The organism is Leptospira sp. B5-022 (genome assembly GCF_000347035.1).
Lineage (GTDB): Bacteria > Spirochaetota > Leptospiria > Leptospirales > Leptospiraceae > Leptospira_B > Leptospira_B cinconiae.
On the sequence record NZ_ANIJ01000022.1, the window covers coordinates 57,672 to 115,342 of the forward strand.

55 protein-coding genes and 1 pseudogene (2 of these 56 cut by a window edge) are annotated in these 57,671 nt (G+C 43.0%); 40 read left to right on the plus strand and 16 right to left on the minus strand.

All coding sequences use genetic code 11. From position 1 onward, the window contains the following. Nucleotides 1-1,017: the 5' portion of an aspartate-semialdehyde dehydrogenase gene (gene asd, locus LEP1GSC192_RS10590; protein WP_020770022.1), read on the minus strand. 30 nt of this gene lie to the left of the window's left edge; the window shows 1,017 of its 1,047 coding nt (coding positions 1-1,017); it begins with the start codon at nt 1,015-1,017; the stop codon falls past the left edge of the window. Between the two features lie 76 nt (nt 1,018-1,093). Continuing rightward, nucleotides 1,094-2,638, minus strand: coding sequence for a hypothetical protein (locus LEP1GSC192_RS10595; RefSeq protein WP_020769964.1), 1,545 nt, complete (start codon nt 2,636-2,638; stop codon nt 1,094-1,096). A 178-nt stretch (nt 2,639-2,816) separates the two neighbouring features. On the opposite strand from LEP1GSC192_RS10595, the gene LEP1GSC192_RS10600 reads away from it, so the two are divergent. Continuing rightward, nucleotides 2,817-4,214 carry a hypothetical protein gene (locus LEP1GSC192_RS10600; protein ID WP_020770099.1) on the plus strand — a complete coding sequence of 466 codons (1,398 nt, stop codon included), beginning with the start codon at nt 2,817-2,819 and terminating at the stop codon, nt 4,212-4,214. Here the strand turns inward: LEP1GSC192_RS10600 and LEP1GSC192_RS10605 are convergent. From LEP1GSC192_RS10605 to LEP1GSC192_RS10630, 6 genes are all read right to left on the minus strand, one after another. Next, nucleotides 4,199-5,644, minus strand: a complete 1,446-nt coding sequence (locus tag LEP1GSC192_RS10605; RefSeq protein WP_036089770.1) for an MBOAT family protein — start codon at nt 5,642-5,644, stop codon at nt 4,199-4,201. The two genes, LEP1GSC192_RS10600 and LEP1GSC192_RS10605, sit on opposite strands and share 16 nt — an antisense overlap. 100 nt (nt 5,645-5,744) lie before the next feature. Beyond that, nucleotides 5,745-5,960 (minus strand): hypothetical protein, encoded by a 216-nt coding sequence (locus tag LEP1GSC192_RS19505; RefSeq protein ID WP_081603590.1) that lies wholly within the window; start codon nt 5,958-5,960, stop codon nt 5,745-5,747. 796 nt (nt 5,961-6,756) lie between these two features. Then, nucleotides 6,757-7,131 carry a hypothetical protein gene (locus tag LEP1GSC192_RS10615; RefSeq protein WP_036089777.1) on the minus strand — a complete coding sequence of 125 codons (375 nt, stop codon included), beginning with the start codon at nt 7,129-7,131 and terminating at the stop codon, nt 6,757-6,759. Between the two features lie 5 nt (nt 7,132-7,136). After that, entirely contained in the window at nt 7,137-8,114 is a 978-nt protein-coding gene (locus LEP1GSC192_RS10620; RefSeq protein ID WP_232421006.1) for a hypothetical protein, read from the minus strand. Nucleotides 8,115-8,209: 95 nt separating this feature from the next. Next, the gene (locus LEP1GSC192_RS10625; RefSeq protein WP_020770130.1) at nt 8,210-9,244 is read right to left on the minus strand and encodes a hypothetical protein; all 1,035 of its coding nucleotides are present in this window, start codon (nt 9,242-9,244) and stop codon (nt 8,210-8,212) included. A 4-nt stretch (nt 9,245-9,248) separates the two neighbouring features. Beyond that, entirely contained in the window at nt 9,249-10,658 is a 1,410-nt protein-coding gene (locus LEP1GSC192_RS10630) for a helix-turn-helix domain-containing protein (RefSeq protein ID WP_232421007.1), read from the minus strand. A gap of 218 nt (nt 10,659-10,876) precedes the next feature. On the opposite strand from LEP1GSC192_RS10630, the gene LEP1GSC192_RS10635 reads away from it, so the two are divergent. The 5 genes from LEP1GSC192_RS10635 to metF all read left to right on the plus strand — a co-directional run bounded on the left by LEP1GSC192_RS10635 (nt 10,877) and on the right by metF (nt 17,171). Next, nucleotides 10,877-11,629: a ParA family protein gene (locus LEP1GSC192_RS10635; protein ID WP_008589135.1), complete on the plus strand. Its 753-nt coding sequence runs from the start codon at nt 10,877-10,879 to the stop codon at nt 11,627-11,629. Further along, on the plus strand, nt 11,613-12,458 hold the full coding sequence (locus LEP1GSC192_RS10640; protein WP_020770150.1) for a ParB/RepB/Spo0J family partition protein: 846 nt from the start codon (nt 11,613-11,615) through the stop codon (nt 12,456-12,458). Before LEP1GSC192_RS10635 ends, LEP1GSC192_RS10640 begins: the two co-directional genes overlap by 17 nt. Before the next feature lie 387 nt (nt 12,459-12,845). Then, nucleotides 12,846-13,739: a helix-turn-helix domain-containing protein gene (locus LEP1GSC192_RS10650; protein ID WP_020770100.1), complete on the plus strand. Its 894-nt coding sequence runs from the start codon at nt 12,846-12,848 to the stop codon at nt 13,737-13,739. A 21-nt stretch (nt 13,740-13,760) separates the two neighbouring features. Then, nucleotides 13,761-16,268, plus strand: a complete 2,508-nt coding sequence (locus tag LEP1GSC192_RS10655) for a discoidin domain-containing protein (RefSeq protein ID WP_020769918.1) — start codon at nt 13,761-13,763, stop codon at nt 16,266-16,268. A gap of 30 nt (nt 16,269-16,298) precedes the next feature. Then, on the plus strand, nt 16,299-17,171 hold the full coding sequence (gene metF / locus LEP1GSC192_RS10660; RefSeq protein WP_020770091.1) for a methylenetetrahydrofolate reductase [NAD(P)H]: 873 nt from the start codon (nt 16,299-16,301) through the stop codon (nt 17,169-17,171). On the opposite strand, the gene LEP1GSC192_RS10665 is transcribed toward metF, so the two are convergent. Beyond that, nucleotides 17,168-17,995 (minus strand): 1,4-dihydroxy-6-naphthoate synthase, encoded by an 828-nt coding sequence (locus tag LEP1GSC192_RS10665; RefSeq protein ID WP_036089861.1) that lies wholly within the window; start codon nt 17,993-17,995, stop codon nt 17,168-17,170. The genes metF and LEP1GSC192_RS10665 overlap by 4 nt on opposite strands. A 253-nt stretch (nt 17,996-18,248) precedes the next feature. Here LEP1GSC192_RS10665 and LEP1GSC192_RS10670 point away from each other — a divergent pair, with 253 nt between their 5' ends. From LEP1GSC192_RS10670 to hemG, 11 genes are all read left to right on the plus strand, one after another. Continuing rightward, nucleotides 18,249-19,076 carry an HAD-IIB family hydrolase gene (locus LEP1GSC192_RS10670; RefSeq protein WP_198289316.1) on the plus strand — a complete coding sequence of 276 codons (828 nt, stop codon included), beginning with the start codon at nt 18,249-18,251 and terminating at the stop codon, nt 19,074-19,076. Between the two features lie 303 nt (nt 19,077-19,379). Next, complete coding sequence (locus LEP1GSC192_RS10680) at nt 19,380-20,267, plus strand: glutamyl-tRNAGlu reductase (RefSeq protein ID WP_020770027.1); 888 nt, start codon at nt 19,380-19,382, stop codon at nt 20,265-20,267. Further along, entirely contained in the window at nt 20,252-21,814 is a 1,563-nt protein-coding gene (locus tag LEP1GSC192_RS10685) for a hydroxymethylbilane synthase (RefSeq protein WP_020770156.1), read from the plus strand. The genes LEP1GSC192_RS10680 and LEP1GSC192_RS10685 overlap by 16 nt, the downstream gene beginning before the upstream one ends. Beyond that, nucleotides 21,811-22,776 carry a porphobilinogen synthase gene (gene hemB, locus LEP1GSC192_RS10690; protein ID WP_036089784.1) on the plus strand — a complete coding sequence of 322 codons (966 nt, stop codon included), beginning with the start codon at nt 21,811-21,813 and terminating at the stop codon, nt 22,774-22,776. Before LEP1GSC192_RS10685 ends, hemB begins: the two co-directional genes overlap by 4 nt. Next, entirely contained in the window at nt 22,776-24,071 is a 1,296-nt protein-coding gene (locus tag LEP1GSC192_RS10695) for a glutamate-1-semialdehyde 2,1-aminomutase (protein WP_020770112.1), read from the plus strand. The genes hemB and LEP1GSC192_RS10695 overlap by 1 nt, the downstream gene beginning before the upstream one ends. Then, on the plus strand, nt 24,068-24,997 hold the full coding sequence (locus LEP1GSC192_RS10700) for a sensor histidine kinase KdpD (protein ID WP_020770039.1): 930 nt from the start codon (nt 24,068-24,070) through the stop codon (nt 24,995-24,997). Before LEP1GSC192_RS10695 ends, LEP1GSC192_RS10700 begins: the two co-directional genes overlap by 4 nt. Further along, a complete protein-coding gene (locus tag LEP1GSC192_RS10705; protein WP_020770016.1) occupies nt 24,994-25,686 on the plus strand; it encodes a response regulator transcription factor in 693 nt (230 codons plus the stop codon). Before LEP1GSC192_RS10700 ends, LEP1GSC192_RS10705 begins: the two co-directional genes overlap by 4 nt. Continuing rightward, nucleotides 25,679-26,701, plus strand: coding sequence for a uroporphyrinogen decarboxylase family protein (locus LEP1GSC192_RS10710; protein WP_020769992.1), 1,023 nt, complete (start codon nt 25,679-25,681; stop codon nt 26,699-26,701). The genes LEP1GSC192_RS10705 and LEP1GSC192_RS10710 overlap by 8 nt, the downstream gene beginning before the upstream one ends. Further along, entirely contained in the window at nt 26,698-28,047 is a 1,350-nt protein-coding gene (gene hemN / locus LEP1GSC192_RS10715) for an oxygen-independent coproporphyrinogen III oxidase (protein WP_020770162.1), read from the plus strand. Before LEP1GSC192_RS10710 ends, hemN begins: the two co-directional genes overlap by 4 nt. A gap of 126 nt (nt 28,048-28,173) precedes the next feature. Continuing rightward, nucleotides 28,174-29,139, plus strand: a complete 966-nt coding sequence (locus tag LEP1GSC192_RS10720; protein WP_020770093.1) for an LA_0442/LA_0875 N-terminal domain-containing protein — start codon at nt 28,174-28,176, stop codon at nt 29,137-29,139. Between the two features lie 81 nt (nt 29,140-29,220). Further along, nucleotides 29,221-30,525, plus strand: a complete 1,305-nt coding sequence (gene hemG, locus LEP1GSC192_RS10725; RefSeq protein WP_020770037.1) for a protoporphyrinogen oxidase — start codon at nt 29,221-29,223, stop codon at nt 30,523-30,525. A gap of 6 nt (nt 30,526-30,531) precedes the next feature. On the opposite strand, the gene LEP1GSC192_RS10730 is transcribed toward hemG, so the two are convergent. The 5 genes from LEP1GSC192_RS10730 to LEP1GSC192_RS10750 form a co-directional block, all read right to left on the minus strand. Beyond that, nucleotides 30,532-30,948 carry a hypothetical protein gene (locus LEP1GSC192_RS10730; protein ID WP_020769957.1) on the minus strand — a complete coding sequence of 139 codons (417 nt, stop codon included), beginning with the start codon at nt 30,946-30,948 and terminating at the stop codon, nt 30,532-30,534. A 4-nt stretch (nt 30,949-30,952) separates the two neighbouring features. After that, a complete protein-coding gene (locus LEP1GSC192_RS10735; protein WP_020769977.1) occupies nt 30,953-32,185 on the minus strand; it encodes an RNA polymerase sigma factor in 1,233 nt (410 codons plus the stop codon). Between the two features lie 25 nt (nt 32,186-32,210). Further along, complete coding sequence (locus tag LEP1GSC192_RS10740) at nt 32,211-32,567, minus strand: YciI family protein (protein WP_020770157.1); 357 nt, start codon at nt 32,565-32,567, stop codon at nt 32,211-32,213. A 68-nt stretch (nt 32,568-32,635) separates the two neighbouring features. After that, nucleotides 32,636-33,742, minus strand: a complete 1,107-nt coding sequence (hemH, locus tag LEP1GSC192_RS10745; protein WP_020769948.1) for a ferrochelatase — start codon at nt 33,740-33,742, stop codon at nt 32,636-32,638. Next, nucleotides 33,739-34,833: a putative porin gene (locus LEP1GSC192_RS10750; protein ID WP_020770028.1), complete on the minus strand. Its 1,095-nt coding sequence runs from the start codon at nt 34,831-34,833 to the stop codon at nt 33,739-33,741. The genes hemH and LEP1GSC192_RS10750 overlap by 4 nt, the downstream gene beginning before the upstream one ends. A gap of 187 nt (nt 34,834-35,020) precedes the next feature. Here LEP1GSC192_RS10750 and LEP1GSC192_RS10755 point away from each other — a divergent pair, with 187 nt between their 5' ends. From LEP1GSC192_RS10755 to LEP1GSC192_RS10770, 4 genes are all read left to right on the plus strand, one after another. Beyond that, nucleotides 35,021-35,947, plus strand: coding sequence for a ParA family protein (locus LEP1GSC192_RS10755; protein WP_020770072.1), 927 nt, complete (start codon nt 35,021-35,023; stop codon nt 35,945-35,947). Then, complete coding sequence (locus tag LEP1GSC192_RS10760; protein WP_020770026.1) at nt 35,931-36,632, plus strand: ParB/RepB/Spo0J family partition protein; 702 nt, start codon at nt 35,931-35,933, stop codon at nt 36,630-36,632. The genes LEP1GSC192_RS10755 and LEP1GSC192_RS10760 overlap by 17 nt, the downstream gene beginning before the upstream one ends. A gap of 108 nt (nt 36,633-36,740) precedes the next feature. After that, nucleotides 36,741-37,346: an NADPH-dependent FMN reductase gene (locus LEP1GSC192_RS10765; RefSeq protein WP_020769973.1), complete on the plus strand. Its 606-nt coding sequence runs from the start codon at nt 36,741-36,743 to the stop codon at nt 37,344-37,346. A 390-nt stretch (nt 37,347-37,736) separates the two neighbouring features. Then, complete coding sequence (locus tag LEP1GSC192_RS10770) at nt 37,737-38,135, plus strand: cyclic nucleotide-binding domain-containing protein (RefSeq protein WP_036089790.1); 399 nt, start codon at nt 37,737-37,739, stop codon at nt 38,133-38,135. Here the strand turns inward: LEP1GSC192_RS10770 and LEP1GSC192_RS10775 are convergent, their stop codons facing one another. Beyond that, on the minus strand, nt 38,136-39,158 hold the full coding sequence (locus LEP1GSC192_RS10775; RefSeq protein ID WP_020770048.1) for a GGDEF domain-containing protein: 1,023 nt from the start codon (nt 39,156-39,158) through the stop codon (nt 38,136-38,138). A gap of 129 nt (nt 39,159-39,287) precedes the next feature. Between LEP1GSC192_RS10775 and LEP1GSC192_RS10780 the strand changes: the two genes are divergently transcribed. From LEP1GSC192_RS10780 to LEP1GSC192_RS10860, 18 genes and pseudogenes are all read left to right on the plus strand, one after another. Next, nucleotides 39,288-40,052, plus strand: coding sequence for an SDR family NAD(P)-dependent oxidoreductase (locus tag LEP1GSC192_RS10780; protein WP_036089864.1), 765 nt, complete (start codon nt 39,288-39,290; stop codon nt 40,050-40,052). 12 nt (nt 40,053-40,064) lie between these two features. Continuing rightward, nucleotides 40,065-40,580, plus strand: a complete 516-nt coding sequence (locus tag LEP1GSC192_RS10785) for a low molecular weight protein-tyrosine-phosphatase (RefSeq protein ID WP_020770123.1) — start codon at nt 40,065-40,067, stop codon at nt 40,578-40,580. Beyond that, the gene (locus LEP1GSC192_RS10790; RefSeq protein ID WP_020769952.1) at nt 40,573-41,859 is read left to right on the plus strand and encodes an NAD(P)/FAD-dependent oxidoreductase; all 1,287 of its coding nucleotides are present in this window, start codon (nt 40,573-40,575) and stop codon (nt 41,857-41,859) included. Before LEP1GSC192_RS10785 ends, LEP1GSC192_RS10790 begins: the two co-directional genes overlap by 8 nt. Nucleotides 41,860-41,909: 50 nt before the next feature. Beyond that, on the plus strand, nt 41,910-42,722 hold the full coding sequence (locus LEP1GSC192_RS10795; protein WP_020769976.1) for an SDR family oxidoreductase: 813 nt from the start codon (nt 41,910-41,912) through the stop codon (nt 42,720-42,722). Between the two features lie 15 nt (nt 42,723-42,737). Continuing rightward, nucleotides 42,738-43,157 carry an SRPBCC domain-containing protein gene (locus LEP1GSC192_RS10800; protein WP_020770105.1) on the plus strand — a complete coding sequence of 140 codons (420 nt, stop codon included), beginning with the start codon at nt 42,738-42,740 and terminating at the stop codon, nt 43,155-43,157. A 155-nt stretch (nt 43,158-43,312) separates the two neighbouring features. Continuing rightward, a complete protein-coding gene (locus tag LEP1GSC192_RS10805) occupies nt 43,313-43,678 on the plus strand; it encodes a hypothetical protein (protein WP_020770129.1) in 366 nt (121 codons plus the stop codon). Between the two features lie 44 nt (nt 43,679-43,722). After that, nucleotides 43,723-44,811, plus strand: coding sequence for a DUF1574 domain-containing protein (locus tag LEP1GSC192_RS10810; protein WP_020769923.1), 1,089 nt, complete (start codon nt 43,723-43,725; stop codon nt 44,809-44,811). 101 nt (nt 44,812-44,912) lie between these two features. Beyond that, a complete protein-coding gene (locus tag LEP1GSC192_RS10815; protein ID WP_020770010.1) occupies nt 44,913-46,199 on the plus strand; it encodes an LIC20035 family adhesin in 1,287 nt (428 codons plus the stop codon). A 208-nt stretch (nt 46,200-46,407) separates the two neighbouring features. Further along, on the plus strand, nt 46,408-47,022 hold the full coding sequence (locus tag LEP1GSC192_RS10820) for a hypothetical protein (protein ID WP_052005223.1): 615 nt from the start codon (nt 46,408-46,410) through the stop codon (nt 47,020-47,022). An 11-nt stretch (nt 47,023-47,033) separates the two neighbouring features. Then, nucleotides 47,034-48,044 carry a MoxR family ATPase gene (locus LEP1GSC192_RS10825; protein ID WP_020770069.1) on the plus strand — a complete coding sequence of 337 codons (1,011 nt, stop codon included), beginning with the start codon at nt 47,034-47,036 and terminating at the stop codon, nt 48,042-48,044. A gap of 14 nt (nt 48,045-48,058) precedes the next feature. Further along, on the plus strand, nt 48,059-48,883 hold the full coding sequence (locus tag LEP1GSC192_RS10830; protein WP_020770111.1) for a DUF58 domain-containing protein: 825 nt from the start codon (nt 48,059-48,061) through the stop codon (nt 48,881-48,883). Next, nucleotides 48,880-49,782, plus strand: a complete 903-nt coding sequence (locus tag LEP1GSC192_RS10835; RefSeq protein ID WP_020770057.1) for a hypothetical protein — start codon at nt 48,880-48,882, stop codon at nt 49,780-49,782. The genes LEP1GSC192_RS10830 and LEP1GSC192_RS10835 overlap by 4 nt, the downstream gene beginning before the upstream one ends. Further along, on the plus strand, nt 49,779-50,723 hold the full coding sequence (locus LEP1GSC192_RS10840; protein WP_020770109.1) for a VWA domain-containing protein: 945 nt from the start codon (nt 49,779-49,781) through the stop codon (nt 50,721-50,723). Before LEP1GSC192_RS10835 ends, LEP1GSC192_RS10840 begins: the two co-directional genes overlap by 4 nt. Next, a pseudogene (locus tag LEP1GSC192_RS20205) lies at nt 50,720-51,715 on the plus strand (VWA domain-containing protein); the annotation flags it as partial. The gene LEP1GSC192_RS10840 and the pseudogene LEP1GSC192_RS20205, both read left to right, overlap by 4 nt. 15 nt (nt 51,716-51,730) lie before the next feature. Further along, nucleotides 51,731-52,429, plus strand: a complete 699-nt coding sequence (locus tag LEP1GSC192_RS20210; protein ID WP_369750160.1) for a tetratricopeptide repeat protein — start codon at nt 51,731-51,733, stop codon at nt 52,427-52,429. Next, nucleotides 52,426-54,021 carry a BatD family protein gene (locus LEP1GSC192_RS10850; RefSeq protein ID WP_020770011.1) on the plus strand — a complete coding sequence of 532 codons (1,596 nt, stop codon included), beginning with the start codon at nt 52,426-52,428 and terminating at the stop codon, nt 54,019-54,021. Before LEP1GSC192_RS20210 ends, LEP1GSC192_RS10850 begins: the two co-directional genes overlap by 4 nt. Further along, entirely contained in the window at nt 54,018-55,847 is a 1,830-nt protein-coding gene (gene htpG, locus LEP1GSC192_RS10855; protein WP_020770092.1) for a molecular chaperone HtpG, read from the plus strand. The genes LEP1GSC192_RS10850 and htpG overlap by 4 nt, the downstream gene beginning before the upstream one ends. 57 nt (nt 55,848-55,904) lie before the next feature. Next, entirely contained in the window at nt 55,905-56,432 is a 528-nt protein-coding gene (locus tag LEP1GSC192_RS10860) for a hypothetical protein (RefSeq protein WP_020769951.1), read from the plus strand. Here LEP1GSC192_RS10860 and LEP1GSC192_RS10865 read toward each other — a convergent pair. After that, nucleotides 56,413-56,907 (minus strand): hypothetical protein, encoded by a 495-nt coding sequence (locus LEP1GSC192_RS10865; RefSeq protein WP_020769956.1) that lies wholly within the window; start codon nt 56,905-56,907, stop codon nt 56,413-56,415. The two genes, LEP1GSC192_RS10860 and LEP1GSC192_RS10865, sit on opposite strands and share 20 nt — an antisense overlap. Nucleotides 56,908-57,016: 109 nt before the next feature. Here LEP1GSC192_RS10865 and LEP1GSC192_RS10870 point away from each other — a divergent pair, with 109 nt between their 5' ends. Next, on the plus strand, nt 57,017-57,671 hold the 5' portion of the coding sequence (locus LEP1GSC192_RS10870) for a PhoX family phosphatase (protein WP_036089795.1). Its footprint extends 1,016 nt past the window's final position; only the first 655 of its 1,671 coding nucleotides appear in the window; it begins with the start codon at nt 57,017-57,019; its stop codon lies off the right edge, out of view.

Here is a 57,671-nt window from a genome sequence, read left to right on the forward strand (position 1 = left end):
CGCGTTTAAAATCGCGGCACCGGCAGCCCCACGGACCGTATTATGACTTAGGACAACATATTTCCAATCGAAAATCGGATCAGGTCTAAGTCTTCCCACTACGGTAGTCATCCCTCTCCCTGTTTCCAGGTCCAAACGAGGCTGGGGTCTGTCTTCTTCTTGACGATAAAGAATCGGAAAATCCGGAGCGAGAGGCAACTTTAATTCTTGAGGCTCACCCTTAAAAGAAGACCAGGCTTCTAAAATTTCGGACTCTGTCGGCTTCTTCTTGAATTTTACGGAAACACAAACCGTATGCCCGTCAAAAACAGGGACTCGATTGCAATGAGCGGAAATTTTAAAATCCGCGAGTACGATCTTACCACCTTCTGTCTTTCCCAGACATTTCAACGGTTCGATCTCCGCCTTATCTTCTTCTCCACCGATAAAAGGGACTACGTTTCCTAAAATATCCATGGTAGGAACTCCTGGATAACCGGCTCCGGAGATAGCCTGCATGGAGAATAACATAACGGACTCAATACCGAATTTTTCGTAGAGAGGTTTAAGAGAGATGGTGACTCCCATGATCGTACAATTGGAGTTAGTCACGATCTTTCCCGGAGTTTTTTGGCTGGAGAGTACATCCAAATGGTTCGCGTTCACTTCCGCAGAAAGAAGAGGAACGTTTTCGACCATTCTATGATTTTTAGAATTGGAAATAATATGGATACCGGCTTCGGCAAAAGAAGTTTCCACCTCTCCTGCGATAGAAGCGTCCAAACCGGAAAAAGCCAATTTAGCACCTTGGGTAATCTTTGGGTCCGGCAAAGTGATAATTATGTCACGAGCATATTTAGGGATCTCTCCCGAGATCTTCCAACGCTTCTTCATGACTTCCGCATATGTTTTGCCTGCGCTATTCTCGGATGCGCATAGATGGGTTACCTGAAAATAAGGATGGTTTTCCAAAAGTTGGATAAACCTTTGCCCGACGGAGCCGGTGGCTCCCAAAACAGCTACGTTAATTTTGCTCATAGAACTTATTGACCGCTCGCGAACTCAAAGCCCGCTATTATTGTTTTTTTCTATTTTTTTCCGAGACCACGGACTGTCATTCGACAAATTTAGCGATGAGCGCTGCATACTTAGAATTCATCTTTTGAGTTCCGGCATACGTAAGATGATGAAAGTCCCAAAAATCAGTCGAAGGCAGAGTCCGGCTTAGATCCACAAAATTGTCCCCGCCTCCGCTGATTTCTTTCAGATAAGACAAATGCTCTTTATACCATTCCGAATTCCCATACCAGGAAAGGCTTACCGGGTTTTCAGGATTGTTTATTAAGAGAAACGGCAAATCCTTCTCTTTGAAAAAAGAAATGAGCTTCTTCATATAACGAAAATGAAGAATAGGACGGAACTTCTCCTTTGCGATCTTCTTCTTAGAGTCCGCGAGCACCTGAATGTACTGTAATCCCGGTCTTTTTTTTAGGTCTGTCAGAAGACGAAAATAAAAATATTCCTCATATTCCTTATCGGACATCCCTAGAAAGCGTAGGTCTTCCAACCTTTCTTCTCGAACCGGCTTTCTATCCAAAATCGAAAGATCATCTTCTTTCCCGAAAATCTGTTGGAGCCTTATTCCGAGAACATCCCGAGCCCAATCTTTATGCTCCGCTCCCGCAAAATATGGGATCCAAGTATTGGAAAGTTCCGCCCGGATCCAGTTTTCCTTCTCCCCTTGATTCAAAAATCTAGGATCCAGAAGAATTTTTTTCCAACCTGGACTCGTAAACTCCAAGGTTTGTTTTACGGTATGAGAAGAATTTTCCAAGTCCAGGATGAGCTTTCCGTCCTTCAGGACTTCTTCCACTACCTGGATATAAAAACCTTTGCGAGCCATATAAGGTTTCGGCTGGAAAGAAAAAACTTTCCCGGTCCATCCTCGGAACGTCACTTTTTCCGGAATATCCACACCATTGTATTCCCTAAAGCTGGTGTTCCTACCAAAACGATGCTCATAAAGAGAAGAAGAAATTTTCCAATAAATTTCCTTATAACGATACGAACCGAAGAGTGAAGCCGCTAGATATTCCGAACTTTTCTCCAATCCGATCAAATCCCAAAACTCCACGAGCGTTTCCCAAGGAAAAATGATCTTAGATTGAGGAGCATCCCTAAAATCCAAGGCATCCAGAATGAGCTTGGATTCTTCCGCAGTTTCGTTTTTACCGTTCTTCGGATCCAGAACATAGGTCCTATACAATCTCCAATCCACAAAGTTTACCGGATACACCACAAGATCCGGAGACAAACTTAGGAATTGGTTCTTCATCAAGTACACATCCAAAGGGGGCATACCCGCGTAAGATAAAAAGACGACGTCCAAATCTTTTCCGGTGATCTTACGAAGCTCTTTCTCTAGATCCTTGGGATTAATGGAATAACCCGTAACGCTGGAACCTATTACTAATACGCGGAATTTCTGCTTCGAAATCTTTTCGAAAGATTTAAACTCGTGTAAAAAATTATAAAAATAATCCGCGCCCCAAGAAGATTCGTTAGGCAAGAGCCAAAACGTGTATCGAAACAAGAAGAAGTCCAAAAAAAATACGGAGATCGCAACGGAAAATAAGATCGTTAACTTGGAACGGAACACAGCTCCATAAACTGAAAGTAATTACCTGTTTGTCCAGAAATTGTTGCATTTTCTACTTTACCTAGGATGAGGCATTGGCCAGGATTCCCAAGTGGTTTGGCTCTGGATTTCGATAATTATTTTCCTAGTCTCACTTATATTTTCCCTATTTACCGCACCTAAAGAAATTTTCTGGAACATGGAAGCTCTGTATCTTCCTTCCGTTTTAATCGATGTTCTTCGGGACGGAGGCTCCTTAAGGACCTGGTCATTTGCCCCCACACCTTATTTTTTTCCGGACCTACCGATCGTTTTTATATTCGGCTATATAACGGAGAATGTTTTCAGGACCTTAACATTTTACGCGATCTTCCAAACATCTCTACTCGCATATCTATTAGGAAAATTCGTCCGGGCAATGGAGCCGAAAATGCCCAGACCCCAAAGTTATGTATTCAGCTTACTCTCACTTTCTTCCATATTATTGATCGCTGAAAAATTTCCATTATTGTATTTTTTATATTTTCCATCCGTACATATAAGCGCCTTTCTCACAACGCTCTGGATCTGGCCTTATCTAAGAAGAGAGAAGGTTAAGATCCCGAAATATTCCATTTTCCCACTGCTTTCCATACTTACACTTTCGGATAGGATCTTAATCTTAGAATTGTATCTACCGGCGGCACTTTCATGGGCGAGAAGGTACGGTCGTTGGGGAACTTCTTTCCCACTCATCTCCATCCGATTTTTTGCAACCGGGCTCATCGGACTCGGACTTCATTCTCTGATAAAAATATTTTTAGCCATCAACTCACCTAAAAAACTTTCCACACTCGAGTCGATCTCCCACTGGTGGAGTGATTTTTTTGCCTCGATCCTGAGCTTAAAATTATCAGGTGTCTTTCTTTTATTTGCGATCCTGGGCGGGGTCCTATGTTTAAGAAAAGGAAAAGAATCAGGGCATAGTTACGGATTTTTAGGATATTTCCAACTTAGCCTATGCCTTCTGCCCCCCTTACTCGGGCTCTATTCCGGCGAAAATTCGCTTAAATACAGCATCCCGGCAATTGTGATGGTCCCGGTTCTATTTGGGATTTTACCTTCCGTTCAAAACCAAAACTATCTCAGTCATTCTAGAAATTTCGCTTTTTTAGGACTCTTATTCGGCCTCGGGGTATTTGCAATATTTGGAGAAGGAGAAGCACAGTTCAGAGATCCGAGCGAATCTATCCGGCCACCTGAAACAGTCTGCGTAGACGAATGGAAAGAAAAAGATTCATTTGTTTTCGTACTTTCAGAACCGCGCAAAGCGAGGAGGATCCTCGCATATTCCGAAAAAAGGGTCCTTGCTTATCCGATAGATTTCAGCACACTTGAGGGCTCTTACTCGGTCTCCAACAAAGAATGGTTCCTATTCCCGCCGGAAGGACCGATTGCGATATTACCGGATGGCCTAGGAGAATCCAGGATCAAGTCCTTTTACGGAGAACCGACGCGAGTTTTACATTGTGAATCCGGGAGCGGAAAAATATGGGTCTACGAAGATAACGCTAAGATCAGAGATTTTCTACAAAGACCGGTTCAAAAAACAAAGTAAATAAACGGTTGTGACTCGGAAGAGAATACGACCGCAAACAAAAGCCCAACTCCTACCAAGGCTCCGAAAAATAGCGGATGCAAATTTTCGTAAAAGTTACGAAAACTACCGTCTTTCTCGTCTTGATTGCCGATCCAGGTGGCCGCGAAAAATAGAAAAAATGCGATAATTAAAATACGCAAAGAAGAAAGCGACGGATCCGCACCGGTTGAAAACCCGAAAAGTTTTTCGAAAACGATCCCTGTGGTTTTCCAATTCGGAGATCTAAAAAATACCCAACAAAGAACTACACAAAAGATCACAATGATCCTATAGGAAAATCTGCCGAAAATCCCAAGTCCATTCGCAGCGGAAAAAAAATCGGGCCAAAATTTTTTTCCCATTCTTTCCATGGCTAAGAATAAACCGTGAAACCCGCCCCAAACCACAAAATTCCAGCTGGCTCCATGCCAGAGCCCACCCAAAAGCATGGTCAAAAACAAATTCACGTAAGTCCTTAGCTCGGTTTTACGATTTCCCCCCAAAGGAATGTACAAATAATTTCGCAACCAAGAAGAAAGAGAGATATGCCATCTTCTCCAAAAATCGGAAAACCCGGAGGCAAGATAAGGCATCCTAAAATTTTCAGTCAGCCTAAAGCCTAAAAGAAGAGCGCACCCCAAAGCGATATCGGTATATCCGCTAAAATCACAATAAATCTGAAGAGAATAAGCGAAAACTGCTGCCCATGCATAGGCACTCGAAAATTCAGAAGGAGTCCTATAAAAAGAATCCGGTAAGATCGAAAGTTGATCCGCGATCACCACCTTCTTCCATACTCCCATCAACACTAAAACGAAACCTTCTCTCAGCGGGATTTCCTTCCATACTACCCAAGACTTGAGTTGAGGCAAAAAGGTCTTGGCTGGGACAATAGGTCCCGCAACTAACTGGGGAAAGAAGGAGAGAAAGAGTGCGTAATTCCAAAAATTCTTTTCAGGTAAAATTTCCCTTCTAAACACGTCGATCGTGTAACTCAAGGACTGAAACGTGTAAAAAGAGATCCCTACGGGAAGCACAATGCGCCATACAGGAAGACTTAAATTTAGCCCAAATGCCGATAATACGGCATTTCCGGACTCCATAAGGAAAATAAAATATTTAAAAAAAGCTAAAACACCTAGATTCAAAACCAATGAAAAAGTAAGTAAGATCGCCCGCGCTCTACCTTCTTTTTGATCCATTGTTTTTCCGATCCAATAATCCAAGATCGTTGTCCCGAAAAGAAGGAGCCCAAACTTGGGATTCCAAGACATATAGAAAAAATAGCTCCCAGCTACCAAAAAAGACTTCAGGATCCATTCCGGAAGAGCGCTTAGCTTAGGCAAAACCCATCTTAGCCCAAATATAAGCAGAAAGAAAAATAAAAAGAGTGGGGTGGCGAAATTCATTTACCTAATTTTAAGCATTATTTAAGATTTTAGAGGTTTGCTTATTTATAATCTCTTTTACGCCTTTTTTTATTCTCTTTTTTGCTTAATTTTCTGCTTTTTAAATGGTCCACTTGCACCGAACCCCACAATTCGGACAATTTGCAGTGATTTCCGCCTTTACTCGGCGGCCCTTAGGCGTTTCTACCTTTCCAATTGCCACGAATTCGAAGTCTACTCCTTCTGGAACATAGTGACCGCCACCATATTTGGCGGAACCTTCGATTAAATTTGAGCAGGCATGGCATTTTACTCTCAACTTGATTACTTCGGCCATTGGAAGAGGATCTACGAACCTTCTCCTTTCGCAAGAAGAAAGTAATTCTCGAGCCTGTCAAAACCTCATGGGGGTGTAAATCGGATACACATGACTAAATGACATATATATTGGCATTAAAGATGGGCGAGAGATCCCCATGCTGGGCTGTTTTATAGAGACACGAACACGAAACAACGAATGATAAGGATTTTGGATTAGATGCCCAGAAAGGGACAGTTGCCCGAAAGATTCCCGAGTGGCCCCCTTCGAAAGAATCAATGAAATTTCAGTATTTTTCCGAAACACCAAGGCAGCCGCCAGAAGTCTTCTATCAAAAAGCAAAAAGGAGTCATTTCGACTATTCCGTATTGATTCTTTGCCCCACTCTCCGGGCAGAATCGCACCGAATTGAGACAATTAAATGCCAATATTTGGACATCCAAAGATTGAGCCGGATGGCCGAATTGACGCCTTATACTACTGCCAGCCTGAAAGGATCTTTTGGTTTTAATGACGAAATAGAGAGCATTAGCTTGGAGGCCACATACCTTCGAAAGGGAGCCCCTTTTTCTAGAATCCCGCCGAGCGCCCCGGGTACAATGCATCGAGTTGGTCTGGACGATTATCCAATCTTATTGCTTATAATTAGGCACTTGCACAAAAGCCCTAATCCGGGCGCTTGAAGTCGATTTTTCGACGACAAATGACTATTTATGCATATAGTTGCCCATTTATGGGCATTTAATGACAGATTCTGCCCATTTGCAGAAACTGCATTTTGCTCCTGTGCTACACACAGGGAATTTTTTGAAATTTAGGCTCTTTTGCGAGCGGGCGTCTGTTTTTTGGCAGGGGCTGATTTTTTGGGAGCAGTTAACTTCTTCTTGTCCTTTTTTGAATCGATTGCGCTTGCATCGAAGTTCACATCCAATCCCATTTTTTTATTTCGTTTCACCATATATACGAAATGTCTCACATACTGAGCATAAGGCTCAGGTACAGATTTAGGATCGAAGTCTAAAGGATTTTCTAAAAGAGAGCGGACCACGGCCTGATTGAGATCTTCTTTGCTAGTGACCATAAGAGTTTCTAATCTGCGAAGAATTTCGTGATCGTTCACCTCGCTAGTAACTTTCTTCATCGCATTCAAAAGCCTCTGAAAAGAGGTTCGTTTGATCTTCACGGCCATATTTGTTAAGTTAGAATTTCTGGGGTCGGACGACCAGAAGAAAATTTATGTGAGCCTTGTCCGGCCTTAACTGATACTTTTTCGAGTGATGGCTGCAGCTCTTGGTCTGCAACAGGAGTTCCTACTTTATTAACGGATGACTTTCCAGTTGCCACCCGGAGTCCAGAGTCGTCTGGTACAGCCTTCCCTAATTCCGGCTCTTTGCCGAGGTCGACCCAGGAGAAGACCCGGTTTTTGACGAATTTCTCGGGTGCCCAAACCATGCCCCCTATTCTGCCGGATCCTTGCTTCCATCCGGTCCCAAGTGTACTTTCTACGTCTTTGCCTAAATCGTCAGTCCCAGTGGTAGGAACTCCCGACCCTAAAGACAGATTTCTTTGCTTTTCAACGAAGCAGAATGATCCGCGGTGAGAGTCTTTCCCGCTTAGATAAACAGAAATTACATCCGAGCATCCGGATAGGGCTTCCCCATAAGTAACCCCAGCATCGGAAGAGGTCTCATGAGTGCCAGATTTGCCTTTGGGTCCGGAGCCTGGTAGGAACTCCAGTTGGGCCCCCTGCCCGATTTTCAAATTCAGCAATACAGCATTTAGACCAAGTAAACAGTTTTGAGAAAAGACCGAAGACCTTGAAAAAATTTCAGAAGCAGATGTCCGATTCTGGATTCCAAACTTGGAATCAGAACGGTTCCTCTTTTCCACTTTTTGATCTTTGGAAATTTTTGCGACTCTGGTAGGAACAACTTCATCCGCAAGGAGAGAATCCAAATCCGGAAAGTCGGATAATCTTTCTTCTTCCGAATAAGAAATTCCCTCGGCAAGCACTTGAGCCACTTCTTCTTGGTAGATGGATTTTAGTTCTTCCGAAATGGACTCTTCCGCCTCGACAATAATTTGAGAAGAAAGTTCTGAGTCGGAACCCGCTTCCGCAAAGGCAGAGTTAGAGCCCAGAGCCAGGGCGGCAATAAGCAAGAACTGTGCCAAAAAATTATGTCTCATTCGAAAAAACATGACAGTATAGCCCATTTTTAACCATTTTTAAGGGAAATGGAAGCTTTTTTTACCGTTTTTCTAGGAATTTAAGCGGTCTTTCGGAACAGTCTCTTGGCCCGGAGCTTCCATTCCCAAAGTACGATTTCTTGCTCTTTGTTCTCAGCCCGGTCCTGCTCTTTTTCCAAAAGTGCATAAACCATACTCGCGATATCTTTGGAAAAACCCTTTTCTAATTCTGCCTCGAATTCTTTTTCTCTAGTTTCTAAAATTAAGCCGGCGAGTCGAAAACCTTCATCTAAATTTTTTAATTTAGGTGCCCAACCTTTTAGCTCTTCCTTATTATCTTCGTTTCGGATCATCACGTCCAAGAAGGTTCGAATGAATGCAACTTCTTCCGCCTTTAGTGTAAATTCCAAAAGTAATTGTTTTACTTTTTCCAACTCCATTTTACGGAGATGGATCCTGGCCAAGAAAACCGGATTTTTGGAGTGCATGTTCAGGTTTCCTTTCTCCAATAAATCCGTAGCTCGGACCTTGTTGAAATCTACTATGCTGGATTCTTCCCTCAGACTTTTTTCCAGTTCCTCTTTTCCGGGAGATGGCTTCTCTCCCACTGCCCCAATCTTTTGGGCCACCTTTCTTTTGATGATGAGCATGTTCAAGGAAGGAAACCTGATTTTCAGCGCTACCAATTCCTGGCGAGGGAACTCCTCATCCAAAACAAGGTGGTGCATTTCCACACCCTCTTCCCTAGCTTTGAGCAGACTATCCACCCTCTCGTAATGGTAGATGATTACCGGTAAAATATCACATTCACTTCCGCTATTCAGGAAGATAGTTCGGACCTCGTTTCCGGAACTGGAATGTTGGTATGGGATCACAAGCTTTCCCTGCTTTACGTTTACGAAACTTAGTTCCCCTAACCTAAAATGAGAAAGGTCAAAATCCTCCCCTAAAAATACGATCCTCGGCACCGGAACTACGATGGACTGGTTTTTGGCTCCTTTTGGGACCTCAGGGCCCCGGGAGGTAAAAACTACGTACGTCATTTTTCCCAAGCGGACTTTTACTAAAAATCCGGCAGGAGTTTTTCTTTCTTCGTATAAGGAATCTAATTCCAAAATTTTAACCCAAACCCAGGTTTTTTAATTTATATTGCAAAGATCCCCTGGAAATCCCAAGTGCCTTTGCCATTCGTATTTGATTTCCGCCGAATAATTTATCCGCCAAAAGAATTTTTTGGCGTTCCACGGCTTCCACAGCTTTTCGCAAATCCAAGTCCTCCGGATCCGGAAGAGAAATCCCTTTCGAACCTTCTTTTTTCAGATCGGAATTTCGGATCTCTCCCGAGCCGGAATTTAAAACAGCTTCTTCGATCGCATTTCGGAGATCCTCTAAACTTTGACAGGAAACTCCTTCCACTAAAGAAACGATTGCCTCTTCGGAGAGCGCCAAATCAGGGCGACCATGCAGCTCACAGACCTCATGGAAAATTGGACCAACCGCAGCTATTTTATCCGATTTTGCCCAATCTTTCCAAGCGGGCAATTCTAACCTATTTTCGGCCAAAAGAGAACGAAAATATAAAAACTCTTCTATTGATTTTTTGTTTGAGTTTTCTAAAAATATAAGACGGGATTTTCCGGACTTTCTCTGAGAATATTCGAACAGGATTCTTTGCTGGGCCAAAGAATAATTCTCCGAATTTTCTAAAATTAGGGTCCCAGACTCGGCCATTTTTTCCCAATCGATCAGAGCCTTTTCCAACTTCGTTGCTTGTTCCGGGAGGATCGAAACCGTCAAAATTGGCCGACCGGGAAATTCCCTTTTTTGGATCCATTTTGCTAAGGTTTTTTTTCCAGAAGAAGCAGGGCCGGAAATACAGATAGTCCGAGATTCTTTGAATTTTTCGAGTTGGGATCCTTTTCCATTTCCCAATCGGAAAAGTAACTCCCCAAGAGGATCCGGGCCCAGGTCCTCGAAAGTTTTATAAAAAGAAGAAGGTCCGGAGTCTTTTTTTAAGAGTCCAGCCACCTTCTGGCAAAGTAAATGTAAGAGTAAAATTTGTTTTTCTTCTGCTTCGTTTGGAAGTTCCATTAGGAAGAATCCAAACATTCTGCCATTCAGTAAAACCGGGGACAGCAGACAGCCTAGAGAGTCATCCCGGAATAATTCCAATTCTTTCGTTCTAGGCAAAAAGAATGGAGATTTGCTGTCCTCTAAACGGCTGCGGATTTGGGATCCCTTTGTTAGGAAGGGATAGAAAAATCCTTCTTCTCCGTACCCCCAGGAAGCTGCCTCCTCCAAAGAGGAAGGGTCCGATTCTGAGACCAAAGCGACAAGCCCAGCCTTGCCTTCGATTAATCTTAAACATTCCGGAAAGGCAAGTGGTAATAATATCCTAAGTTCTTTAGGATCTGGACTCCCCCAAATAAATTCTTCCGGAGCGGATAGCATAGAAGGGAAAATGTTTAAAATTAAGCATGGTGTCAACCATGTACCTGGACTTTCTTTCGAATGTCGGACGTCCGACATTCGAATCCGATTTTTCTGCATTTTTTTGAAAATTTAAGAATTAGTTTGAATGCTTCTCCCCTTCTTCTTATATGGAAATATAGCGTTGGCTTCGGGCCCGAAGTTGACTTTTTAATTTTTATTTTTGTTTAAATTCCCTCCATATTCTTTCGATTTCCAAAGGAAGAAGTAAAGGACGGGATGTCGGACATCCGACAATTGAGATACAAGGGAACAGAATGATTGTAGTATCCATCGCAAACCAAAAGGGAGGGGAAGGCAAAACCACCACCTCCCTGAATTTAGCCTGGGGTCTCGCCAGAAGAGGTAAAAAAACTCTACTGATCGATATCGACCCTCAGGCAAATTCCACAGGGATTTTCCTGAATCCAGAAGGGTTAGAAAAATCCATGCATAATATTTTTCAATCCAAAGCGAAAATCAGGGAAGTTATGGTTAAGACCGAGGTTGAGAACCTGAACATCGCCCCCTCTCGCCTGACCCTTGCAGAGGCAGAGACAATTGCAGCTATCGTAGACGCGCCTTATATTTTAAGGGATGCTCTTGCGGACCTAGAAAAGGAAATGGATTTTTGTATAATCGATTGCCCGCCTAGCCTTTCGATCTTTACCATAAACGCTCTTGTTGCCTCCAACTATGTAATCATCCCCCTTCAGGCGGAAAAGTTTTCCGTGGATGGGATCTTAGGACTACAACAAACAATTACTAGTATTAAAAAAAGGATCAATCCCAGTTTAGAAATCATGGGAGCATTGGTTACTCAACTCAAGCCCCAGACACTTCTTACCAAAACGATTATACCGGTCCTTACGAAATATTTTAGGATTTTTGACAATAGTATCTCGGACGGGGTGGCAGTGGGAGAATCTCACCTGGCAAGAAAGTCAGTTTACGAATACAATAAGTCTAGCCGCCAAGCCCAGGAATATGAAGGCTTCATTGAGGAATTTTTGAATGAGCTCAAAAAGTAAACGATTAGGCTCCCTCGCAGATGTATTTCAGGCAGAAAAACTGGAAGGTACAATCCGAAAGATCCGACTGGATAAGATTCGTCCTTCGGAAAGCCAGCCTAGACAAGAAAGAAAAAAAGGTGTAGAAGAGCTTGCCCAAAGCTTGGATAAGGATGGACTTCTTCAGCCCATCTTAGTCACCAAAAAAGCAGACGAAGAATATTATACGATCATCGCCGGAGAAAGAAGATTTCACGCTGCTACCCTTCTCAAATGGCAGGAAGTGGAATGTAAAATCTTAGACAAGGATGCAAAGGAAACTTTCCGACTTGCAATCATAGAAAACTTACAGAGAGAAAATTTATCTCCGTATGAAGAGATAGAAGCCATGACTCATCTCAAAAGTTCTTTTTCTTATACCGACCTGGAATTAGGTAATCTGTTTGGAAAAAGTAGAAGTTATATGACTGAACTTTTGGGAATCTCCTCTCTTTCCAAAGAAGACCTAAAAATTTGCCGAGATGCAGGGATAGAGTCGAAAAACCTGTTGGTGCAGGCAGCCTCTGCAGCTAAAAAAGGTACCCTAAAGGATTTTCTCGAAAAATTCAATTCCGGTGAATTAAAAACAGTAAAAGACGCAAAAACTTTTAACAGAGCGGAAGAAGGTGGATTATTTTCCCCAAGCCAAATCAGCGCCAAATCCGGATCCGAAAAATCCGCAGCTTCCCCCTACCCTTATAAAATTATAAAAAAAGGCACAAGTGTAATCATCTCGACAGAGGATGAAACCTTCCTTGCCGAACTTCATAAATTCGTGAAAAAAGAAATTTCCAAAAAATTCGGAAAATAAGATCCGGAACTAAAAGGCAAAATCGAATAACAACTATTGTTAAACGAATTACTAAGGTGCAAACATGTACTTAGTAAAAGATTTTATCGGACTCGGGCTCAAAAATTTGGGAATGAGTTGACGAAGCTGAAAAAAGCCCCAATATGTGACATAATATTCTAAACGGAAATGTAGTACTTTCTCCCGAACCGGAAGAGAGAGGGAAGAAACATTGCCGTCGGTCTGAGATAAAAAAACTCCCCTGGTTTGCCCAGGGGCCGGACCTTCCCGAAGGAATGTTGTTGGATGAGACATAAATAACCTTATGTCGGATAAATGTCAACTACCTTCGGATTTTTTGCTTAAAATTAATTTTTTTGCCTAGTGGGCAAAAAGAGGATCCAAGGTATGGGCGAGCATTTTCCATATATAAAATTCCTCTCGGACATCATAGATTCCGGGGTTTGGGCCACTCTTTCTCCAGCTGCAAAGACCCTATATCTCGTCCTGCTTAAATTTAGTGACCAGACGTTTAAGCCAGTCTGGCCTAGTAACGAAAGCTTGATCCGGCTTACAGGATTAAAGACTAAAAAATCCATCAATGAAGGAAAGAAAGACCTAGTAAGAGCGGGCCTTCTCCAATTTGTCCCTGGGACTGGTCATAAGAACTCTACCTACTATTTTTGCTTCAACTACCCCGGGTCCAAAATTCCACCCCAGGGGGTTATTTTCGGAAACCCCAGAGGTGGATCGGGAGGCTCCCCTGGGGTGTTGGCTGGTAGCCCGGAGGGGGGTGGAGCCGGAAACCCAAACAATATAAATATAACCATCCATAATACCCAAAACCAAAAACCTAGTTTGGAAAAGAAAGAATTAAGTTTGGATTCTTTAAAAGACCGTTACGGAGAAGACATACTCGCCGAAGCAATGGAAATTGCGAAGGCACAAGGACTCGGTGATAATTTACATTATATTCGTGGGATTTGTAAAAATCTCTCCGCGACCAGGCGGCCGAATTTTGAGCACACCTCCCCTATCCAGCCCCAGGACCTGAGACATTCTTCTGGAAAAGAAGCCTCTTGGATGGGGTTCTTAGAATGGTGTAAGGGGAATCTTTCTATAAGCAGTGTGGAAGTATTGGAGAAAGTTCAGGTCGAACCGGATGGCAAAACTCTTTTAGTGAAAGATCCTCTTCCTGATCCACTGAGAATGATCATTACAAAGTACTTCACAGACAAAATCCACCCCTCGATACTGGTTATATTTTCTGCAAAAGCCGAAGAAAACCGGGTACATGTTTAAAAGGACCACGTTAAAGCTCTTATGAATGAAGAATCCATCCGGATCAGCCATCCTCGACAAGTTAAAGTAAACGAAATTAAGACCAAAGGTACGTTCGAATTTAAGGATGGAGGACTTCGTTCTTATTCCGAGTTATTGGACCATTCCGGTGTCGGGGTCTTGACTTTGGTTTTAAATCAAGGCTCTAGTTTTAATCAGATCAAGTTATATCAATCGGAACAATCCGGCGCCTTCTTTCCCGATTCTTTCAAATTCGAAATTTCCTTGGATGGAAAAGTTTGGGAACCGATCCTACAGGAAACAGGTTTCAGGAGATTGAATAAAAAAGTAGGACAATGGAACTTCTCCTTGGTCCGCGCTAACTTTTTAAAATTGGTCAGTAAGGTTTCCGAAAAAGAAGGATCCAAATTTAAAGTTTCTATCGGCACTTTGGAAGTCGGCATTTCAGGGGTCACTAAATTAGAAGTAAGCTCCGAAAAAGACAGGTTTTGGGTAAAAGAAAATCTGATCGATGAAAGACCGGATTACGGCTGGTCTTCTCTTGAATCGAATCAGCCGAAGGAAGAATTTTTCCTGATGGATCTAGGCTCTATCAGTAGAGTGAGCGAGTTGAGAATTCTTTCGCCGAAGGACGGTCATTTACCTTTTCCAGAAACGTTTACCGTATATTATAGCGAAGACGATCTGACCTGGAATCAGCTTTTAGAGGAGAACCAATTCTTGTCCGAGTTGGGAACCTGGTATCAATGGAGATTTTTGCCTACGAATATTCGCTTTTTGAAATTCGTTTCTCGCCCTCGTAAGGTCCAAGGCAAAGAAAAATACTCCACAAGCATCGCAGAGGTGGAATTGTACGCGGCTCCGTACTTGAGCGAGCTGACTCATAAACCTACTGCGGAACCTCTTCCTTATGCTACCGTTTTAAGATCGGGACTTGTGAGGCTTGCAATCGACGGCGAAACTTCCGAAGGTGCCGCAGTTCAGGCAAATGATAGAAGGTTGAGAGACGGTTCTACCGAGTATAAAGGTATTGTGGAGCTTGCTTCCGATGGAGAAGAAAAGGAAGGTGTCGTTGTCCAGGGTAGCGACAGAAGATTAAAACATTCCACTGAGGCTTCTTACGGCCTTGTGAGACTTGCATCCAACGGCGAAAATCGGGCAGATAGGGTCGTGCAAGGAAATGATGATCGTTTAAAACCTTCTACCACTCAAAGTTTTGGTATCGTAGAGCTTGCGGAGAATGGTGAAACGAAAGAAGGTACCGTTGTTCAGGGAAATGACGATCGTCTAAAACATGCGACTGCTCAAAAATTCGGTTTAGTACAATTGGCTTCCCCGGGAGATGCAAGCCCCGGAAAAGTGGTCACTTCGGATGATCCTAGGCTACGCCATGCGACTACGGAAAGTCCCGGTATTTTGAGATTTGCCTCCAATGGAGAAGAGTCTGCGGATGCGGCAGTTCAGGGAAATGATAAGAGATTAAAAATTTCCACTCCTCAGTCTTACGGGATTGTAAAGCTGGCACGTTCCGGAGAAGCGAAAGAAGGTGCGGTCGTCCAAGGTGACGACGAAAGGTTGCGTAACGCTAGTACCGAGTATCCGGGTATCGTAACTGTCGCTCCAAAGGGGAAATCTATCCCTGGGCATGTGGTTTCTTCCGATGATCCTAGATTGTCGGATGCAAGGCAGCCTCTTTCTCATACTCATGATTACGCTCCAAAAGAGCATGATTTCAGCTCTCATACCGGATATCTGAGATTGAAGGGTTCCATAGAGGCTCCTTATGCAAATATCTCCCCTCCTCCTGAAAATGCAGGACTTGCGTATGCAAGAAATGAGAGCGAAAAAGGAGCGGGTATTGTTGGTTCCGGTAGATTTTCCGGGATCTTGGGCTTCGGAGAAAAATTCGGAGTTCGAGGTGATAGCGCTTCCGGAGAAAAAGAATCCGCCGGTATTTTGGGTCTAGCCAAAAGAGGATTCGGTGGATGGTTCCATTCTAGATCAGGTCACGCGGTATATGCGAGCGGGAAAGGGATACCAAGTCTGAACGAAACAGGTTCAGGCAAAGCGATCTTGGCTGAAGGTGATTCCGATTTTATAGGAACTGTATATTTGCAAACGGGAAAAGGTACGGATTGTATCGCTAAATTTTTCCCCGTACAATCTTCCGATGTGATTGCGGAAGGTGATCTTCTTGCTATGGGCGAAGACGGTAAACTCCATAAATCCAGACAGCCGAATGCCACAAATATCGTAGGTGTTGCTGTGAAATCTGCGGCATTGGTCTTGGGGGATAAACCTCAAGCGGAAGGCCAATGGCTTGTTGCGATTGCGGGAGTGGTTCTTGCGAATGTAGAGGCTCAATCTTATCCTGTACAGCCTGGAGATCTATTATGTTCTGGTCTTACCGGAGGCCATGCAGTCCGAGTCGCTCCTGAAAATTTAAAACCCGGGGCGCTTGTCGCAAAATCTCTGGGCTTACAAAGAAACGGCAGAGGCCCTATTCAGGTCCTTCTCTGCTGTAGTTGAAAAATTCCCCATCTGCGGGGAAAGGTTAGAATGAAAAAGATATTAGAAATTTATAAAACGGCAAAAGCGCCGGTGTACTCTTTCGAATTTTTTCCGCCTAAAACTCCGGAAGGAGAAACGAAATTATTCGAAGCGGTAGAAGAATTGTCAAAGGTGGATCCGGGTTATATCACCGTGACCTACGGGGCGGGAGGTTCTACCCGGGATAAGACTATTCGTATCACTTCCGAGTTGGCTAAAAAGTTTTCTCTTCCTGCGGCGGCTCATTTTACTTGTGTTGGCGGCAATAAGGACGAGATCCGGGTGATCTTAAAACAGATCCGAGAGTCCGGGATCGAGAACTTAATGGCTCTCCGAGGAGATCCTCCGAAAGGAGAAGGGACTTTCAAAAAAGTTGAAGGCGGTTTCGGTTATGCAAGCGAGCTCATCTCTTTTATTAAACAAGAAGGTTTCGATTTTTGTATGGGGGCCGCTTGTTATCCGGAAAAACATCCCGAAGCTCCAAGCCTAGAATCCGATGTGGATAACCTAAAACGTAAAGTGGATTCGGGTGCTTCTTATCTGGTCTCTCAATTGTTTTTTAAAAATTCCAATTTTGAATCTTTCTTGGATTTGATCCGAAAAAAAGGCATCAATGTTCCTGTGATCCCTGGGATCATGCCGATCACTTCTTTTGCTCAGATTGAAAGATTTAGGTCGATGGCCGCTTGCGAATTTCCGGAAAAACTAGTTTCCGATCTGGAAGAGGTAAAGGATATACCGGAAGAATTTTATAAAAGAAGTATACAATTCTCCGTAGGTCAATGCCGTGAATTGGTCAAACTGGGAGCTCCTGGAATTCATCTTTACACTCTAAACCAATCTCCTGCGAGTTTGGATATAGTGAGAGAACTGAAAAATTAAAGAAATAGTTCCTTCTCTTTTTCGGGAGGAACTAATCCTGTTTCGAGGGCCTTTTGCTGCAATAAGCGGATCGCCCTTTCTCCTTCGTTTCCTAGGCTTTTAGAAAACTCGTTCACATACAGATCTATATGCGCATCCGCCACTTCTCTCGTTGTGGTTTGGGAATGTTTTAAGATATAATCGTACATACTTTCTCTGTTTTGGTATGCGAGAGACAGACTTTCCTTAATTGCCGAGTCCAGGTCCTGTTTGATCTGGGAAGAAAGGTCTCTGCGGATCGCAATACATCCGAGCGGAATATGGGCTCCGGTTGTGCCTTCCCACCATTCTCCTAAATCTTCTACTTTTTCGAGACCTCTTGCTTGGTAGGTGAATCTTTCTTCGTGAATGACGATCCCGAAATCAGCCTCTCCGTTTTTTACTTTGTCCAAGATCAGATCGTAGCGTGTGGGAACCGGTGTAAAATCCCCTTTTAAATATAGATGTGTAAGTAAATTGGCAGTTGTCCAAAGGCCTGGGACCAAAATTTTTTTTCCGTTGGGAGTTCCTACCGAGGAGCCCGCTTTTTTTACGATGATTGGGCCGCAGTTCCTACCAAGTGCGGATCCGCTATCCAAAAGAGAATATTTGTCCGCTACATGGAATAATGCGGCGAAGGAAATTTTCGTGGCTTGGAATTTTCCTTTGTCCGCGAATTGGTTCAGTTGTTCCACATCGTACAGTTCTTCTTTGATGGAGAATGGCGCCTTGGTCTTTCCGGAAATAAGATGATAGAAGATGAATGTGTCGTTTGGGCAAGGAGAATATGCCAGACTGAGTTCCATTCTTCCAGGGAATCGGTTTTGATTCTCTTGGAAACGAAAAAAGGGGGTGGAAGGAACTCCTGCCCCCGGGTCTGCTGGAAAAGAATTGTAGGTTTCCTTGGACATTATTTCGAATTCTCATTCCGATAAGAGCCCGGACCAAAAGGTCCAGGCTCTTGAGGCCAAAAAGCGGATACTTATCGATAACCTAAGCGTTGGGACGGACTATAAATTCCCAAAATTGGATGGGCATCTACCCTTCCATACGATTGCCATGGATTTGGATGGGACTCTGCTGGATTCTCGGGCCTCCATTTCTAGTTTGAATCATTATGTTTTGCAGTCCGCATTGGATCAAGGGGTTGGGCTGATCATCGCTACTGGCAGAAGGTTTTCTTCTGCTCTTCCCTATGCTCTGGAATTTCGGGGAAATGTAACCGTAGTGGCTAATAATGGGCAAGTGCTCAGAAGTTCACCGACTGGAGAAAGAATTTCGGAAACATATATCTCCAAAGAAGCTGCAACCGCAGTTTTATCCTTGGGAAAGAAGAAAGGCCATTCTCCCCTTCTCCATGTGGACCGCTTCGAGGAAGGGATCGATATCTTGCTCGAGTCTCCGATCACGGACGATAAATATCATCATTATTCAGGCGGAGATATAACGAGGACCAAGGTGGTCGGTGATCTTTTGGAACATTCTTCCGATCGAGCGCTTGTGGTATGTTATCTTTCTTTAATAAAGGAAGAATTGATCGAGTTGGAAAGGGAACTTCTCTCTTTGCCGGAGGCCTCCGAATACAGGACCGTAATCACAAAAATCCCCGGAGTTTCGTATTGTTTGGAAGTTTTGGAGAAGGGAGTCTCTAAATGGACGGCCATCCAGTCATATTTAAATATTTCAGATTTAAACGAGGCGGGAGTGATCTCTTTCGGGGACGAATTGAATGATAAAGAAATGCTTTTTTCTTCCGGATATGGATTTGCGATGAAGAATGCAGTGTCCAGTTTGAAAGAAGGAGCTTCTTATATTACCAAATATTCGAATAATGAAGACGGGATTGCGATGACTCTTTTGGAATTATCCCTGCTTTCGTTTCGATAAGTTTTTTTGATTTTTATCAATCTTCACTTCGCAAGAGGAACAGGCGGCTTCGTAACAACCGAAACTCGTCTCTTTTGTTTGAGTTTTGCTAAATAAATTTTTCATGGAAGAAACAAGCGGAAAGCTCAAATATACGGCAGCAGAGCCCACTACAAGATAAACAATTTTATCTTGGAATCCTATGTCCCAAACCATGAGGTCATTTTGAAATTCGTTCTCAACACTTGCAAGAGGAATATTTTTCGGATCTCTCTGACAGTATTTTGACAAATAAGGCCCTGAATCAGGTATGATCGAAGATAGATGTGGTCCACATTACAGGTTTTTCATTCTGAATCTTCCGACAGGGAATTATTCTCTCTTCCTGAGGCTTTTTCTTGGAAGACTTGTATGCGCACTGTTCTTGTTTCCGATTCCAGGATTCATCCAAATCCGGAAGATCTCCCGGCTCATTGGGAAGTGAAATCCGGTTACGAAGCATACCGACTTCTCCTTGAAATTATCTCCGGCTTAAGATCGAAATTGTTCGGAGAGACGGAAGTCCTTTCCCAGTTCAAACAAAGATTTCAAGAAGTACCCGATCTTGCTTTCGGAGATTATTTGGCAAAACTCAGAGACAATCTGATCGAGGATTGTAGGACTCTTCGCTCCGGTTATTTGCAAAATTTAGGCGAACAATCTTACGGTGGTTTGGCGGATAAATATTTATCCGAGGCTTCCAATCCTCCGAAAGAAATCACACTGTTTGGGACAGGCCAGCTTGCTGAAAAAATCCTACCTTGGCTTTCTCATTCCAATAGAAAGACCAAGATCGTTGGACGTAATCCTAATCGGTTGGAATTTTTATCTTCTGTTTCCGGTTCCACTTCTCATTTAATGGAAGACTGGTCTCCGAATGGAGAAGCTTGGGTGATCGCAGCTCCTATGGATTTTTCCGCTTGGATGGATAAATTGACCCCAGGGACCTTGGTTCTCGATTTCAGAGAAGAACCTTTGGAAGGATCTTGGCCTACAGATATCGTATACATTTCTTTTGCAGATATGCTTTCTTCTTTGAAAGAAACGGAAGAAAGGACTAAAAAAGTGAAGGAAGAATTAAAATCCGTCTTAGACGAGCTTCTGGAAGAAAGAGAACTGGAAGCTCATCAAATTGTATTCGGTTGGGATGACCTACCTTGTCCGACGTTTTAAGAATCGGTTCCCGAAAAAGTTCCCTCGCAAAATTACAGACCTGCCTCGTACATGATCACTTGCGCAAATTGTATCCTGAGTTGGAGCTCCAACTTTTTTTCAAGGAAGCAAGTGGGGACCAAGATCTAAGCACTCCTCTCTGGAAAATGGGAACTAAAGGTGTATTCACCCAAGATTTAACCAAAGAACTCGTCCAAGGAAATGTGGATGTAGTCGTTCATTCCTTTAAAGATCTGGATCTGGAAGGTCACGAAGGCACGGAAATTATAATGGTCCTCCCTCGTGCAGACCAAAGAGATGTTCTGCTTTTTAAAAGATCTTCTTACGCAAATCCTCCGAAAGAAATTAAGATCCATTCTTCTAGTCCCAGGAGAGAATATAATCTTTCCGCGTTTCTTCCGACTGCACTCCCCTCTCGGCTCCAAACTTTGCCGATTAGTTTTCATCCCGTAAGAGGAAATGTCCAAACAAGGATTCGCAAATGGAAAGCGGATCCGGAAGTCTCCGGCCTTGTGGTTGCAAAAGCGGCGCTGGATCGTCTTATTTCCGAAAACTTTTCTTTTTCTTCCACGGAAGAATATTCAGAACTCAGAAAGGAGATCCGATCTTCGATCACAAATGAACTTTTTATGGTTCTGCCTTTATCAAAAAATCCGAATGCACCTGCGCAAGGCGCGCTTGCTGCCGAAATCCGAAAAGGCGACGAAAAGACGAAAAAACTTTTGCTTCCGCTTACTAATCCGAAGGAAGAAGAAGCGGTTTTGGAAGAGAGAAAAATTCTCTCTTATTTCGGCGGAGGTTGTCACCAAAAGATCGGAGTTTCCGTGATTTTGGGCGGACCTTCCGATTTTCTATTTGTTCGAGGTAAAACGGATAACGGCTACGAGCTGGATGCTTTCGATAGATGGAGAGGGGAAGAATTGCCGCTGCCTTCTTCCTTGGATCTTATGTTTCCGAAACCAAGACAGGGTTTTAGAATGAAACGTTCTCCTGTCCAAACCTCCGTTCCGAAAGAAAAGTTTTGGTTTGTTTCTCGTGCGGATTCTTTGCCAAAGGATTGGGAATTGCCAGGGACTGATACGATCTTTATCGTAGCAGGAGCAAAAACCTGGGAGAAATTAGCCTCCCGCGATGTTTGGGTGAACGGCTCCACCGACGGTTTAGGCGAAGAGGATGCAAAAGAGATCGTTAGTTTTTACGAATCCGATCCCGACTTCATCAAACTCACGCATGAGGAAAGCGATATTATAGAAGGTGTCTGGAGAAGATTCGTAACTTATAAAGTGGATTTCGATTCGGAACAGCCTGATCTTTCCGGATATTCCCACTTTTTCTGGATGAGTGCTTCTCAATTCGATCGTGCTTATAAAAAAAATCCGGAAATCGGTTCTCGTATCCATTCTTGCGGGACGGGAGCCACGTATAAATATATTAGAAAAATATTAGGTTCGGATGCGAAAATTTTCGCATTTCCGAACTTTGAATCCTGGGAAAAGGCCTGCAAAGGTGAAGTCCTGGATTTCGGTACAAAAAGAGGTGTTGTATGAGTTCCGAGAGTTTGTTGGGCCTGAGAAGAAATCGCCTCAATGCCCCGCTCAGAAATTTGGTGTCTTCGGAGAGTTTGAATCCTAAAAAACTAGTCCAGCCGATATTCGTGGCGGAAAGTCTGAAATCTCCCGAAAAAATGTCCTCATTACCGGGAGTATTCCGAGATAGCCAAGAATCCATTCTTTTCCAGATCGAATCGGATTTGAAGAATGGTGTGGAACATTTTCTTCTATTCCTGGTTCCCGAGAAAAAGTCGGACGATTCTATTCCTAAATCGTTTTATAAAAATGTAATAGGTAATATTAAGTCCAAATTCCCCGAGGCGTTTCTTTGGGTGGATACTTGTCTTTGTTCTTTGACCACTCACGGTCATTGCGGGCTTTTGGATCCGAAAGGTAGAATAGACAATGTAAGTTCCGTCAATATACTTTCCGAACTTGCGCTTTGTTATGCGGAGTCCGGTGCGGACGGAATTTCTCCTTCCGATATGATGGATGGAAGAATTAGAAGTCACAGAAATATTCTGGACTCCAACGGTTTTCAGCATGTTCCGATCATGAGTTATTCCACAAAATTTAAGAGCCATTTTTACGGTCCGTTTAGAGAAGCAGCAGAGTCGGCTCCCGGTCATGGGGACCGTTCTTCGTATCAGATCGATGTGAGAAACAGAGAAGATTCCATTCTTTCTTCTGTCAGAGATACGGAAGAAGGTGCGGATCTTTTAATGGTTAAGCCGGGCATAACTTCGATCGATCTGATCTTGCCGATCAAAGAACAAACGGGTCTGCCTGTGGGCGCCTACCAAGTGAGCGGTGAATATGCATCGATTGCAATGCTTGCAGAAAATGGATTTTGTAAATTTGAAGATGCACTTAAGGAAACCTGGCAAGTGTTCTCCAGAGCCGGCGCTTCTTATCTGATCACTTACGCAGCAAGAAGAGGAAAGGAGATTTTAGGCTGATGTTTCCAAGTTCTAAGGAACTTTTTGAAAGAGCAAAAAAAGTAGCACCGGGGGGAGTACATTCTCCCGTTAGATCCTTTCGTTCCGTGGGAGGAGATCCCGTATTCTTCCGATCCGGAAAAGGTGCGAAACTTACGGATGTTTCCGGAAAAGAATATATAGATTATTGTTTAAGCTTTGGGCCCTTGATCCTAGGTCATAGAGACGAAGAAGTCCAAAAAATCGTTTCCGAAACCGCAGATCTTGCCTGGAGTTTTGGGGCCGCGGAACCTTATTCGTTAGAACTTGCAGAATGGATCGTTTCCAAGATCCCTTGGGTAGAAAAGATCCGATTTGTGAACAGTGGAACCGAAGCGGTAATGAGCGCATTACGTGTGGCCCGTGCGGCAACCGGTAGGGATAAGATCCTAAAATTTGACGGATGTTATCATGGTCATTTGGATGCATTGCTTGTAAAAGCGGGCTCAGGACTTGCGGGAGAATCTTCTTCCGATAGCGCCGGGATCGGTTCCGAGCTGATCAAAAACACATTGGTTCTTCCTCTAGACGATGAAAAAGCGGTAGAGGAACTTTTTGCAAAAGAAGGCAAAAATATCGCCGCATTAGTGATCGAACCTCTTCCGGCAAATTACGGTTTATTGATACAAAGAAAAGAATTCTTATCGAAGATCGTCGAGATTGCTAGAAAACACGGAAGTCTTGTTCTTTTTGACGAGGTCATCAGCGGTTTTCGTGTGGGCCTAACCGGTATGAGCGGTGAATTGGGGATTGCACCCGATCTTGTGACGTACGGCAAGATCATCGGCGGCGGATTTCCTGTCGGAGCCTATGCTGGAAAAGCCGACTTATTGGATCTGGTCGCTCCTCAGGGCCCTGTTTACCAAGCGGGAACATTGAGCGCTAGTCCTTTCGGGATGAGGGCGGGTCTTGCTACATTACAAAAATGTGAAAAAGAAAATGTGCATGCGGTTTTAGAAAATCGCACCAAGTCTTTTGTTTCCGGGATGGTCTCTATTTTAAGGGAGAGAGATCCGGAGGGAGATTGGGATTCCAGTATACATTCTTCTCTGTTTTGGTTCCATAAAAGGTCCCCTTCCCCGATCCGCACTGTGGATAAAATCCCTGCGGGCCATAAGGAAGGTTTTACAAAAGTTTTCCATGCACTTCTTTCGGAAGGAATTTATCTGGCTCCGTCCGGTTATGAAGTCGGTTTTTTGAGTTATGCTCATTCCGATAAAATACTTTCCGAAACATTGGAGAAAGCGGATTCCGCATTAAAAAAATTGAAAGTATGAAGATCTCAGACTCTAAAAAGATCGTTTTACCGGTTATCTGGGTCTTGACCACGGTTTCACTCGGGGTCTGGTGGCTTTTTTTGGGATTAAGACAAAATAGAATGGCGACCGAACTTGCATCTCGTTTGGGTTCCAAGATCGAAAGCGATTTTTTAGATAAACTCGAAAGACAAAGTTCCATGATCAAAATGGAAGGCACCTTTTTTCTCTTCTTGTTAGTAACCGGCGGTGGAACTTTAATTTGGCTTACCTTCCGAGAAGAAAAAAGAAATAAACTCATTCACGATTTTTTTTCCACTGTTACCCATGAAATGAAAACTCCTTTGGCAAGTCTCAGATTACAAGCGGAGAGTTTATTGGAAGAAGGTGTGGATGCGGGAAAAGACAAACTTCTTCATAGATTATTAAAAGACTCCGATCGGATAGAATCCCAGATGAACAAGGCGCTATATCTGGCGAGCCTCATGAGATCCGAAGGATTATATTTAGAAGAGTTGGACCTCCGACACTGGGAAGAAAGTCTAAGAGAAGAATGGTCCGAGTTGGATATCCAAACGGAATGGAAAGAGACCAAAGTGTTAGCGGATAGAAGGGCCTTAGAAAGTATTTTCAGAAATCTTTTAGAAAACTCTGTCCAACACGGAAGGGCCACAAAAGTAAAAATTCTTTCCGAACCGATTTCCGGAGATAAGATCAAATTCAAATTCGAAGACAACGGAAAAGGTTTCTCCGGTGATTTTAAATTATTAGGAAGATTATTTTTAAGGCATACAAGCACTAGCGGCACCGGTGTAGGATTGTATATCGCCGAAAAGTTGGCTAAAAGAATGGATGGGAGCTTCTCCGTTCGAAATTCCGAGTCGGGAGGATTTTTAGCGGAGTTGGTCCTCCCCTCTTATTCTTCTCAAAGGAGAAGTGGTGCATGAAAGCGAAATTATTATTAGTGGAAGATGACCGCTCTTTAGGTGAAACTTTAAAGGAACGGTTGGAAAAAGAAGGATACGAAATGATATGGACCGTTTCCGCTCAGTCCGCAAAAGTTTTAGCCGCTGAATCCAAACCGGATCTGATACTTCTAGATGTTCGTTTGCCGGACGGAGATGGATTCGAGTTGGCGGAAGAATTAAAATCCAGAAAAGATTGTCCTCCATTTTTGTTTTTAACCGCACATTCGGGTGCGCCGGAACGTTTGAAGGGATTCGAACTTGGTGCCGAAGAATTTATACCCAAACCTTTTCACTTAAAGGAATTGCTGATCAGGGTTAAACACGTATTAGAATCTCATAAACATTCCATAAAACAGGCTAAATATTCTTACGAAGGTTACCTTCTGGATTTTTACGGATATTGTATTCATACACCTTCCAAAGAAGAGATCCATCTTTCCAAAAGAGACTGCGCTCTTTTGAATTTTTTAGTGGAAGAAAGAGGAAGAACGGTCAGCCGAGATGAGATCCTGGACCGCCTTTGGGGAGAGGAAAAATTCCCCACAAATAGAACTATAGATAATTCCATTGTTAGATTACGCCAAGCCTTCGGAGATAGAGGCGAAGATGCGATCCGTTCCGTGAGAGGAGTCGGCTACCAATGGATCGGAGACTTAAAAAATGTCTAATACTAGATTCCAAGCTGCACTTAAGTTAGAGCCTCAGGTGACTCCTCCGATTTGGATGATGCGCCAGGCCGGACGTTATCACTGGCATTACCAAAATTTAAGAAAGAAATATTCTTTCGAAGAGTTATGTAAGGTCCCAGAACTTGCGGCGGAAGTGGCTTTCGGTCCCGTGAATGATTTCGATTTTGATACTGCCATTTTATTCTCCGATATTCTTTTTCCTTTAGAGGCATTCGGAATGGGATTACGTTTCGGGGAAGAAGGCCCTAAGCTAGGTTGGCATCTTTCTACGGTAGAAGATCTGAATCGGTTTTATCCATTGGAACAAGCGGTGGAGTTTATGGGATTCCAGAAGGAGGCGGTGATCCGAACCAGAAAACGGATCCCGAAGGATAAATCCCTGATCGGGTTTATAGGCGGGCCTTGGACTTTGTTTTGTTATGCTACTCAGGGTAAACATGATGGAAATCTAATACTTCCAAAAGTTTCTGCGGAACTGAGGGAGGGTTTTTACGAGAGAATCCTGGCATTATTAAAAGAGAATATAAGGCTTCAATTGGAAGGTGGCGCTGAGATCGTGATGATCTTCGACACAGCAGCGGGGGATGCTTCTCCAGTATTCTTCCAAGAGGCGATTTTGCCAACCATCCAAGTTCTGGTAGAGGCGTTTCCCGGCAAAATCGGTTATTATGCTAAAAATCTGGCACCAGGTTCTTTGCAGTCTCTTAGGGAAGTTTCAGGTCTGACCGGTTTTGGGATGGATCATCGAACCGACATCGTCGGCTTTCTAGGAAACGGATCTCATTTTGTGCAAGGAAACTTCGATCAGGCATTATTATTCATGGAGTCCGGAGAATTTAAGAAATATTTAAATCGTTGGATCAGACCTTTCTTAGAATTGATCCCGGAAAAAAGAGCGGGATGGGTTTGCGGTTTAGGGCATGGAGTCCTGCCAAAAACCCCGGAAGCGAATATTAGAACTTTCGTAAATACCATCCGTGAGGCCTTCGTATGAATTCCAAATCCGATTTGATCCGAAAATACGATGTTCCGGCACCTAGATATACTAGCTACCCCACCGTTCCTTATTGGGAAGATAATCCTACAAGAGAAGAATGGATAGATGCGCTTCGAAGAAGGTTGGTCCCTGACGATTCTGCCGTAGCCTTGTATCTTCATATTCCTTTTTGCGAGACTCTTTGTTCTTTCTGCGGATGTAATACTTCCATTACTAAGAATCACTCTGTCGAAGATCCTTATATAGAAACGGTATTACAGGAATTCCGAAAATACCAGGAGGAGCTTCCCGAACTAACTAAACGGGAATTGAGGGAGTTACATTTAGGCGGAGGCTCCCCTACGTATCTTTCCGAATCCAATTTAGAAAGTTTGTTAAAGCCACTTTTAGATTCTTGGAATGTATCCGATTCTCCCGAATTCTCTTTGGAAGTGGACCCGAGAAGGACCAGGCTTTCCCAGCTGGAAATACTGGCAAAGTACGGATTTAGAAGGATCAGTTTGGGGGTCCAGGATTTCGATCCGGAAGTGCAAAGATTGGTAAATCGGATCCAACCTTTTGAACTGACGGAAACAATCACTCAAGGTGCTCGTACGTTAGGATATCATTCCGTCAATTTCGATCTGATATACGGTCTTCCTAAACAAACGAAAGAAAGTATGAAGGAAACGATCCGAAAAACTTTGGACCTTAGGCCGGATCGTATCGCATTCTACAGTTATGCTCATGTGCCTTGGATCAAAGCGGCGCAAAGATTATTCACGGAAAACGATCTTCCTAAGGGAGAAGAAAAAAGGGAACTGTATGAGATCGGCAGAGAACTTTTTTTAAGCGCCGGATATAAAGAAATCGGAATGGACCATTTCGCTTTAGAGTCGGATTCGCTATACGCAGCTTATCAGAGTGGAAATCTTCATCGAAATTTTATGGGTTATACCACCAAGTCTACCGACTTACTTTTAGGTTTGGGGGTGTCTGCAATTTCGGATAGTTGGGATTGTTTTTATCAGAACGAAAAGATCCTGAAAAAATACCAAAGAAGAATTTCGGAAAACGGACAGGCAATACTCAGGGGACATAAATTAAATTCGGAAGATCTAGTTCATAGAGAACTGATTCTAAAACTTTCCACTCTAGGAAAAGTAGAGGTGCCGGAGCCGATTTTTGAAGAGGTTCGCCTCTATTTGGCCAGTATGGAAGACGATAATTTAATCGAGTGGAAAGGAAAAACCCTTGTTTTAACGGACCTGGGAAAACCTTTCTTAAGGAATGCATGTACCGGCTTGGACATGCGTTTGAGGAGAAAAAGTCCTGAAACCAAGGTATTTTCTCAGTCTATTTGACTCGCTTTCTGAAATATTCGGGTCCAATAGCTGTTTCTTCCTTTAGAAAGGACTCATTTGGAAATTAATTTCTTTTCGTCCAATACTTTGGGGACTTTAGTGGTTTAACACTTTTTCGCTTTTGAAATGTTATCTTTACATTTAAAAAAAATAATCCCGATCTTGTTGATCGTTTTTGCACCTATAGGTATTTTCCCGGTCACCGTACTTTTGAGAGAAGGCGGAAAGGTAAATGGGGAAATCATCACACAAAATCAACATTCGGTCCTTCTTCAAACAGAATCAGGAAAACGTAAAATAGATAAAGACCTGATCCTTAAAATCCTTTTCCAAGAAGTAAACGACGATGAAGAGGAGAAGATCCGTAAAGAGGAAGAGGACAAACTCGCAGCGGAAAAAAAGGAAGAAGAAGACAAAGAAGCCGCTCAAAGAAAATTAGAGGAAGAAAAGCTAAAAGAAGAAGATCTGAAAAAACAAGCCGCAGCGGAAGAAGAAGCACGTCGACAGGAAGAACTTCGAAAGCAAGAGGCAAAACGTCCTCTCAATGCACTCATGAGATCCGCCGTCGTTCCCGGTTGGGGACAATATTATACGGATAGAAAGTTCCAATCGCTCCTCTACCCTACCTTATTCGCAGCCGCAGCCTTCGTAGCTTACGATAAGTTCAGAGTATACAGAACTTCCGTAAAAGAGTATGGCGATCTAGGAAATCCATACACGAAAGAAAGTCTGACACTTGCGGCTCTCGGTCAGGCACAAGCGGCCGCTACCCCTTCTTTATCCCCCATCGATGCATATTTAGCGAATCAATCCAGTCAAGTTCAGTTAAAAAGAGAAGAGGCTGACAAAAATTTCAGAGAGTATCAGGGCGCCTTATACGTGTTAGGTGGAATTTACCTAATTAACCTGATCGATTCTTATGTGTTTGCAAATTCTATCAAATCGGTAGTCCAGTTTTCAGACGGTCAAAGTAAGGGGATGGTAATATCCGCGATACCGGCAGGCGTCGGAGCGGGTAGCGGATTTTCCAGTAACGGGACCTACTCCGGAATGGAAACCAAATATACTATGGGTTACAGATTCGAATTCTGATCTTGATAAAAACTTTTCCTCCTTTTGGAGGAAAATCTAGGATTTTATTGCCAATAGTTTCTATTCCATTACTTTGTATCCGTGGCGAAATGGGTTCCGGATCATATAGTAATCGGCGCTGGCTTTACAGGCCTTCTGCACGCATTCCTTTCCTTAGAGAAAGGTGAGTCCGTATTAGTGCTGGAAAAAAAAGAAAGTGCCGGGGGGTTGATCCGCTCTGTCCGTACGGAATACGGGATCGTAGAAAGGGCAGCCAACGGTATTCTGAATTGTTGGGAGTTGGAAAACCTCTCTTCTCGATTGGGACTGGATATTTTATTCTCCAATCCTGCATCTAAAAAACGTTATATATTCTCGGACGGGAAGATGAAAAGAATGCCTCTTTCCGTTTTCGAAATAATCTCTCTGGCATTTTCCGTTTTGACGGTCCCTTCCCAACCTATCCCGGGAGAATCCATTTACAAATGGGGTAAAAGGGTCCTGGGCGAAAAAACGCTTAGCAAAGTGTTGGAACCTGCGTTAGGCGGAATTTACGCGGGCGATCTGGATGTAATGTCTGCGGAATTTGTGCTTGGAAAATTTCTTCCGGAGCAAGCTCCTCTTTGGAAAAACATTCTACATCTTCGAAATTCTAAAAAAGGAAAGCCGAAACTCCTCCCAGGAAGAAGAGGGACCGTAAGTTTTAGAGGAGGTATCGGGACTTTACTTGGAGCTTTGGAAGCAAGAGTGTCTTCTCAAGGAAAGATCAAATACAATCAGGACATCGCTAGCTTAAAAGAATTGAGAGCGACTTATCCTAAGTCCAAGATCACTATCGCAACGAATCTTGGCACCGCATTGAAACTTTTAAAATCGGAATATAAAGAATTCAAATCCTACCAAGGAATGTTGGATACATTGCCTATCGTAAGCGTGACCCGTTTCGGAAAGGATTCCATCTTAAACGGAAAAAAAGGATTCGGAGTCTTATTTCCGAAAGATCATAAAAGTTTTTCTTCCGAATTGGGGATCAGATGCAGAGGGATCTTATTCAACGATTTTATATTCGCCGGTAGGACTTCCGAAGGGGTCCACTCCGAAACTTTTATCATGGGGGGAGCGGGAGACAGGGAAATTTCCTCCAAAACGGAAGAAGAGATCATCTCCGTAGTGGAAGAGGACCGTAAAAAACTATTTTCCGAAAGCGGAGTTCCTTTGAATCATTATGTGACTGTTTGGAAAGATGCACTTCCTGTATATGGGCCCCAACTTCACGCATTTAATCGGGACCTGGACAGAGTTCTTCCTCCCGAAGTCAGAGTGGAAGGAAATTTTAGGAGCGGGATCGGTCTGAAATCCATTCTGGAACGGGCCTTCTCCCTTTATCATCCTGATCTTTACGCTTGATCCGCCTTAGTGTGCGAATTTATTTATTAGAATTCCTTTAAGCTCTTCTAGATCCTTTTTGATCCAGTCGGAATCCTCTTCGAATTTTTCGGGAGTCATACCTTCCGTTTGGAATAATGTAAAGATCAGCTCACTCCCTTCTCCGTTCTCAATGATCCTTAGAGGATTATAGGAAATATTTTCAGGACTAAAGATCACATAATGATCCAAGATCCCGTAAGGATTTGTATCCGTAAATTTTGCGGTGAGTTGTCCCATGGGGGAATCGATAGACCATTCTCCATTTCCTAATGGGGAAATCGATTTGCATAAGCCGGAGGCCCATTCCGGGAAATATTTAGGTTCGGAGAGATATTCGTAAGCGACCTTTTGGGCGACGGGGATAGTAACGCTAATATGTTTTGTATTCTTTGTCTTGGACATTTGTTTACTTTGAAAGTCGATCGATCTTTTTCTGGATACTACTTTTATCGTGAGATGTTTTTGCAAGCGAAAGCGCTTTACGAAAATTTTCTTCCGACTTGGATCTATCTATATCTAAATACAATTCTCCTAAAAGAGCAAAATAAAAATGATTTTCTATTAGGTTTAATTTTTCTGCTTCGATGATCGCTTCTTCTTTACTATTTGCTTTGGAAAGTGCGTATGTTCTATTTAAAGCGGCAATCGGAGAATATTGTAGCTGAAGTAGGCGATTGTATAATTGTAAAATATTTTCCCATTTTTCTTTGGTATCTTCCTTTTGAGTATGCCAGTACGCAATTCCTGCTTCCAGATGATATTTGGTGAGCAAGGTCCCGCTTGCTGCTTTGTTTAGGAAAATTTCTCCCTTCGCAATTAGATCATAATTCCAAAGGTTTGTGTCCTGGTCTTGGTAAAGGATCTGTTCTCCTTTTTCATCTTGCCTTGCTTCGAATCTGGAAGTGTGAAAACACATCAATGCAAGAAGTGCGTACACTTGGGGTTTGTCTGTGACCGTATTCTCCACTAGCATGCTGCAAAGACGGATCGCTTCTAAACAAAGATCTTTTCGTAACGTTTTGTTTTGGCTGATGGAATGATACCCTTCATTGAATAATAAATAGATCGTAGAAAGTACCGAGCCTAACCTGCCTTCTATCTCGTCCGATTCCGGAAGTTCGATCCGGATCTTTTCTTCTCTTAATTTTTCTTTCGCTCTGAATAGCCTCTTATTGATCGTTTCTTTATTGGTCAAGAATGCATCTGAGATCTCTTCTATCCCGAAACCGCATAAGATCCTAAGAGAAAGTCCAACTTGCGCCTCCGGGGAGATGGAGGGATGGCAGATTGTAAACATCATTCTGAGTTGGCTATCGTATATATTTTCCGGAGAAAGATCTATCTCGGGCTCGAAAGATTCCGATTGTGATTTAGTGAGTTCAGGGAGGATCTTATTTTGAAATACAGAATTTCTTTGCAGATAATTTTTGGCCTTATTTTTTGCCACTGCATATAACCAAGCGGTTGGGTTTTGTGGGTTACCTTTGACCCCCCAGGTCTCGGTTGCGGTTAAGAAGGTCTCGCTTGCTATCTCTTCCGCAATTTCCAATCTTTCGAAACCTATATGTTTGCAAAGAACGGAGACAATTTTAGCATATTCATTCCTGAATAGATGAGGCAATGTCTCCGGGCTTTGCATAAGACTCGTGCGCAATAAGTGACGGTTAACGTGTATTGTCCACACCCACGATCTTTCTTACTTCCACACTATTTCCGGGTCCGTTCAGAATGGGACATGCCTTGGCTATATCCGCCGCCTCTTCGAAATTTTCGGCTTTGATCGTGATAAATCCTGCTATGGATTCTTTTGTTTCGGCGAATGGTCCGTCAGTAATGATCTGTCCGGATTTGATAACTTTTCCTTCCGTGGATAGACCTGTGCCGCCTACGAATTTGTTTTGAGCGGCAATTCCCCCCACCCAGTCCTGGTACATTTTCATATACACTTGCATTTGTTCCGGAGACGGTTGCGCCTCTTTCGTGAGTAGATCCAGCCGCATTAAGATCAGGTATTCGTCCATATTTCTCTCCTATGGAAAGGTGATTTTATTTCTAGATCAATTGAGTTTAGAGAAATTGGACAAGGGATTTAAGAAAAACAATCGCAAACTACTTTTTCCTTCTTAGGATCCCATCCGCCGGAAGCCTTACAAAGGCAACTCAAGTGCCCGACTTTTTGCGCGGAATATTTAGCTTCGAATACGAATTTTGCGAGCGCCTCCAAGAATGCAGGATAAATCCCTGGTGCCGGTATTCTATAATAATCGGAGATCCCATTTTGAAAAGCATGGTCTCGGATCTGGACTCCGATCTCTTCTAATGTTTCCAGATGATCGCTGATAAAACTGATCGGATAGACTGCGATCCTTTTTATTCCTTTTTGTCCTAACTCTTGGATCTTATCCAAGGTGTTAGGAGTGGTCCATTTGCTCGGCCCTACCCTACTCTGGTACGATAAATGAATTTGTCCTTGGTAACCTTTTTCTCTTAAGAGAGAAGTGAGTGCTTGTACATTCTTTTCGATCTCTTTTGTATAAACATCGCCTTTTTTAATTAGACGAAGGGGGATCCCATGCGCGCTAAATACGATATCCAAGTTTTGCCAGTCGGGGATCTGTTCTTGTTTTATATGTAAAAAATCTTTTTCCGGAAGTTTACCTTGGAAAAAATCCAAGATCAAGTCTCTGATGGATTCTAAATATTCTTTTCTGTCGGAGAATGGCCTGACCCAAAGCGGATTGGATGCAGGGCAATATCCTAATTGTTTTTCCAATAGCATAGCTGTGGATAGTACTGTTGATCTGGAAAAATGAGGGTATAAGGGCAGAAGTACCACTCCTTCTTTCGGATCGGTCCATTCGGAAGGGAGTTCTCTGATGTCCGGATACCCGCAGCACATTGCAGTTTTGATTTCCCATTTTTCTCCGGATTCTTCTAAAAGTTTTTTTAAACCTTCCGCTTGTTTTTCCGTTTCGGAAACAAGAGGGGAGCCTCCTCCGAATCCCATAGAAGCGTAAGTCTCTTCTACTTTTTTTGCTCTTTTTTCGGCGATCTTTCCGGCAAGTCTGATCCTGAAAAATTCAGGGAGCGGGAGATCGAATACCAATGGATCTTCGAAAAGATCTTTTAAAAATTTCGGGATTTCTGCAGCATTTCTTGGTCCCCCCAAGTTGATCAGAAGTAGTTTGTTTTTCATAAAAAGTGGCTAACCTGTAATTCGACTGAGAACTGTTTTGTGCTCAGGTAGTTTCTGTATCTTCCCGAATAATTGGACAATATATCGTCTCTACTTAAACCTCCGAAAGTCTGGAAACTTCCTTCTCCATACAATCTGTGTTCCGTTAATTTTATAAAAAATAGCCAAGAAGGCATAATATACCCTGCGCCTAAATGCGTTTCTAGTCCATAGCCTGACGTATCCCCGATGAAGTTTAAATTTCTTTGATAATGATAGTCCCTGAAATGTGAATACCAAACATTTCCGGAAATACTTGCTTCCAACATCCAAGTCCCATCGGAATATCTGTAACCGAATCCGAAAGGAATTTCCCAGGTGGAAATGGAGTAGCTGAGTCCTATTCCGATCGGACCATACGTCACAGGTGAGGTGGCGATCCATTGTATCACGTCGTATAGATAATATTTATAGTACGTATAATACGCCCCGCCTGTGAGATAAAGACCGGAGCCCGGTTTTCTGGGATCGGGGTTTGCGCCGCCGAAATATTTTCTGGCAAGGAAACCGATCCTATCGTCTTTCATTTTTAGTTTTCCTCTTCCGTCCGCAAAGTTTTGCGTCCCTGTGAACGTATACGGAGTATCGTAAAAACTTAGGTTTTGAAAATCGATCTTGTTCCCATTTTCACGACTCACACTTCCCAAAAAGAAATCCTCGTCCTTTCCTTCTCCCGTCCTCTTGTTCTTAAATGTAGTTCTGTATTCTAGATTGATCTCCCATGTCTCCCACCAATGTTTTAAACCTATACCTCCGTATTCGAACTCTCTATTATAGGTGATCCTGGATCCGGCTTTCAGGCCGGAAAGGTTTGGATACTTTGTGCCGGATTCGAAAATATGTTGCCCTCCATTTTCTCCATAGATCCCTGTGATGGAACTTCGGATCATCCATTCGGATAGAATTGCCTGGAATTTCGTTTGAGAAGTCCCCTCTATCGGGATTTTTGTTTCGGATTTTATCTCTTTAGGAGATTCGGGCTCGTCGGCAAATAGCGCCGTCGTGGCAAACAGGCAGAATAATGTGGCTATAATTCGAATTTGAATTTTCATTTCGTCCTAAAACAGGGGTGAAATGATTTCATCCCTAGCGGAATTCCTTTTCCGAGAAGAAACCTTAGCATTCTCCCCTCCCCTATCGTTTCAATTCGGTTTTTTCGCACTTAAACCTATATGAGACATAGGTTTTCTTGACAAATTCGGTCTAGCCCCTGATCTATTAACAGGGTCAAGGTCTGAAGTGAAAGCCAAAGTTTTAAGTGTGGAAGAAGTCCTCTCCGAATACGTTTTAAGTTCGGAAGATGAGTTCCTGGAGAAGGCCGAAAAATGGTCCCTGCCCAAAGACAATAAGGGCAAGTACAAGACTGAGGTTTTGGATAAGTACTTCTCCAAAAAAATAAAACATTCCTACGAATCGGTCATTATTGCGGTCTCTAATCAAAAAGGTGGAGAAGGTAAAACCACGGTTTCTATCTGTCTTGCGGAGGCGTTGGCAAAATCGGGGAAAAAAGTTTTACTCTTGGACTGGGATGCTCAGGCGAATATCACTCAGTTGTACGTGGGCCAAGCGGACAAATCCGTCTTTCATACTCTCGGGTATAAGGGAGAATCCAAAGTAGACGTTTCCGAAATTATCGTAAATCTTGCTCCGGGTTTGGATTTGGTCCCTTCTTCCATTCATTTGGCAAATTTTACTACTCCATACGAGAGAGACGACTTCGACCTTTTGAAAGAAGCTTTGTTGCCGATCCGTTCTTCTTATGAATATATTATAATAGATTGTCCTCCGTCTCTCGGCTTAATCCTGGAGAATGCCTTAATTGCTGCGGACCTTGTTTTGGTCCCGATCCAGACTCGTGCATTTAGTGTGCAGGGCCTAAAAGATCTTCACGGGACGATTGAAAAGATCCGAAAAAAAGCAAATCCTGGTCTTGGACTTTTGGGCGCTGTATTGAATCAGTATGAGGACTCAAGAGCACTTTCGGGGCTAGCGGAAACTGTCCGGAAATACTTTCCGGTATTTGATTCCGTGGTGTATAGAAGGGAGGCAATCCCTCAGTCCCAAGCAAAACGTAAACTTTTATCCGAATATGATCCCAAAGCGATGCAGATGTTTTCCACCTTGGCGGAAGAAGTGATGAGGAGAGCGAATGGCAAAAAGAGCTGATTTTGCGGGGCTGGATTTACTGACAGCTTTTGGTGGGGACGAATCCCTCAAAAAAGAAATACTTCTTTCGGATATAATTACGAACCCGGAACAACCTAGGGTATTCGGTAGAGAGGATGTGGGCGATCTTGTCGAATCGATGAAACGTTTGGGGTTGATAGAGCCGATCGTTGTCCGCAAGTTAGGTAAGAAGTTCCAAATAGTTGCGGGAGAAAGAAGGTTCCAAGCAGCAAAACTAATAGGTTGGAAATCCATTCCGGTTGTAGAGACCGAGGCTTCCGAAGACAGATGTTATGAGATCGCTTTGGCTGAGAATGAAAAGCGTAAAAGTCTGAATCCCTGGGAAGTAGGAAGGGCGATCCAGTTTTTAAGAAAGGAAAGAAAAAAAACCGCGGAAGAAGTGGGCAAAATCCTAGGTTATACGGAAAGATACGTAAAACAATTGAGTTCTATCGCGAGATTGGACCAAAAATCGGTTTCGGAATTGCTTAAAAGTGGAAACGATCTTTCGGTAAAAAATCTGGAAGCACTTCTGAAAAAGAAAGAAGGCCGGGGGGGTGAAACGATTTCACCCCGTAAACCCGGTGAAAGAATCACCTTGGACCTGAAACCTTTGACCGTCAAGAATAGGGAATCTTTCCTAAGAGAACTTTCCAGCCTAAAGAAAAAATACGGATTAAGCTAAGACATTTTTTTTCTCGTTGGAGAAAACGTGAAGGCTCTTGATCTTGTTCTCATACTACCGTTTTGGCGGGTTTTTATATCCGCCTCGGGTTTCTAATAAAGGAATAGAATGAAAATCGGAATCGTCGTTGGCTCCCAGCAAAAAGAATCTCAATCCTCCAAAGTAGGTGAATTTTTAAATTCTAAATTGAAAGAAATGTCCGTGGAAACTTGGACATTAGATCTCGGAAAAAATCCTCTTCCCATTTATGATTCCACTCAGACAAGCGACGATAAGGTCTGGTCCGGTTTCTGGAAACCTATCGATGAAAATTTAAAAAGTTCGGAAGGTTTCGTTTTTATCACTCCTGAATACGGCGGTATGGCGAGTCCAGCTATTAAGAATTTTTTCCTTCATGCGGGTCTTGTTCAGTTAGGTCATAAACCCGGGCTCCTTGTTTCCGTTTCTTCCGGTAGGGGTGGAGCTTTTCCGATCAATGAAATGAGGGCAAGCAGTTATAAAAATACTAAAATCTGCTATATTCCGGAACATTTAATTTTCAGGGATGTGGAACATCTCATCAACGGAGGAGAGCCTGTTTCTCCGGAAGATAGTTTTATCAGAGAAAGAAGTGTATTCGCTCTGAAAATCTTAGTTGCTTATGCGAATTCTTTGTCCGAGATACGTGAGTCAGGCGTGGTGCAGGATCCTAGATTTAAGAACGGAATGTCCTGATCTTGAGATCCTTTTTGCGGGTACTGTCGCGGCAGCGATGCGTAGATCTTTAGTCCGGGCTTTGCCCGGATGAGTGTAAACGAAATCGAAGCAGCGCGACCCGAGCAATAGCGAGTGGGGCCGCCCCCCAATTGTATTCGAAATCTACAATGTGACATAATTTTAAACTTAGCTCGCCGTTTTCTCTGCACTGGTCTTTCCTGGAAAATCGAATAGGGGAGGGGAGTTCCTTCTCCCGGAATTGGCTCAAAGATTATCTTTTCTAACCCGATGATATATTCTGAGAGCTTTCGGATCCCGATCCGTCGGTTAGGAAACGAAATGTTTCTAAGTCAAATAGGACGGACCGGATTTTTAGATGTTTCGGTCTAATTCGAAAGTTAGGAATTCATGAATAAAATTAATATCCAGGCCGGACAAATTATTTTTCGAGAAGGCGAGTTGAACAACTCGATGTACATCATTATCTCCGGGACAGTTGAAATATTTTTTACTCATAAAAACTCGGCCACTCGTCTTGCTTTGATGAAAAAGGGAGATTTTTTCGGTGAAATGGCCTTGTTCAGGGCTAAGCCGAGGACTGCGACTGCAAGAGCTGTGATGGATACGGAAATGGTTGCGGTGGAATCCAAACAACAATTGGAAAGATACCTGATCGCAAATCCTGAATTTGCCGCTAAGATGGTCAGGATCTTAGCGGATCGTTTGGCGAATACGAACGAACTTTTGATCTCTAAACTGAACGAAATTACTACAAAAGAAATCGAATATCAGATAGACGATAAGTGATCAGACGTAGGTTATACGATCTTTGCCTGCCGCTTTCGCTTCGTACAATTTTGCGTCCGTAAAAGAATATAACCGATTACTTTCATCCGCATCTCCCGGATATTCTGCGACCCCGCCGGATACGGTGACCTCTATTCCAAAATCGTTTTTAGAGGAATTACGCAAGTAGGTTCGGAACCTTTCGATGGCTACTTTCGCGTTTTCTTTACCGGTTTCGGGAAGAATGACGGCGAATTCTTCTCCTCCGACCCTACAGCTGATGTCTTCCGTTCGGAAGGCATACATCAGAGTTCCGGCCACCAATTTTAAGATATCATCCCCGAAGGAATGTCCCTTGGTATCGTTGATCTTCTTAAAATTGTCCAAGTCGAATAGGAATAGGCAGAAATTTCTATTATATCTTTTACTTCTGGTGATCTCTTTGTTTAGGACCAGATTGAAATATCTTCTATTATAGATCCCTGTCCCTTCGTCTATGACCGCGTTAAGGATGATCTCCTCAAAGGAATAGATGTCCACGATCTTCGGGTTTTCTATCAGTCGATTCTTTAGGTAAATATAATCTAGAAGGGCGACTACGAAGTTCATACTTCTGCCTAATTGTTTGCTTAAACCTTCCGCATGGGAATAGATCTCTTTCCACAGCGACCTTGCCTCGGATTCAGGTAGATCCAAATTTGCGATAATTCTGAAGAAGTCGGAGTAGAAATAATCGTCCTTCTTTCCCATTTCTTCGAATTTATTGGCAAGACTAGGAAGAGGAGCCTCCTTATCGTTTACGATCTCTAAGATTGCGGTTTTTCTTTCGGAGTTGATCTGGCCGAGACCCTTGAACCGGTCCCGCATTTCTATAAGTTCGTTTCTGGCGAGATTTGCCGTCGTTTCGTGGGCGTTTAAGGTCTGCTCCGCCGCTAGTAGTTCTTCTTCTCCCAGCTTGGAAACTCTTTCATAGAGTTCCAGCAGTTCCTTGAGTTTTTGGATTTCTTCTTCTTTTTCTTTTAGTTCTTCTTGTAGATTTCGCATTTTGGTTCGGGGTTATACGGAGTCGGGTAGGAACTCCTAACTTTCCGGTTTGTTATACAATACTTGCAAAATAATTCTTTTCCCACCTAGGGGTAAACCAATTTAATGAATTACTTGGCGGTTTCATTTATGTCCAAAGGTCCCGATAGGAAAAAAGTTATTATTACGGGAGCTAGCTCCGGTATTGGCAGAGAGCTTGCACTTTTATACGGAAAAGCAGGCCATGATCTAGCGATCACTTCCAGAAGAAAAAAAGTTTTAGAGGATCTTGCAAAAGAGATCCGCTCCTTTCAAAAAGGAGGTAAAGTGATCTTGGCTTCTTTGGATGTTTCCGAATCGGGAGATAATTTTAAAGTACTTCCGAAACTCGCTAAGGAGTTAGGAGGAGTGGATCTATTTATTGCGAATGCCGGTATCTCTACCAACTCTTCGTTCGGTCAAAAAAGTTTCGAAGCTGACAAGAAGGTGATCGATACAAATTTGATCGGACTCATGGCTGGCATTTCCTCTTTGCAGCCGATCTTTAGAGAACAAAAAAAAGGGCAGATCGTAGGAATTTCTTCCGTGGCTTCTTTTAGAGGCCTGCCAGGTTCGGCAAGTTATTCCACTTCTAAGGCCGCAGTTTCCACATATTTGGAAGCGCTTAGGGGAGAAGTCAGACAATTCGGTGTGAAGGTCACAGTCATTCATCCCGGTTTTATCGATACGCCGATCAATCAAAAGCTGAAATCCCGTCCTTTTCTTGTTTCCGCAGAAAAGGGCGCTAAAAAAATTTACGATAGGATAGAGTCAGGAGTTCGATCCGCCACTGTGCCTTGGTTTCCTTGGGCATTGATCGGAGTTCTGATGAAATCGATCCCAGAATTTTTATGGGAAAAGATCGGGCCTAGATAAAGGTTTTTGGTTATGGTAGGAACTCCAGATTCTTCAAATATTTACAAGATCCTCTTCGTATGTTTGGGGAATATCTGTAGATCTCCCGCGGCGGAAGGTGCATTTATCGATCTTCTGGAGAAGAGGGGCCTTTCTTCCTTATTTGAAGTGGATTCCTGCGGAACTTCTCGCTACCATATCGGAGAATTGGCCGACCCCAGGACCAGGCAAACAGCCCGTAAGAAGGGAATAGAACTCACTCATAAGGCGAGACAATTTAAAAGATCCGATTTTGAATATTACGATTTTATTCTGGCGATGGACAGATCCAACCATAAAGATCTGGGAGCACTCGCTTCGAATGAAGAAGAAAGAAAAAAAATTCATTTGTTCCGAAAGTTCCAGAAGGGCCAAGGAAAGGAATCCGAGGTTCCTGATCCGTATTATGGAACTTTGAAGGACTTCGAGGAAGTTCACCAGATCGTTTTCGAGGCGTCGGAAGGATTTCTGGAATACGTCTTGAGTAAAAATGGAGTAAAGAATGCCTAAGGGTGAAAAAAAGAAAGTAGTAGTAATCGGAGTGGGTTTCGGGGGATTGCAGGCGATCAAAAAATTATCCAAAGAAGAAGATCTGGAAATCATCGCTATCGATAAAAAAAACCATCATTTGTTCCAACCGTTATTATACCAAGTAGCGACTGCGGTATTGAGCCCCGCCGACATTGCGATCCCGACCAGATCCCTTATCGGGGACAAAAAGAACGTAACGGTCTATTTGGGAGAAGTGGAGAAGGTGGACATCCAGGCTAAAAAAGTCCATTTTCAAGGGCATACAGAAGATTACGATTATTTAATATTGGCCGCGGGAGCTAAATCGGGCTATTTCGGGAACGATCATTGGAAAAAATACTCGATCGGATTAAAGTCCCTTAAAGACGCACTTTCTATTCGCACTAAAATTTTAACCTCTTTCGAGCAAGCGGAACTAGCGGGAGATCCGGAAGTAGCCAAAAAACATTTAAATTACGTAATTATCGGTGGAGGTCCTACAGGTGTGGAACTTGCCGGTTCCATCGCGGAACTTTCTCATGAGATCGTTCGAAACGAATTCCATACCATCGATCCTGCCTTGGCAAAGATCACTCTGATCGAGGCATCTCCTAGGCTTCTTGCCTCATTCGCTCCTAAGTTAAGCGAGTTTGCGAAGATTCGTCTGGAAAAAAGGGGAGTGGAAGTTTTAACAGGAACCAAAGTCCTCGAAATAGATCAGAACGGAGTTAAGATAGAAGGAAGAACAATTCCTTCTTCTACCGTGATCTGGGCAGCCGGAGTGCAGGCAAATTCTATAGGAGCTACCTTAGGAGTTCCTACTGATAGGATGGGAAGAGTAATGGTGGATGAGTTCTGCAATGTGGAAGGTCATCCCGAAGTTTTTGTTATCGGTGATATCGCGAATTATTCCAAAGGTTTGGAAAAACCTTTACCTGGAGTCTCTCCGGTAGCAATGCAGCAAGGTAGATATGTTGCATCTTTGATTCGCGGGGATCTGAAATCTAAAAAAAGAAAACCTTTCCATTATTTAGACAAAGGAAGTATGGCGACTATCGGGAGGCAGGATGCAGTCGCCCAGGTCGGACGTTTCAGACTGAGAGGGTTTTTCGGCTGGGTAGTTTGGTTATTCATCCATATTTTCTATCAGGTAGGATTTAAGAATAAGATCTCTATCTTTATCACTTGGGTTTGGTCTTATATTACGTTTCGTGCAGAAGCAAGATTGATCCAGGACGAGGTTGAATCCAATTCAGTCGGGTCTTCTCAGCCGAATTAACGCTGAAAATAATCCTTGAATAGGCCGTACATAATAAAAGAATAAGTTCGATGCGGACAGATCTTTGGAAAGGCAAGACAATCGTAATTACCGGAGGATCTTCGGGGATAGGAGAAGCTTTATTAGAAAGTTTGTCCCAGGTTCCTTGCAAGATTATCAATCTTTCCAGATCGGAACCGGAGTTAGTTCGTAAAATTTCCAAGAAGAAGGAAAAACGACCTGCTGAAATTTTCCACATCCAAGCGGATCTTTCTTCCGAAAAAGAGATCAATAAAGCCGTCGCTAAGTTGGCGAAACTGACGGACGGCGTCGATGTTCTTTTTAATAACGCCGGCATAACCGCTCATTCCAGATTCGATCAAACTCAAATTGAAGCTTTTAGGAAAGCGTTTGAAGTGAACTTTTTCGGCCCCGTCTTCCTTACAATGAGACTTCTTCCCTTCTTAAAAAGGAATAAAGGGGCGGTTATGGTTACGTCTACAGTCAGTGGGCTATACGGGATACCTGCAAGAAGCGCTTATTCTTCTTCCAAATCCGCATTACATGCCGTTATGGAATCCGCGCGTATAGAACTTTCGGAAGAAGGTTTGCGTTTTATCATATTCTGTCCTCCTTATACAAAGACAAATCTAAGAGCGAGCGGTATAGACGGGGACGGCCAGAAACTGGGAGAACCCCATTACTCCGGAAAGAGTAAAACTCCGGAGGAAGTTGCAGAAAAGATGATCCTCGCGATCGAGGATCCAAATTCAAGGCTTGTGGTAATGGATAAGAGCGGGTGGTTCGTTCAATGGATGAGGAATATTTCTCCTTCGTTTTTGGAAAAGGTATTATACAAAAAACTTTATAAGGACTTTCATTAAAGGACTGAAGTCTATATGGAAACTAGAAGTATTATTAAAGAATTCAAATATGATTTTCCTTTGGAAAAAGTCTGGAGTGCCGTCACGGTCAACGAAGAGTTGATTCATTGGTTAGCCGATAAGGTGACAGGGCGTCCTAAACTTGGCGGTACTTTTTCCTGGACTTGGAATCTAGGGCCTGAAGGAGAACTTACGTCTACGGGTATTTATAAAAAAATAGTTCCTTTCCAAGAGTTAATACTTCAGTGGCAAGACCATCCCGCAGGTGATATAGAACTCAAATTAGAGTTCGAAAAAGACGGAGATTCCACTGTTCTTAAACTCACTAACTCAGGATATCCTATAGGAGAAAAATTCGACCATTGGATCGAGGCCGCCTCCGAAGGCTGGGACGAAGAAAGTATGCATTTGTTACAGTATCTCAGGAAGAACTAAGGGTTCTAATTAACCTAGGATCTTGTTTTTATTTTCCGCTTGAACTCTCGGGTCCCTAAAAAAAGATGACATTAGAGCCCCGATTATAGGGTGTTCGCGGTCTTTTTCTCCATGAGAGACCAAGGCTAGCGAGCTGCTTTTCAAGGCGGTATACAGTGAACTTTCCAGAACTAGACTCTTATTTCCAAAGTCTTACGGATATCACGGATACGATTTCGATTTTAAACTCTCCGTACGATTCCGAATTCGACTCAGATATCACTAAGATGGAAAACTTCTTTAATGATATCCAATCCAAAAATTGGCTCACCACAGACAAAGAATACTTTAACTTATTTACCAGCCACTTCTCCTTTCATATCAAAATAGTGGAAGAGATCGTCCGCGAAGCGAGGGAGATCCTACATCCCGAGCGGCGTATGCATGTAAAACGTTTGGTAGGATACTGCAAAGCCACCGAAGAATGGCTGACAGATCTTCAAAAACGCCGCAGAGCTACCGAAACTCTCGCAACTGCTTGATATAATCTATTGACATCCCCGGTTCACCGGGGAGTCTTGAGTTCGTGTCCGAGAACGAACGTCCGCAGAACGAAAAAATTAATTTTTTCACCCATCCGTTTCTATTTTATCCCGTACTTCTTTTTATATTCATATTTGCCATAGATAAATTGTTCTTTTTGGATAAGGTCAGAGACTACGTAAAAGTAGAATTAACCTATATCTATTACGACGTTAAGCAGGATCTCTTAGAGGAGATGATCTCCAAGTTCGGCAAGAGCGCGGGGAAGAAGTCCGATAAAAAATTAGTACTTCTAATGGGCTCTTCCAGAATGTTGTATTTCAAGAACGAGGAGATCCTGGACTTCTATCCGGATTGGGAAGTATATAATCTTTCGTCTGCGGTGACCACTCCCGCCTATTATCTCTATTTTCTCGAAAGATTATTCGAAGCGGGCGTCAAGCCGGACTTTCTGGTTATGGAAGCGGATCCTTTCCAATTTAATGCAAACAGTACTACATTCAAAAAATCGAATTTAGCGAATAGTTTCGATCTTAGATTCGTTCTTTCCAATGCATGGGACCTAGGTAAGGAAAACGTAAACTATTATCTGGGAAATTATTTCTTCGGAGTGAGTAAGAACAAGCCGTACCTGACGAATGTATATTCTCACCTTACGAATAAAAAATTCGAACAAGCGGATCTGATCAAAAAACTGACCATAGAATCTCTGCATCGAGACAAGGGGAATGCGATCTCTCCTGCCGGCGGTTTTATGGAGAAGGACTTCGGCAAATTGGAAGCAAGTTCTATCCGTACGATCGGTTGGATCTACCCTAAATATTCACCCTCCGAAATGCAATTTTCCTTTTACGAAAAGATCCTGGATAGAGTGACAAAAGAAAGAGTTCCTACTTTGGTGGTCCGTCCGGAAGTTTCTCTACCATTGGAGAATCTTCTGAAAGAACTGAATATCCCGGCTCCTTGGTGGGACAGGATACGTCCCATTAACCAAAAGTTCGGGATCCCTATCATCGATATGGCGGAAGCGCCCGACTACGAGTGTAATACTTTTGCGGACAGCGGTCATATGGCTGTGGACTGTTATCGTCCATTCTTACGTTTTTTAAGAATGAGATATCCAAGAGAGTAATCCGGCTTTCATTCTCTACTTTTCGCCGGGGAAAGGAGGTTGACGAGAAGAATTGTCTGCCTTAATTTTGCTTCGTTAGATTTTCCCCAAAAGGCGAACCCATGAAAAAAATTCTATCCACAGCGGTTTCAATTTCTCTTTTGATCGGATGTTCTTCGACGAGCGTCGTTGAAAATAAGGGCAAAGCGGCCGAGTTCCAAATTTTAGAGCCGAATATCAGAGTAGAAAAATTCAAAGAAACATTCAATTTAAAGGCAGAAGGTCCGGTCAAGCTGGAGTGCGCCGGTAAACCTTGTACTCCGGACCAAGTCAGCGCTTTGACTCCGGACCAGATCAAAAAATTAAAACGTAACGGCGCTTGGAAAGAATATGTGGAGAAGGAAGATCTTCAAAAGAATAAATTCTCGGTCCTGGTCCGTGTAGGTGAATACAAGGACGATAAAAGAGAAGGTATTTGGAAAACATTGTACGAAACAGGAGAAACGTTAAGAGAAACTCCTTATGTTGCCGGATTAAAAGAAGGTGAAGAGAAAAAACTCGCGAAAGACGGGACACAACTTGAAAGTACGATTTACAAAGCCGACAAGAAGAATGGACCGTACTGGTCTAAAACGGACAAAGGAATCTTGAGCGACGAAGGTACTTACGCGGACGATAAAAAAGTAGGGACTTGGAAAGATTATTATAACGAAGATGGAGCTAAAAAATCCGTAATCGAATTCAAAGACGGCAAAAAAAGCGGTAAAGAAACGAATTATCATAAAGACGGGAATACTGTCTCTTCCGAAGGAAATAATTCGGACGACCTAAAAACGGGTTATTGGAAAAACTATTACGAGAACGGATCTCCCCAGTCCGAAGGTAACTACGCTCCAAAAGGTGCGGGGGCCGAAAAAAAATCCCTTAGAATTGGTGCTTGGAAAGAATATTATAAAAACGGAAAGCTATTCGCGGAAGGGCAGAGAGACCATACCCGTAAGGGAGAATGGACCTTCTATTGGAGCAACGGAAATCCTGCGTATAAAGGGACCATGATGAACGAAATGATGATGAGTTCGGCAGAGGTATATGACAAGGACGGAACGATCGTCGGTAAAGGAAAACTTCTTTTCGACCTTCTGCTCATGGATGAAAAGGCGGACGAGCTGAAGGCTAAATATAAGCCTGATTTCCCGTTTGCATATTATAAAAACGGCAAGAAGTCCTTTGAAATCGCCGCAAACGGTACTGCGGTCGAGTACGACGAGTCCGGAGCGAAGATCGGGCAAGGTCCGATAATGCCTGGAACCAACCAAAAAAACGATTGTTGGACCACGCCTCAGGGTAAAAAATATTACGTAAACGGTAGAGAAAATCCTAAAATGGGGGAACTGCAGGGCTGTAAGTGATATTTGGTTTTTTGTAACTTAGATTCTTAAAAGCCTGTCCCATAGGGTCTGGGCTTTAAAGCCTGGAACGGACTATCAGTGTAAAAAGCTCGGAGTTTTCTCCGAGCTTACAACTTTTAGAAAGGCTTTTCTCAATCTATAAAATTCTTCTCTGATCTATGTTGGAATTCCAACATGGATACAGAATGGAAAAAAGGGAATCCTTGCCTTGGAAAAAATTATAACTAATAATGATCTCAAAAAAATCAGCCTAGGAATACTGGTGGCTGCTCCTTTGTTTTTCTTACTCGGATATTTTGTCCGAGGATGTAGCTCCATAAATCGACAGGCAAAGGTGACCTATAGCGGGTCGTTTACGGAAGGGACTCTGGTCTCATTAAATTCTAAAAATGTAATATTGCAAGACCCCGATTTTTCTATCCCTCTGGAAACAGTGGAGAAGATAGAGTTTTTAGAGGATGCTCAAAGTTTGAACTCGGATCAGGTCCCTTTGAGCGACACGGAGAAATCCTTTGTAGGTACTTATAAGCTGCAAGTTGGAATTCATAAGGGAGTGTTGAGTATTTTTCCCCGTAAGACGGGAGGGATAGGAGCCACTTTACGTTTTACGAATTGGGGAAAAGGATCCAACGAGATCTTGACCGGTATACGGGTCACAGGGAAGTCCATTCGTTTTGTGAGATCCTGTGCTGGGGCAAGATGCTCCGAGATAGGTAGCAATGTACCTTTCACCCAAACGTATACAGGAGATTTGGACGGTAAAAAAATCCAAGGCGCTTACCAAGGTACAAATAGTTCCGGCCGCTGGCTTGCAGAACGTTAATAGGAAATACTATGGAATCCATTGCCAAAGATCGTGAAAATATTCCCTTAACCGAATCAGATATCCAATTTGCAAAAGATACGTTAGATCGAATCCGGCTGGAACTGACGGGAGAGATCACAGGCCAAGAGGCAGTAGTAAAAAATCTACTCATCTCATTAGCATGCCAAGGCCATGTTCTTTTAGAAGGGATGCCTGGACTTGCAAAAACACTTTTGGCAAAATCTTTGTCATCGGCGCTGGATCTGGATTTTAAAAGAGTGCAGTTTACGCCGGACCTTCTTCCTGCCGACCTGATCGGGACAGTCGTATTCAATCCAAAAAACGGTGAATTCAATACTCGTAAAGGTCCCATCTTTACCGGAGTTTTACTTGCGGACGAGATCAATAGAGCGCCGGCAAAAGTACAGTCCGCTCTTTTGGAATGTATGGAGGAAAGAACGGTCACTATCGGTGACAATACTTTTCCTTTGGAGAGGCCTTTTTTAGTACTCGCTACCGAGAATCCGATCGACCAAGACGGTACTTATCCGTTACCGGAAGCACAGATGGACCGTTTTTTTATGAAAGTCCTTGTGGATTATCCCGATATGGACGAGGAACTAGCGATCTTGGAACAGCATGGCAGACTCGCTACCGGCCCGAAACGTATTAAAAAAACTGCAACTGCTAAAGATGTTCTCAAAATCTCCTCCCTTGTGGATCGAGTGCATGTGGAACCTAAATTAAAAAGTTATATAGTTCGTTTGGTAAGAAATACCCGTCCGGAAGAAAAGACAGTGCCGGATCTTCTTCCTTACGTAAAACATGGGGCCTCTCCTAGGGCAAGTTTGAGCTTACTAAAAGCATCCAGGGCAAAGGCTTTATGGGAGGGAAGGGACTATGTGGCTCCCGAGGATGTGAAGGCCGTTCTACCTGAGATCCTTCGTCATAGAATCTTACTTACCTTCGAAGCGATCTCCGAAGATGTGGGGATCGAGTCGGTAGTCCGGATCGTTTCGGACGCTACCCAGGTGCTTTGATCTAATTAACTAAAATGTTCCGTAAAGAATACCAAAGCCTGATCCAACTTTTGGATTGTCCAGAGAGAGGATTTTCTCTTCGGAATAGGCAAGGCACGGCTACAAGTTCTAGGAAAGGCAGGGGAATCGACTTTAAGGATGTACGTCCTTATGCAGTTGGAGATGATACGAGACTGATCGATTGGAATGTTACCTCCAGATTCGGAGAATTGCATGTAAGGGAATTTTACGAAGAAAAGGAAAGACTCGGAGTTTTTTTCCTGGATGTTTCCGAATCCATGGACTGGAGCAGCTCGGAATGGACCAAGGCGGAGAATGCTTTTCAAGTCTTAGCTCTATTAGTTTTACTTTATGTACGAAAAGGAAATCTTGCCAAGATCTTACTCTATTCGGACAAGTTAGAATGGGAGACGGGATATATTCGTAACACGGCAGAAGCTCTCTCCGCTTTGGAAAAAGTCCGTTCTTATCCGCATAAAAAACTAAAAACGGATCCTAAACTTCCGTTCGTACTCTTAAAAAACAGGATCAGAAGATACACGGATTCGTATATACTTTCCGATTTTCACGGACTTCCTTCTTTAAAAAAACTTACAGGACTCAGAAAATTCCACACTCTACATGCGATCCGATTCAAGGACAGTTTGGAGGAAACCGCTCCCAAAGGTTTTTTCCAATTTTTTTTATTAAAAGATCCTGAAACAGGTAATCTTTCTTCTCCGGCGGGAGGGAGTATCCGCAAAAATCTGGAATTTCTATTTAAGTCCAGATGTTTGGAACTGGAAGGAAAAGACACGGACCCGAATAAACTTCTGGAATATTGGAGAAGTATGTCATGAAGGCGGGGCAGTTCCGTCGTAGATCCTTGGATCGTATTCAATTTTTATACTATACTTTTTATTTTTCCATTCTGCTTTTTGCAGCCCCGACATTTGCTTGGAACGAAGATTGGGAACCTAAAGAAGTTGGAATAGGAGATCAGGCGGAATATTTGTTGGAATTCCAACAAGGAGAAGTCCTGGATCCTGAACTCCCTTCCAAGGGAATGTACCCTGATCCGGATTCTCCGGATCTTCCGTTATTCGAAGTCATCACTTCCGAAGTTTCCGACACAAAGATCAAGTTGGTTGTTTCGTATTACGCTTCCGGAAAATTTTCCCTTCCTATTATTTGGAAGGATAAGGACGGAAAAGAATTCCGTTCGGAAGCGATTCTTAACGTTCGTTCTTCCCTGGGGGAGAAGGACAAAACCCCTGAAGAGATCCTGCCACCTTTGGAATTCTCAGGGAAGTACGGTTGGAAATTAGCGGCAATCCTTGCGGGTCTGGCTGCATTGAGTTTTGGGATCTTTTACGCTTGGTATTTAAACCAAACAGCATCCAAAAAGACCATGGACGCACTTGTGGAAGCGGATCCTTGGGTTCAGAAAATTCTAATATACGAAAGTAAATTGGATGAGATAATTAATTCCCCTCCGGTATTTGCCAGGAACTTTTATAGGGTCCTATCCGGTTATATCCGGGAGAATATGGCGAAAAAAATGAATGCCCCATTTGCGCATCTAACGGAAGCGGAATTATTCCAGCGTATTTATGATTCATTCGGATTGGAAGAAGGGGAAGTTCGAAATTGGGAGAATACTTTCCGTAAAGCGCAATATTCCGGAGAGGAAGTGGAGATTTCTTCTTCCGAAGCTTTGAAGGCCTGGGATTATTGGAAGGAGGCGCTCTCCAAATGACGGAATGGGAGTCTCCTTATTATCTTTTTCTAATTCTTCCGATTTGGATCTGGACATTCTATTCCTATTGGAAAAACCAACCGGCCTTGGGAATGGAACTCAGGATCCCGGGAAAAGTCCAATACGGTTCCTTCTCCGCAAAACGTTTTTTATCTTCGGTTGCACCATTAATTCGACCCGTTGCCCTAACGATATTCGTGATCTCAGTCGCAGGTCCCGGGAAAAGATATAGATTTCTTCCCGACGAAACCAAGGGAGTGGATATCATTTTGGCACTGGACGTCTCCGGTTCAATGTCCAAGAGTAGGGACTTCTTACCCGAAACCCGTCTAGGAGTTTCTAAAAAATTACTCAAAGAGTTTATTAGAAAAAGAGAAAATGATCGTTTGGGATTGGTAGTATTTGCGGGAGGAGCTTATCTGCAATCACCATTAACAAGCGATAGGGAAGTATTAGAAGAAATATTAAGTCAAGCAGAGGAAGAAACGGTCCTGGAACAAGGGACAGCTATCGGAGACGCACTGATCCTATCTTGTTATAGATTACGAAGGTCGCCTGCGAAATCTAAAGTGATCGTGCTCATAACTGATGGTGCTTCGAATACGGGTCGTATAGATCCGGTCACAGCTACGGAGATCGCAAAAGGTGTAGGAGTTAAAATTTATTCCATAGGGATCGGAAAAGAAGACCAATCTTATGAGGTGAATTTCGAAATTTTGGATATACTTTCCAAAAAAACGGGAGGAGTATTTTATAGAGCGGAAGATATCGGTGAGTTGCGGGAGGTATTGGCATCCATCGACTCTTTGGAAAAGGATCTTCTGATCTTACCTCCGGAAGAAGTGAGAGAGTCGGAATCCTTAATCTTTCTGACCTATGCCCTGGCTTTATTAGGTTTGGATCTACTTTTGAGATCTTGGGTGTTTCGGTATTACGTATGAGCGAAACTTTTTTAGAATCTTTTTGGATCTCACTTGGGCTGATCTTTTTTGCTTACACTTTGTTTAAGTTTGCATTCTATTTTTATTGGAGTCGCTGGAAAAAGTTTTATCCAGGTCTGCCAAGAGAATCCAAGGTCCCTCCTTTTTATATAGTTTTTGTAAGGATCTTGCTGCTTGCGTCCGTTTTCTATCTTTCTTATTTTGCATACCAACGAACGGAATCTACCAAGTCTAAGGAAGAGGAGGTCTCCAGAGGCGTGGACTTTCTGTTCTTAGTGGATGTTAGTCTTTCCATGCAATCGGTGGATACTCGTCCTTCTCGGATCATAAGAGCGAAAGAAACGATCCTAAGACTTCTTCCCCAGTTAAACGGGAACAGGTTTGGTATGATCGTGTTTGCAGCTTCTCCGTTCGTGTATTGTCCTATGACTTCGGATATTCGCGCCTTTTCGGAGTATGTGAGAGGTCTGGATGTGGATATAGTAGGGGACAGAGGAACTGATTTGAAGTCCGCATTTAAAAAAGCGGAAGAAGTTTTAAACTCCAATCAAGTATTACGAAATCGTATTTTAGTTTTAATATCGGATGGAGAAGATATGGATTCTCCAGGGATTGTAAAATTTCCGGCCGAGGTTTGGGTTTGGTCTGTAGGAACTCCAACAGGAGGGCCTATCGGATATTCGGAAGATGGTTCTAGAGTATACGGATTTTTAACCAGAGACGGATCCTTGGCTCCTTATGAAAATTCTCCGGGTGTGATTATCTCTAAATCCAATCCAGGATTTTTAAAGGAACTGGCGTATGCGAACGAAGGCAGATACTTATCTTTAGATTCCGAAACTCCGGAGATTGGAGATATAAGATCTTGGATCGGCTCCATGGAAAAAAACACGGGACAAAGGATCCGCAATGGACGAAGGGCAGAAGGAGCTAAAAAATTTTTAGTGCCTGCACTTCTACTTTTGTTATTTGATTTTTTCGTGTTAGAGTTCTTAGGAAAATATTTGGTGGGTCTTACCAAAAAAGCAGCTCCTGTTCTTTTGCTCCTTCTCTCTTTTTGGTCGAGAGATGTTTATACCTTTGAATTAGATCCCGGAGGGAATCGGATCAAAGAGGGTAAGAATTCCTACGAGCAAGGAGATTATAAAAGTTCCTTGGAAAGATACAAAGAAGCGGATCCGTATTTTCCGGAAGATCCTAGGTTGGAATTCAATCGAGGAGATTGTGAATACAGATCCGGGAACTTAGATAAGGCGATCCGTCATTTCGAAAAATCCGCTGACTCGAAGGATTCGACCTTAAGAGCACAATCTCATTTTAATTTAGGAAATTCTTATCTAAAGATGGGAGATCGTAAAAAAGCGGCGGAACATTATCTTCGCTCTCTAAAGGAAAACCCTAATTTAGAATCCGCTAAAAAGAATTTGGAATGGTTGCGTAAACTTCCCCCTCCGGAAGGAAAAGAAGGTTCCGAAAACAAAGAAAGTTTATCCGAGGAAAAGGAAGACAAATCCTCCGCATCCAAACAAGGTTCTAAAGGGAAGGAGAAGGCGGAAAAACAATCCAAGTCCGGCGCCGGAAAGGATCAGAAAGATAAAAACAGATCCAAGATGGAGGACGAATTAGATCGTATCATGGAGTCCATGGATCTAGATCCGGTGAAAAGAAGAAGCCCAGGTTCTAGGAACAAAGAGGTGTTCTGGTGAAACGTTTCCTTCTTCTTTTATTATTAGGAGTTTTGCCTTTATTTGCACAAGGTCCCAAATTTTATCTTAGCCAAACCAGAGCGGACCTGGGAGACGCTGTATTTATCATTCTAGAAACGGAAGGCAGCGCTCAAGTCCGATTGATCGAGAAAGAATGGAACGGACAAGGGATCAAGGCGGTTTACTGGGGAACCGAAGAGAACACCACCATAGTAAACTTCAAAGTATATCGTAAAAAACTAATTAAGTATAGGCTAACAGCTTCTGCGCCCGGACGTTATTCCGTCCCGGAAATAGAGGTAGAAGTAGATGGACAAAAGGTGGCGTCCGGAATGATGGCTTTGGAAATTTCTCCAAGAAGTTCCACTACAAATAAATCTTCCGGCTTTTTCTCGAATCGGTATTTTTTCAGCGAAGAGACCGATGGTCCTGAAGATGGGGATTTGAAGGTCCTTTTTCGAACGAACAAGGAACAAGTCTGGGTAGGGGAGCCGATCCTGGGATTTTTCACTCTATATTACAGAAACGCGATACGTCCTTATATTGATCGGGATTTTTCCAGTTCCATCGAATTTCCTTATTTCAGGAGCGAGGCGCTTTCGGGTATCAATCTTTTGATCCCGGAACAGGTGATTTACGAAGGAATAGAATTCGAAACGGCTGTTTATAATAAGGAAACTTTCATCCTAACACCTTTGAGAAAAGGTGAATATTCTTTAGGTTCCACGGTATTTCATTTGGAAGGAAGACAGCAGTCCTTCTTTCATATGAGGAGTATTAAGACGATCCCGAGTAAAATTTTCGTAAAGGATCTGCCTTCTCCTGCTCCGACCGGATTTAAAGGTGCGGTCGGTAATTTTAAGATAAGTTTAGAAGAATATCCTAAAGCCGCTTTTTTAGGAGAACCTTTTCAGTTTAAGTTGACCATTTCCGGGAACGGAAATCTTTCTTCCATTAAAGATCCTTTATTGAGTGTATGTGACCCTCCTTGTTATCCGGAGATCACTTTTTTACAAACAAGGCAGCAAAGAGATTTTAGAGAGCTTGGCCCTGGAGAATTCGGATTTTATCTGAATCATTCTTATTATTATTCCGTGCTACCTAAAAAAGAAGGAATCTGGAAACCGGAAGATCTGAAATTTACTTTTTTCAATCCAGGTTTGGGAAAATACGAAACTGTTTCTCTTCGTTTTCCCGATTTGGAAATCGGTCCTTCCAGGCCGAAACAGGATATTGCTCCCGAGGATGCGACAAGCCGGGGCGGTTCTTTTCTGGCAGTTTATATTCTTCTTTCTTCCCTATTGATTGGGGCAGGTATTTTCGCGGTTTTGACTCTGCGTAAAAAATACCAAGCAGAAGTAATATTGAAACGACTTGACCTCTGGATAGGTTCCAAAAGAGGTTTTGTTTTGAAACATTCAGTGATGACCAAGGGATTGCCGGAGGAAGAGGCTAGTCTTCTTGCGGGTTGGAAGTCCGAAACGGTCCCATTGACCGAAACCTATAAGAGTCTGGGACCTTCTTCCCGAGAAACTCTTCTTAGGATCTCCCGTTGGTTGTCTGATAAAATACAGAAGGAGGAATCCGAATGAGCGAAGAAGTAAAAGGCAGAATCTCCGTAGAAACGGAGAATATTTTCCCAATCATTAAAAAATGGTTATATTCCGAAAAAGACATATTCTTGAGAGAACTGGTTTCTAACGCATGCGACGCTATTGCTAAACTTAGGAAAATCTCCTTGAATGAGGAATTTGAAGGCGGCACCGACTATAGGATCGATCTGGATTTCGACCAAGAAGCTAGGATCTTGACCGTCCAAGACAACGGCATCGGGATGACCGATGAAGAAGTGAATCGTTATATCAACCAGATCGCATTTTCCGGTGCGGAAGAATTCGTAAAAAAATACCAAGCGGAAGGGGATAAGACCGAGATTATCGGCCATTTCGGTTTGGGATTCTATTCCAGCTTTATGGTTTCTTCTAAGGTGAAGATTGAGACAAAGTCTTATAAAAAGGGGAGTACTCCCGTCGTTTGGGAAAGCGAATCAGGTACGGAGTTCTCTTTAAGACCGGGTGATAGGTCCGAAAGAGGAACCAAGATCAGTCTCTATCTAGATGCGGATTCCGGAGAATATTTGGACCAATGGAAACTGAAAGAGTTAATCCGAAAATACTGCGATTTTCTTCCGGTTCCTATTTACGTAAAAGGGGAGAAGGCGAATAAACAAACCCCATTGTGGAGCGAACAACCTTCTTCCGTTAAAAAGGAACAGTATGACGAGTTCTATCAATATCTGTTCCCTTTTGCAGGAGAGCCTTTATTCCATGTTCACTTGAATGTGGACTATCCTTTTAGGCTGCAAGGGATTTTGTATTTCCCAAGACTCAAACACGAGTTAGACGCTAATCGTATGGGGATCAAACTCTACTGTAATCATGTGTTTGTCTCCGACGAAGCAAAAGAATTGGTACCTCAATTTTTGACCGTTCTACAGGGGACTTTGGATATTCCGGATCTTCCTCTGAACGTTTCCAGATCTTATCTGCAAAACGATCCATTGGTTAAAAAGATCTCTTCTCATATCGTCAAAAAAGTTTCCGACAGACTGCAGGAAGAATGGACCAAAAATCCGGACGAATTCCGTAAGAACTGGGAAGAGATCTCCTTATTCGTTAAATATGGGATGATGACCGACGAGAAATTTTACGAGTCCGCAAAAGATCTCATCTTCTTCCGATCGTCTAACGGTGATTTAACGAAATTGGAAGATTACGTGGAGAGAAATAAGGAAAAGAACTCCGGTAAAATTTATTATGCGGGAGAAGCGGAACTGACATCCGTATATATGGACCTTCTCAAGTCCCAAGGACTGGAAGCATTGCTTGTCGATTCCCGTATAGACAATCATTTCCTCCAATTTTTAGAAGGCAAAAATCCGGATTGGAAGTTCCAGAGAGTGGATTCGGAACTTGCGGACCAGGTTTTGGATAAGGAAGCAAGTCCTGATCTCGCAGACCAAGACAACAAAACAGCGGAAGATAGACTGAAGGAAATTTTCTCCAAGGCGATCGCCAAAGAAGGCGTGGAGATCAAAACGGAAGCTCTCAAGTCGGAGGATATTCCTTCCGTGATCCTGCTGCCGGAACATCTTAGGCGTTTGGCGGAGATGGGCCAGATGTATGGACAAAAGCCCGGTGACTTTTTGAAGAATCATACTCTTCTATTGAACCGTAAGTCCAAATTGCTCAAAAATATATTACATCTTTCCAAAGGTGTGTATCCGGAGAAGGCGGAAAAATTGGCCCGTTCCGTGTACGATCTGGCCTTGTTAGGCGCGAAACTGATCGGAGAGGAAGAATTGAGCGAATTGATCCGCCGCCAAAGGGACCTGTTGGAAGATCTTTCCTCGGATTAATTCCGAAAAAAAAAGGGGAAAATCGGAGATCGTACCGATATCTTTATTGGTACCGGTATGCGGACACCAATTTTCCCGATTATAATAACACTTACTTTACTGACTACTGCCGGTATTTATTCTCAGGAGCCGAGCAAGGGTAAGTCGTCTTCCGAGGAGGACGGAGAGGTGCATAAGGACGGCAAGTCCTTAGATAAGGAATACTACGAATATTATTTTAAAACCCTTCCTAATTTGGATGTTTTGGAAAAGGAGAAGTTGGAATACAATCTGATCCGTTCCCTAAAACTTGAGTTGAGAAAAAGGGATCCGGAAAAGATGAATCCGGAAGAACTAAAAAAAGTAAACGCAAACTCGGTAAGATACGAGCGTGTTTTCGAGGATTCCATTTGGATGCGCGGGATCAGAAAACAAATGCAGTTTATAAAATTTAAAGAGTTTATGTTCGTGATCGTTTATGAAAAGTATTACTGCTTTATCTCGTACGAAATGAATCCTGCCAGATATATCCAAGAGCCTTACCAGGTGCAGTTGATCTTTAAAAAGGACAGCGCCTTTAATTCTTCTACTCTACCTCAGCCTTAAACGTTCTGAAATAAAGGCTAACTAATACCAATCCGAAAGAGAACAAGATCCCGAATAATAAAAAGTCCTGCATAAAACCGAAACCGGGAGGCGGGGCCGTGTTTCCCACAATCCTGCCCAGGATCTTCGTTTTACCGAAACTGTTCCAAACGAACGTGCGGACTTGCACCGTATCTCCCACTCTCATTCTACGATTCGTGGTATGATCTACTTCTTCCGTAACCTCGTGTTTTTTGCCTTGTTCGTCCGGCACCAAGTACGTGTACACATTTACCGTTCTGCCTAACTTGTGGAGTTTTGTATTCTCAACCAGAACTCCGAACTCCTTGTTTCCAGGTAGAGATAAATTTTTGTAGATGGATTCTAAACTTTTATTTTCCCAATAAACTGCGGCGGAAAGCGGAAGAAAGAAAGCAAGAGAAACCCAGCCCATGAGAAAGAGGATCTTGTAGAATGGGGTAGAGTTCGGTTTCATTCTCAGTCTTTATCATCTTTTTTGATAGGGATTATTACAACTAAGTTTCCTTTTCTTATAGGAAGAAAAAACGAATGGTATAGAGAGTCTGGAGCAATATTCTTAGGATATGAAGGTATCTAGGTCAGACTTTTTAAAGTATATGGGAAAGGGAATGTTGGCTCTGACTGCCGTTCGGACCTTGGATCTTTTTTCCGAAACCGCAAAAGATCCGTCTAAAAAAGTACCTTCTACACATTCTTCTTCCCAAAAAACAAAAAAGGGAAACTTTTCAAAAATTCCGGGAAATAATTTTAAACCCATAAAACCGAATACTCAAGACGATCTGATCTTAGCCGCCGGTTTTAAGTATGATCTGATCGCAGTGTATGGAGATAAGATCAACTCAAAGGGAGATACTTTCGGATATGCGGCTGATTTCAATTGTTTCTTCCAATTTCCGAGCGATCCAAATTCAGCGCTTCTTTGGACCAATCACGAGTACTTAAACGAATTAGAATATTATGTAACCGGTTACGACTATAGCCAAACAGGCCCGAATAATAGAACTTCCGAACAGATCGAAAAATATCTCTACTCCTTAGGCGGTTCAGTGATCGGGCTTCGCAAATTAAACGGTACTTGGGTATTGGATCCCGATTCTAAATATGGAAGAAGGTTACATGGAAGGTCGGAATTCCAACTAAAAGGTCCTGTAGCGGGTTCCGAGGCGATCGCAGGTAAATCAAAAGTGTATGGAACCTTCGCCAACTGTTCCGGTGGCA

Bases quoted from the DNA above. Each gene is read 5' to 3' on its own strand.
- LEP1GSC192_RS10750 (WP_020770028.1), bottom strand. From the start codon at position 34,833: ATGAAAATTCAAATTCGAATTATAGCCACATTATTCTGCCTGTTTGCC.
- LEP1GSC192_RS10865 (WP_020769956.1), bottom strand. From the start codon at position 56,907: ATGAAACCGAACTCTACCCCATTCTACAAGATCCTCTTTCTCATGGGC.
- LEP1GSC192_RS10800 (WP_020770105.1), top strand. From the start codon at position 42,738: ATGGAAACTAGAAGTATTATTAAAGAATTCAAATATGATTTTCCTTTG.
- LEP1GSC192_RS10740 (WP_020770157.1), bottom strand. From the start codon at position 32,567: ATGGACGAATACCTGATCTTAATGCGGCTGGATCTACTCACGAAAGAG.
- LEP1GSC192_RS10830 (WP_020770111.1), top strand. From the start codon at position 48,059: ATGTTCCGTAAAGAATACCAAAGCCTGATCCAACTTTTGGATTGTCCA.
- LEP1GSC192_RS10635 (WP_008589135.1), top strand. From the start codon at position 10,877: ATGATTGTAGTATCCATCGCAAACCAAAAGGGAGGGGAAGGCAAAACC.
- hemH (WP_020769948.1), bottom strand. From the start codon at position 33,742: ATGAAAAACAAACTACTTCTGATCAACTTGGGGGGACCAAGAAATGCT.
- LEP1GSC192_RS10655 (WP_020769918.1), top strand. From the start codon at position 13,761: ATGAATGAAGAATCCATCCGGATCAGCCATCCTCGACAAGTTAAAGTA.
- metF (WP_020770091.1), top strand. From the start codon at position 16,299: ATGAAAAAGATATTAGAAATTTATAAAACGGCAAAAGCGCCGGTGTAC.
- LEP1GSC192_RS10765 (WP_020769973.1), top strand. From the start codon at position 36,741: ATGAAAATCGGAATCGTCGTTGGCTCCCAGCAAAAAGAATCTCAATCC.
- LEP1GSC192_RS10700 (WP_020770039.1), top strand. From the start codon at position 24,068: ATGAAGATCTCAGACTCTAAAAAGATCGTTTTACCGGTTATCTGGGTC.
- LEP1GSC192_RS10695 (WP_020770112.1), top strand. From the start codon at position 22,776: ATGTTTCCAAGTTCTAAGGAACTTTTTGAAAGAGCAAAAAAAGTAGCA.
- LEP1GSC192_RS10825 (WP_020770069.1), top strand. From the start codon at position 47,034: ATGGAATCCATTGCCAAAGATCGTGAAAATATTCCCTTAACCGAATCA.
- LEP1GSC192_RS10710 (WP_020769992.1), top strand. From the start codon at position 25,679: ATGTCTAATACTAGATTCCAAGCTGCACTTAAGTTAGAGCCTCAGGTG.
- LEP1GSC192_RS10770 (WP_036089790.1), top strand. From the start codon at position 37,737: ATGAATAAAATTAATATCCAGGCCGGACAAATTATTTTTCGAGAAGGC.
- LEP1GSC192_RS10640 (WP_020770150.1), top strand. From the start codon at position 11,613: ATGAGCTCAAAAAGTAAACGATTAGGCTCCCTCGCAGATGTATTTCAG.
- LEP1GSC192_RS10735 (WP_020769977.1), bottom strand. From the start codon at position 32,185: ATGCAAAGCCCGGAGACATTGCCTCATCTATTCAGGAATGAATATGCT.
- LEP1GSC192_RS10840 (WP_020770109.1), top strand. From the start codon at position 49,779: ATGACGGAATGGGAGTCTCCTTATTATCTTTTTCTAATTCTTCCGATT.
- hemN (WP_020770162.1), top strand. From the start codon at position 26,698: ATGAATTCCAAATCCGATTTGATCCGAAAATACGATGTTCCGGCACCT.
- LEP1GSC192_RS10720 (WP_020770093.1), top strand. From the start codon at position 28,174: ATGTTATCTTTACATTTAAAAAAAATAATCCCGATCTTGTTGATCGTT.
- hemB (WP_036089784.1), top strand. From the start codon at position 21,811: ATGAGTTCCGAGAGTTTGTTGGGCCTGAGAAGAAATCGCCTCAATGCC.
- LEP1GSC192_RS10615 (WP_036089777.1), bottom strand. From the start codon at position 7,131: ATGGCCGTGAAGATCAAACGAACCTCTTTTCAGAGGCTTTTGAATGCG.
- LEP1GSC192_RS10605 (WP_036089770.1), bottom strand. From the start codon at position 5,644: ATGAATTTCGCCACCCCACTCTTTTTATTTTTCTTTCTGCTTATATTT.
- LEP1GSC192_RS10680 (WP_020770027.1), top strand. From the start codon at position 19,380: ATGTGGTCCACATTACAGGTTTTTCATTCTGAATCTTCCGACAGGGAA.
- LEP1GSC192_RS10815 (WP_020770010.1), top strand. From the start codon at position 44,913: ATGAAAAAAATTCTATCCACAGCGGTTTCAATTTCTCTTTTGATCGGA.
- LEP1GSC192_RS10665 (WP_036089861.1), bottom strand. From the start codon at position 17,995: ATGGAACTCAGTCTGGCATATTCTCCTTGCCCAAACGACACATTCATC.
- LEP1GSC192_RS10705 (WP_020770016.1), top strand. From the start codon at position 24,994: ATGAAAGCGAAATTATTATTAGTGGAAGATGACCGCTCTTTAGGTGAA.
- LEP1GSC192_RS10780 (WP_036089864.1), top strand. From the start codon at position 39,288: ATGTCCAAAGGTCCCGATAGGAAAAAAGTTATTATTACGGGAGCTAGC.
- htpG (WP_020770092.1), top strand. From the start codon at position 54,018: ATGAGCGAAGAAGTAAAAGGCAGAATCTCCGTAGAAACGGAGAATATT.
- LEP1GSC192_RS10775 (WP_020770048.1), bottom strand. From the start codon at position 39,158: ATGCGAAATCTACAAGAAGAACTAAAAGAAAAAGAAGAAGAAATCCAA.
- LEP1GSC192_RS10760 (WP_020770026.1), top strand. From the start codon at position 35,931: ATGGCAAAAAGAGCTGATTTTGCGGGGCTGGATTTACTGACAGCTTTT.
- LEP1GSC192_RS10835 (WP_020770057.1), top strand. From the start codon at position 48,880: ATGAAGGCGGGGCAGTTCCGTCGTAGATCCTTGGATCGTATTCAATTT.
- LEP1GSC192_RS10600 (WP_020770099.1), top strand. From the start codon at position 2,817: ATGGAAGCTCTGTATCTTCCTTCCGTTTTAATCGATGTTCTTCGGGAC.
- LEP1GSC192_RS10630 (WP_232421007.1), bottom strand. From the start codon at position 10,658: ATGTCGGACGTCCGACATTCGAAAGAAAGTCCAGGTACATGGTTGACA.
- LEP1GSC192_RS10670 (WP_198289316.1), top strand. From the start codon at position 18,249: ATGGATTTGGATGGGACTCTGCTGGATTCTCGGGCCTCCATTTCTAGT.
- LEP1GSC192_RS10650 (WP_020770100.1), top strand. From the start codon at position 12,846: ATGGGCGAGCATTTTCCATATATAAAATTCCTCTCGGACATCATAGAT.
- LEP1GSC192_RS10860 (WP_020769951.1), top strand. From the start codon at position 55,905: ATGCGGACACCAATTTTCCCGATTATAATAACACTTACTTTACTGACT.
- LEP1GSC192_RS10795 (WP_020769976.1), top strand. From the start codon at position 41,910: ATGCGGACAGATCTTTGGAAAGGCAAGACAATCGTAATTACCGGAGGA.
- LEP1GSC192_RS19505 (WP_081603590.1), bottom strand. From the start codon at position 5,960: ATGGCCGAAGTAATCAAGTTGAGAGTAAAATGCCATGCCTGCTCAAAT.
- LEP1GSC192_RS10785 (WP_020770123.1), top strand. From the start codon at position 40,065: ATGGTAGGAACTCCAGATTCTTCAAATATTTACAAGATCCTCTTCGTA.
- LEP1GSC192_RS10790 (WP_020769952.1), top strand. From the start codon at position 40,573: ATGCCTAAGGGTGAAAAAAAGAAAGTAGTAGTAATCGGAGTGGGTTTC.
- LEP1GSC192_RS10730 (WP_020769957.1), bottom strand. From the start codon at position 30,948: ATGTCCAAGACAAAGAATACAAAACATATTAGCGTTACTATCCCCGTC.